The organism is Streptomyces griseorubiginosus, from assembly GCF_001514195.1.
In the GTDB taxonomy this organism is placed as follows: domain Bacteria; phylum Actinomycetota; class Actinomycetes; order Streptomycetales; family Streptomycetaceae; genus Streptomyces; species Streptomyces griseorubiginosus.
On sequence record NZ_KQ948743.1, the window covers coordinates 205,585 to 262,272 of the forward strand.

The 56,688-nt window shown below is 70.7% G+C and carries 51 protein-coding genes (1 of these 51 only partly in view); 18 read left to right on the forward strand and 33 right to left on the reverse strand.

Features of this window, described 5'->3' with window-relative positions; translation table 11 throughout:
- From AQJ54_RS34425 to AQJ54_RS34460, 8 genes are all read right to left on the reverse strand, one after another.
- A partial coding sequence (locus AQJ54_RS34425) for a Gfo/Idh/MocA family protein (RefSeq protein ID WP_062244117.1) occupies positions 1-1,050 on the reverse strand: 1,050 nt, incomplete at its 3' end.
- 97 nt (positions 1,051-1,147) lie between these two features.
- Entirely contained in the window at positions 1,148-2,200 is a 1,053-nt protein-coding gene (locus AQJ54_RS34430; RefSeq protein ID WP_062031060.1) for a substrate-binding domain-containing protein, read from the reverse strand.
- Between the two features lie 104 nt (positions 2,201-2,304).
- On the reverse strand, positions 2,305-3,330 hold the full coding sequence (locus AQJ54_RS34435; RefSeq protein WP_062244118.1) for an ABC transporter permease: 1,026 nt from the start codon (positions 3,328-3,330) through the stop codon (positions 2,305-2,307).
- On the reverse strand, positions 3,327-4,850 hold the full coding sequence (locus AQJ54_RS34440) for a sugar ABC transporter ATP-binding protein (RefSeq protein ID WP_062244119.1): 1,524 nt from the start codon (positions 4,848-4,850) through the stop codon (positions 3,327-3,329). Before AQJ54_RS34440 ends, AQJ54_RS34435 begins: the two co-directional genes overlap by 4 nt.
- A 331-nt stretch (positions 4,851-5,181) precedes the next feature.
- Positions 5,182-6,363, reverse strand: a complete 1,182-nt coding sequence (locus tag AQJ54_RS34445; RefSeq protein ID WP_062244121.1) for an ROK family transcriptional regulator — start codon at positions 6,361-6,363, stop codon at positions 5,182-5,184.
- A gap of 171 nt (positions 6,364-6,534) precedes the next feature.
- A complete protein-coding gene (locus AQJ54_RS34450; protein WP_062244124.1) occupies positions 6,535-7,119 on the reverse strand; it encodes a dihydrofolate reductase family protein in 585 nt (194 codons plus the stop codon).
- A 380-nt stretch (positions 7,120-7,499) separates the two neighbouring features.
- Positions 7,500-8,153 carry a hypothetical protein gene (locus AQJ54_RS34455; RefSeq protein ID WP_062244125.1) on the reverse strand — a complete coding sequence of 218 codons (654 nt, stop codon included), beginning with the start codon at positions 8,151-8,153 and terminating at the stop codon, positions 7,500-7,502.
- Positions 8,154-8,226: 73 nt separating this feature from the next.
- Positions 8,227-9,087, reverse strand: a complete 861-nt coding sequence (locus tag AQJ54_RS34460) for a hypothetical protein (RefSeq protein ID WP_062244128.1) — start codon at positions 9,085-9,087, stop codon at positions 8,227-8,229.
- Between the two features lie 196 nt (positions 9,088-9,283).
- Between AQJ54_RS34460 and AQJ54_RS34465 the strand changes: the two genes are divergently transcribed.
- Both AQJ54_RS34465 and AQJ54_RS46975 read left to right on the forward strand, forming a co-directional pair.
- Complete coding sequence (locus AQJ54_RS34465; protein WP_062031040.1) at positions 9,284-9,889, forward strand: dihydrofolate reductase family protein; 606 nt, start codon at positions 9,284-9,286, stop codon at positions 9,887-9,889.
- A gap of 201 nt (positions 9,890-10,090) precedes the next feature.
- Positions 10,091-10,606, forward strand: a complete 516-nt coding sequence (locus AQJ54_RS46975) for a hypothetical protein (RefSeq protein WP_246091256.1) — start codon at positions 10,091-10,093, stop codon at positions 10,604-10,606.
- Between the two features lie 650 nt (positions 10,607-11,256).
- On the opposite strand, the gene AQJ54_RS34475 is transcribed toward AQJ54_RS46975, so the two are convergent.
- The 15 genes from AQJ54_RS34475 to AQJ54_RS34545 form a co-directional block, all read right to left on the reverse strand.
- Positions 11,257-12,477: an MFS transporter gene (locus AQJ54_RS34475; RefSeq protein WP_062031038.1), complete on the reverse strand. Its 1,221-nt coding sequence runs from the start codon at positions 12,475-12,477 to the stop codon at positions 11,257-11,259.
- Between the two features lie 52 nt (positions 12,478-12,529).
- Positions 12,530-13,747, reverse strand: coding sequence for a PucR family transcriptional regulator (locus AQJ54_RS34480; RefSeq protein ID WP_062031036.1), 1,218 nt, complete (start codon positions 13,745-13,747; stop codon positions 12,530-12,532).
- 77 nt (positions 13,748-13,824) lie between these two features.
- Positions 13,825-14,829, reverse strand: coding sequence for an amidohydrolase family protein (locus tag AQJ54_RS34485; RefSeq protein WP_062031034.1), 1,005 nt, complete (start codon positions 14,827-14,829; stop codon positions 13,825-13,827).
- Between the two features lie 4 nt (positions 14,830-14,833).
- The gene (locus AQJ54_RS34490; RefSeq protein WP_062031032.1) at positions 14,834-15,355 is read right to left on the reverse strand and encodes a 3-hydroxyanthranilate 3,4-dioxygenase; all 522 of its coding nucleotides are present in this window, start codon (positions 15,353-15,355) and stop codon (positions 14,834-14,836) included.
- 26 nt (positions 15,356-15,381) lie between these two features.
- Positions 15,382-15,807, reverse strand: coding sequence for a RidA family protein (locus AQJ54_RS34495; protein WP_062031030.1), 426 nt, complete (start codon positions 15,805-15,807; stop codon positions 15,382-15,384).
- Complete coding sequence (locus tag AQJ54_RS34500) at positions 15,807-16,568, reverse strand: 2-keto-4-pentenoate hydratase (protein ID WP_062244130.1); 762 nt, start codon at positions 16,566-16,568, stop codon at positions 15,807-15,809. Before AQJ54_RS34500 ends, AQJ54_RS34495 begins: the two co-directional genes overlap by 1 nt.
- Positions 16,565-17,602 carry a 4-hydroxy-2-oxovalerate aldolase gene (gene dmpG, locus AQJ54_RS34505; RefSeq protein WP_062244132.1) on the reverse strand — a complete coding sequence of 346 codons (1,038 nt, stop codon included), beginning with the start codon at positions 17,600-17,602 and terminating at the stop codon, positions 16,565-16,567. Before dmpG ends, AQJ54_RS34500 begins: the two co-directional genes overlap by 4 nt.
- Positions 17,587-18,549 carry an acetaldehyde dehydrogenase (acetylating) gene (locus tag AQJ54_RS34510; protein WP_062244138.1) on the reverse strand — a complete coding sequence of 321 codons (963 nt, stop codon included), beginning with the start codon at positions 18,547-18,549 and terminating at the stop codon, positions 17,587-17,589. The genes dmpG and AQJ54_RS34510 overlap by 16 nt, the downstream gene beginning before the upstream one ends.
- Positions 18,546-19,394: a 2-keto-4-pentenoate hydratase gene (locus AQJ54_RS34515; RefSeq protein ID WP_062244140.1), complete on the reverse strand. Its 849-nt coding sequence runs from the start codon at positions 19,392-19,394 to the stop codon at positions 18,546-18,548. Before AQJ54_RS34515 ends, AQJ54_RS34510 begins: the two co-directional genes overlap by 4 nt.
- Complete coding sequence (locus tag AQJ54_RS34520; RefSeq protein WP_062244142.1) at positions 19,391-20,866, reverse strand: 2-hydroxymuconic semialdehyde dehydrogenase; 1,476 nt, start codon at positions 20,864-20,866, stop codon at positions 19,391-19,393. Before AQJ54_RS34520 ends, AQJ54_RS34515 begins: the two co-directional genes overlap by 4 nt.
- Positions 20,856-22,352 carry an amino acid permease gene (locus tag AQJ54_RS34525; protein WP_062244144.1) on the reverse strand — a complete coding sequence of 499 codons (1,497 nt, stop codon included), beginning with the start codon at positions 22,350-22,352 and terminating at the stop codon, positions 20,856-20,858. The genes AQJ54_RS34520 and AQJ54_RS34525 overlap by 11 nt, the downstream gene beginning before the upstream one ends.
- Positions 22,349-23,638, reverse strand: coding sequence for a kynureninase (gene kynU, locus AQJ54_RS34530; protein WP_062244146.1), 1,290 nt, complete (start codon positions 23,636-23,638; stop codon positions 22,349-22,351). Before kynU ends, AQJ54_RS34525 begins: the two co-directional genes overlap by 4 nt.
- Positions 23,639-23,762: 124 nt before the next feature.
- Positions 23,763-24,653, reverse strand: coding sequence for an alpha/beta hydrolase (locus tag AQJ54_RS34535; protein ID WP_062244149.1), 891 nt, complete (start codon positions 24,651-24,653; stop codon positions 23,763-23,765).
- Entirely contained in the window at positions 24,650-25,819 is a 1,170-nt protein-coding gene (locus tag AQJ54_RS34540; protein ID WP_159055591.1) for an indoleamine 2,3-dioxygenase, read from the reverse strand. The genes AQJ54_RS34535 and AQJ54_RS34540 overlap by 4 nt, the downstream gene beginning before the upstream one ends.
- Before the next feature lie 100 nt (positions 25,820-25,919).
- Positions 25,920-27,035, reverse strand: coding sequence for an ArsR/SmtB family transcription factor (locus AQJ54_RS34545; RefSeq protein ID WP_062244151.1), 1,116 nt, complete (start codon positions 27,033-27,035; stop codon positions 25,920-25,922).
- A gap of 512 nt (positions 27,036-27,547) precedes the next feature.
- Between AQJ54_RS34545 and AQJ54_RS34550 the strand changes: the two genes are divergently transcribed.
- From AQJ54_RS34550 to AQJ54_RS34560, 3 genes are read left to right on the forward strand one after another with little or no spacing between them, the layout of a single operon-like run.
- A complete protein-coding gene (locus AQJ54_RS34550; RefSeq protein WP_107121192.1) occupies positions 27,548-29,203 on the forward strand; it encodes a PP2C family protein-serine/threonine phosphatase in 1,656 nt (551 codons plus the stop codon).
- Positions 29,200-30,288: a cobalamin B12-binding domain-containing protein gene (locus tag AQJ54_RS34555; RefSeq protein ID WP_062244153.1), complete on the forward strand. Its 1,089-nt coding sequence runs from the start codon at positions 29,200-29,202 to the stop codon at positions 30,286-30,288. The genes AQJ54_RS34550 and AQJ54_RS34555 overlap by 4 nt, the downstream gene beginning before the upstream one ends.
- Positions 30,285-30,728, forward strand: coding sequence for an STAS domain-containing protein (locus AQJ54_RS34560; protein ID WP_062031007.1), 444 nt, complete (start codon positions 30,285-30,287; stop codon positions 30,726-30,728). Before AQJ54_RS34555 ends, AQJ54_RS34560 begins: the two co-directional genes overlap by 4 nt.
- Before the next feature lie 63 nt (positions 30,729-30,791).
- On the opposite strand, the gene AQJ54_RS34565 is transcribed toward AQJ54_RS34560, so the two are convergent.
- Entirely contained in the window at positions 30,792-31,280 is a 489-nt protein-coding gene (locus AQJ54_RS34565; protein WP_020138415.1) for a universal stress protein, read from the reverse strand.
- 154 nt (positions 31,281-31,434) lie between these two features.
- Between AQJ54_RS34565 and AQJ54_RS34570 the strand changes: the two genes are divergently transcribed.
- On the forward strand, positions 31,435-32,166 hold the full coding sequence (locus AQJ54_RS34570; protein WP_062244156.1) for a dienelactone hydrolase family protein: 732 nt from the start codon (positions 31,435-31,437) through the stop codon (positions 32,164-32,166).
- A 200-nt stretch (positions 32,167-32,366) separates the two neighbouring features.
- Here the strand turns inward: AQJ54_RS34570 and AQJ54_RS34575 are convergent, their stop codons facing one another.
- Entirely contained in the window at positions 32,367-33,947 is a 1,581-nt protein-coding gene (locus AQJ54_RS34575) for an alpha/beta hydrolase (protein ID WP_062244159.1), read from the reverse strand.
- Positions 33,944-35,137, reverse strand: a complete 1,194-nt coding sequence (locus tag AQJ54_RS34580) for a serine hydrolase domain-containing protein (RefSeq protein ID WP_428843814.1) — start codon at positions 35,135-35,137, stop codon at positions 33,944-33,946. The genes AQJ54_RS34575 and AQJ54_RS34580 overlap by 4 nt, the downstream gene beginning before the upstream one ends.
- A gap of 331 nt (positions 35,138-35,468) precedes the next feature.
- Here AQJ54_RS34580 and AQJ54_RS34585 point away from each other — a divergent pair, with 331 nt between their 5' ends.
- The 11 genes from AQJ54_RS34585 to AQJ54_RS34635 all read left to right on the forward strand — a co-directional run bounded on the left by AQJ54_RS34585 (position 35,469) and on the right by AQJ54_RS34635 (position 47,717).
- Positions 35,469-36,479, forward strand: coding sequence for a DUF4232 domain-containing protein (locus tag AQJ54_RS34585; protein ID WP_062244161.1), 1,011 nt, complete (start codon positions 35,469-35,471; stop codon positions 36,477-36,479).
- 215 nt (positions 36,480-36,694) lie between these two features.
- Complete coding sequence (locus AQJ54_RS34590) at positions 36,695-37,888, forward strand: PP2C family protein-serine/threonine phosphatase (RefSeq protein ID WP_062244163.1); 1,194 nt, start codon at positions 36,695-36,697, stop codon at positions 37,886-37,888.
- A gap of 57 nt (positions 37,889-37,945) precedes the next feature.
- Positions 37,946-39,043 (forward strand): barstar family protein, encoded by a 1,098-nt coding sequence (locus AQJ54_RS34595; RefSeq protein WP_062244166.1) that lies wholly within the window; start codon positions 37,946-37,948, stop codon positions 39,041-39,043.
- A gap of 238 nt (positions 39,044-39,281) precedes the next feature.
- Positions 39,282-40,139, forward strand: a complete 858-nt coding sequence (locus AQJ54_RS34600; RefSeq protein ID WP_062244173.1) for a hypothetical protein — start codon at positions 39,282-39,284, stop codon at positions 40,137-40,139.
- A 607-nt stretch (positions 40,140-40,746) separates the two neighbouring features.
- A complete protein-coding gene (locus AQJ54_RS34605) occupies positions 40,747-41,895 on the forward strand; it encodes an ABC transporter substrate-binding protein (RefSeq protein WP_062244424.1) in 1,149 nt (382 codons plus the stop codon).
- Between the two features lie 112 nt (positions 41,896-42,007).
- Entirely contained in the window at positions 42,008-43,213 is a 1,206-nt protein-coding gene (locus AQJ54_RS34610; protein WP_062244176.1) for a sensor histidine kinase, read from the forward strand.
- Positions 43,210-43,872, forward strand: coding sequence for a response regulator transcription factor (locus AQJ54_RS34615; protein WP_062244179.1), 663 nt, complete (start codon positions 43,210-43,212; stop codon positions 43,870-43,872). The genes AQJ54_RS34610 and AQJ54_RS34615 overlap by 4 nt, the downstream gene beginning before the upstream one ends.
- Before the next feature lie 158 nt (positions 43,873-44,030).
- Complete coding sequence (locus AQJ54_RS34620) at positions 44,031-44,600, forward strand: class I SAM-dependent methyltransferase (protein WP_062244182.1); 570 nt, start codon at positions 44,031-44,033, stop codon at positions 44,598-44,600.
- A gap of 444 nt (positions 44,601-45,044) precedes the next feature.
- On the forward strand, positions 45,045-45,488 hold the full coding sequence (locus AQJ54_RS34625; RefSeq protein ID WP_062244185.1) for a DUF485 domain-containing protein: 444 nt from the start codon (positions 45,045-45,047) through the stop codon (positions 45,486-45,488).
- Entirely contained in the window at positions 45,485-47,116 is a 1,632-nt protein-coding gene (locus AQJ54_RS34630; RefSeq protein WP_062244188.1) for a sodium/solute symporter, read from the forward strand. The genes AQJ54_RS34625 and AQJ54_RS34630 overlap by 4 nt, the downstream gene beginning before the upstream one ends.
- A gap of 100 nt (positions 47,117-47,216) precedes the next feature.
- A complete protein-coding gene (locus tag AQJ54_RS34635) occupies positions 47,217-47,717 on the forward strand; it encodes a pyridoxamine 5'-phosphate oxidase family protein (protein WP_062244427.1) in 501 nt (166 codons plus the stop codon).
- A 36-nt stretch (positions 47,718-47,753) separates the two neighbouring features.
- On the opposite strand, the gene AQJ54_RS34640 is transcribed toward AQJ54_RS34635, so the two are convergent.
- Complete coding sequence (locus AQJ54_RS34640; protein WP_062244191.1) at positions 47,754-48,614, reverse strand: helix-turn-helix domain-containing protein; 861 nt, start codon at positions 48,612-48,614, stop codon at positions 47,754-47,756.
- The gene (locus AQJ54_RS34645; RefSeq protein WP_062244194.1) at positions 48,611-49,441 is read right to left on the reverse strand and encodes a helix-turn-helix domain-containing protein; all 831 of its coding nucleotides are present in this window, start codon (positions 49,439-49,441) and stop codon (positions 48,611-48,613) included. The genes AQJ54_RS34640 and AQJ54_RS34645 overlap by 4 nt, the downstream gene beginning before the upstream one ends.
- Before the next feature lie 264 nt (positions 49,442-49,705).
- Here AQJ54_RS34645 and AQJ54_RS34650 point away from each other — a divergent pair, with 264 nt between their 5' ends.
- Positions 49,706-51,349 (forward strand): peptidoglycan-binding protein, encoded by a 1,644-nt coding sequence (locus AQJ54_RS34650; RefSeq protein ID WP_062244197.1) that lies wholly within the window; start codon positions 49,706-49,708, stop codon positions 51,347-51,349.
- 39 nt (positions 51,350-51,388) lie between these two features.
- On the opposite strand, the gene AQJ54_RS34655 is transcribed toward AQJ54_RS34650, so the two are convergent.
- The 5 genes in view from AQJ54_RS34655 to AQJ54_RS34675 are tightly spaced (at most 49 nt apart) and all read right to left on the reverse strand, a layout consistent with a single transcriptional unit that may run on beyond the window.
- Complete coding sequence (locus tag AQJ54_RS34655) at positions 51,389-52,789, reverse strand: MATE family efflux transporter (protein ID WP_062244200.1); 1,401 nt, start codon at positions 52,787-52,789, stop codon at positions 51,389-51,391.
- Between the two features lie 39 nt (positions 52,790-52,828).
- Positions 52,829-53,893: a cysteine synthase family protein gene (locus AQJ54_RS34660; protein ID WP_062244204.1), complete on the reverse strand. Its 1,065-nt coding sequence runs from the start codon at positions 53,891-53,893 to the stop codon at positions 52,829-52,831.
- Between the two features lie 31 nt (positions 53,894-53,924).
- Positions 53,925-55,253, reverse strand: coding sequence for a type III PLP-dependent enzyme domain-containing protein (locus tag AQJ54_RS34665; RefSeq protein ID WP_062244206.1), 1,329 nt, complete (start codon positions 55,251-55,253; stop codon positions 53,925-53,927).
- Positions 55,244-56,248 (reverse strand): ornithine cyclodeaminase family protein, encoded by a 1,005-nt coding sequence (locus tag AQJ54_RS34670; RefSeq protein WP_211278615.1) that lies wholly within the window; start codon positions 56,246-56,248, stop codon positions 55,244-55,246. Before AQJ54_RS34670 ends, AQJ54_RS34665 begins: the two co-directional genes overlap by 10 nt.
- Before the next feature lie 49 nt (positions 56,249-56,297).
- Positions 56,298-56,688 carry the end of a TauD/TfdA family dioxygenase gene (locus tag AQJ54_RS34675; RefSeq protein WP_062244209.1) on the reverse strand. Its footprint extends 599 nt past the window's final position, so 391 of the gene's 990 nt are visible here — the last part of the coding sequence; its start codon lies off the right edge, out of view; the stop codon is at positions 56,298-56,300.

Here is a 56,688-nt window from a genome sequence, read left to right on the forward strand (position 1 = left end):
AACAAAGGTGTGCTCATAGCCGAGACCATGACCCGGCGGCCACCACGCGTCCAGGTAAGGGTGATCCGGTTCGGTGACGAGGATGCGGCGGAACCCGGCCGTCTCGGCAGGTTCCCGATGGTCGTGGAAGGACAGCTCGTTGAGGCGCTCCAGGTCGAAGGCGAGGGAGCCGGACTCGCCGTTGATCTCCAGACGCAGGGCGTTCTTGCGGCCGGTCGCCATCCGGGTGGCCTCGAACGTGGCGAGCGCTCCCGAGGCGAGGCGGCCGGTGAAGACGGCCGCGTCGTCGACGGTCACCGGGCCGCGCGCGGCACCACCGGACGCGGTGAGACCGGAGGAAGCGCCGTCGAGACGGGGGCGTTCCCTGACGAAGGTCTCCATCTGGGCGGAGACGCCGACCAGGACCTCACCCGCCAGGAACTGGGCGAGGTCGACGATGTGAGCGCCGAGGTCGCCGAGCGCACCCGATCCCGCGTGCTCCCGCTGGAGCCGCCACGTCAGTGGGAAGTCGGGGTCCACGAGCCAGTCCTGGAGGTAGCTGACCCGTACGTGGCGCAGCGTGCCGAGCCTGCCGTCCGCGATGAGCCGTCGGGCGAAGGTCAGGGCGGGCACGCGCCGGTAGTTGAAGCCCACCATGGCCAACTGGCCTCGCGAGCGCGCTGCTTCGGCTGCCGCGACCATGGCCTCGGCCTCGACGACCGAGTTGGCCAGCGGCTTCTCGCACAGCACGTGCTTGCCCGCCTCCAGCGCCGCGATCGCGATCTCCGCGTGGCTGTCGCCCGGTGTGCAGATGTCGACGAGGTGCACGTCGTCGCGGGTGATGAGGGCGCGCCAGTCGGTCTCCGTCGCGGCCCAGCCGTGCTTGTCGGCCGCCGCCCGCACCCGTTGCGCGTCGCGGCCGGCGATCGCGGCCAGGACGGGCCGCAGGGGCAGGTCGAACGCGTGTCCCGCGGTGCGCCAGCCCTGTGAGTGCGCGGCGCCCATGAACGCGTAGCCGACCATGCCGACGCCGAGCGTCGGCAGCGCGGTCCGACTGTCCCTCTGTTCCATACGGATTCCTCCTGGTCGGAGTGTCAGTGAGTCGTCGTGCTCTGCTGCCGCCCCGCCCCGCCTTCGCCGGACGCCGGGGCGGTGCGGCCCGGGCCGGTCAGATGAAGCCGGTCGGCAGGTACTGGTCGACGTTGTCCTTGGTGACGACGGCCGAGTAGAGGGTCAGGGAGGACGGGATCTCGAACTCGGCGAGGCCGCCGATGCCCTTGGCCTGGCCGAGCGCCCGGGCGAGGTCGATCGCGGAGGCGGCCATGGTCGGCGGGTACAGGACGGTCGCCTTCAGCACGCTGGTGCCGCTCTTGATGGCGTCCATGGCGGACTTGGCGCCCGCGCCGCCGACCATGAGGAAGTCGTCGCGCCCGGCCTGGTCGATGGCGCGCAGCGCACCAACGCCCTGGTCGTCGTCGTGGTTCCACAGCGCGTCGAAGGACGACTGGGCCTGGAGCAGCTGGGCCATCTTCGCCTGCCCGGACTCCACGGTGAAGTCGGCAGCCTGGCGGGCCACCTTGCGGATGTTGGGGTAGTTCTTCAGGGCGTCGTCGAAGCCCTTGGTGCGCTGCTGGGTCAGTTCGAGGTTGTCGAGTCCGGCGAGTTCGACGACCTTGGCGTTCTTCTTGCCCTTGAGCTGCTCGCCGATGTAGTGGCCGGCGTTGAGGCCCATGCCGTAGTTGTCGCCGCCGATCCAGCAGCGGTACGCCTGCGGGGAGGCGAACACACGGTCCAGGTTGACGACGGGGATACCCGCGCGCATGGCCTGGAGGCCGACCTGGGTGAGGGCCTTGCCGTCGGCCGGCAGGATCACCAGCACGTCGACCTTCTTGTTGATCAGCGTCTGGACCTGGCCGATCTGCTGGGCGGTGTCGTTGGAGCCCTCGGTGATCTCCAGGGTGACGTCCGAATATTTCTTCGCCCGCGACTTGGCGTTGGAGTTGATGGCGTTGAGCCAGCCGTGGTCGGCCTGCGGTCCGGCGAAGCCGATGGTGACCTGCTTGCCGGGCTTGTCGTCCGCGACCGGGGCGGCGTTGTCCGCGGCCTGCGCCTGCTCCTTGGGCTCGTTGCTGGTGCAGGCCGTGAGCAGGGCGCCGGCGGAGACGGCGGCGGTGCCGAACAGGAGTGCTCTGCGGCTGGTGGAGGCGGGGGTTTCAGGCATGGCGGATCGACCCTTCGAGTGGGCGGTGAGGTGGCGGGGATGCGGGCAGGCGGGGTGCCGGACGGCGGGGTCAGGGGCCGCCGTCCGGCACGTACCGCACGGCGTCAGGTGCCGCCGTGCGGCGAGCGGCGCTGGACCAGCACGGCGGCGACGATGATGGCGCCCTTCGCGATCTGCTGGACAGCGGTCTCCAGGTTGTTCAGGGCGAAGATGTTGGTGATCGTGGTGAAGACCAGGACGCCCAGGACGGAGCCGATGATGGTGCCCCGGCCGCCGCTGAGCAGGGTTCCGCCGATGATCGCGGCGGCGATGGCGTCGAGTTCGTAGAGGTTGCCGTTGGTGTTCTGGCCCGACCCGGCGAGCACGATCAGCATGAACGCGGCTATCCCGCAGCACAGTCCGGACAGCAGGTAGAGATAGAGGCGCTGGCGGCGGACGTCGATGCCGGCGAGGCGGGCCGCTTCCGCGTTGCCGCCGACCGCGACGGTGCGGCGGCCGAAGGTGGTGCGGTTGAGCACCAGCCAGCCCACGAGGGTGACGGCGGCGAAGATCAGGACCAGCGGCGGGACACCGAGGATGTAGGAGTCCCTGGCCCCCAGGTCGAGCACCGACTCGACGCTCACGATCTGGGTGCTGCCGTCCGTGATCTGGAGTGCCAGGCCTCGGGCGGAGGCGAGCATGGCCAGCGTCGCGATGAACGGCACCATCCTGCCGTAGGCGATCAGCAGCCCGTTCACGAGACCGCAGCCGACACCGACGATCAGCGCGGTGAACAGGATGCCCGCGAAGCCGAACTCCTGGGTGGCCACGGTCGTCGCCCACACCGAGGCGAGCGCCACGATCGCGCCGACCGACAGGTCGATGCCGCCGCTGGTGATCACGAACGTCATGCCGACGGTGACGACACCGATCACGGACGCCTGGGTGAGCACGAGTTGCAGGTTGCTCGTCGCGAGGAACTCGTCCGGAGCGGTGATGCCACCGACCGCGACGAGGACGGCGAGGACGCCGAGCAGGGACAGTGTGCGTACGTCCCCTCCCCACCGTGGGCCCGAACCCGGCTTCTCCCCCACGGACTTGGCGGCGGACGTCGGCGCGTCCTTCTGCGCCGCGGTGGTCGGCTGCGTCATGACGTCGGGCTCCCTTCCATCACAAGATCGAGTACGCGGTGCTCGTCGAGCTCCCGGGCGTCCGCCGTGTGCACGACGCTGCCTTCGCGGAGCACCAGCACCCGGTCGGCGAGTCCCAGGACCTCGGGGACCTCGCTGGACACGAGAAGTACGGCCAGGCCCTCGTCGGCCAGCCGGCGGATCACTGCGTAGAGCTCCGCGCGGGCGCCGATGTCGACGCCCCTGGTCGGCTCGTCCAGCAGCAGCACCTTGCAGCCGCGCAGCAGCCAGCGGGCGAGTACGGCCTTTTGCTGGTTGCCGCCGGACAGGGTCCTGATCGCGGCGTCCGGGTTGTCCGGTCGCAGGGACAGTTCCCGCACTGCTTCGTGCGTCGCGGCCCGCTCGGTACGGCGGTCCAGCCAGCCCGCGCGAGCGAACCGGGACAGCGTGGAGATCGAGACGTTGCTGCTGACCGACTCCAGCATCAGCAGTGCCTGCGCCTTGCGTTCCTCGGGTGCGAGACCGATGCCGGCACCGACCGCGGCGCGGACGCTTCCGGGGCGCAGAGGTGTGCCGTCGACGAGGACGCGGCCTCGGTCGGGCTTGCGGGCGCCGTAGATCGTCTCCAGGATCTCGCTGCGCCCGGACCCGACGAGCCCGGCCAAGCCGACGATCTCACCGGGCCGCAACTCCAGATCGACCGGCGCGAACTCCCCTCGCCTGCTGAGCCCTTCGACCTTCAGCACGGGCGCCCGCTCCGCCGCGAACCCGGCCGCGGGCCGCTCGGGGAAGACGTACTCCACGTTCCGGCCGGTCATCAGGGCGACGACCTCGTGGGTCGGTGTGGACTCGGCGGGCAGACCGCCCGCGACCGACCGGCCCTCCTTGAGGACCGTGACCCGGTCGCCGATGCGGCGGATCTCCTCGAGGCGGTGGGATATGTAGACGACGGCGACACCGTCGGAGGTCAGATCGCCCACGATCCTGAAGAGGTTGTCGACCTCTTCGGGGTCGAGCGCCGCCGAGGGCTCGTCCATCACGATCAGCCGCACCTCGTGGGAGAGCGCGCGGGCCATCGAGACGATCTGCTGCTGGGCGGCGGACAGTTCACCGACGAGGCGCGTCGGATCGATCTCCGCGTGCCCGAGACGTTTCAGCAGCTCGGCGGTGGCCGTCCGGGCGGCGGAGGCACGCACCACGAACCCGGCCGCGGTGGGTTCGTGCCCGAGGAAGACGTTCTCCGCGACGGACAGCCCCTCGATCAGGTCGAGTTCCTGGTAGATGGTGGCGATGCCGAGCCGCATGGCGGCGACCGGCGATCCCAGGGTCACGGGCGCACCGCGCCAGGTGATCTCACCGCTGTCCGGCTGGTGAGCGCCGGCGAGCACTTTGATCAGAGTCGACTTGCCGGCCCCGTTCTGACCGAGCAGACAGTGCACCTCACCGGCCTGGACCTCGAGATCCACACCGTCCAGGGCGCGAACACCGGGGAAGGACTTGGTGATACCGGACATGGTGAGCAGGGGTGGTCGTGGTGCCATGAGGAATCCCCTCGGCGGATGCGGGCCGTGAGTGTGAGTGGGCAGGGCGGGGCCGGGTGGTTACGGCGGTGATGTGGCCGTTGCTGTGACGCTGCTGGTGAGTCGGGGGCTGCGCTGAGGGCGCCGGGGCGTTGCGGGGTCGCCGCGGCGCGCCGGGGTGCGGGATCGCCCAGGAGGGCGGGCTGGAGTGCGGGCTCCCAGGAGTGCGGGATCGCCCAGGAGTTCGGGACCCACGAGTGCGGGATCGTCTGGAAGTGCGGGAAGAGTGGGGGATCGCCTGGAAGTGCGGGGCGCCTGGAAGGGATCTGTCGGCGACGGGCTGGGTGGTGGGTCAGGCCGGCGAGAAGACGTGGTCGCTGATGAGGCGGGCCGCGCCGATGGCTCCGGCGGCAGGCCCCAACTCCCCCAGCACGATGGGCAGATTGCCGGTCGCCAGCGGCAGCGACTGACGGTAGACCTGGGTCCGGACGCTGGCCAGCAAGGTGTGGCCGAGTCCGGTCACACCACCGCCGATCACCACCAGCCCCGGGTTGAAGAAACTGACGAGCCCCGCGATGACCTGCCCCAGTCGCTTCCCGCCCTCGCGGATCAGCTCCAGGGCGACGGGGTCCCCGGCCGCCGCGGCAGCGGACACGTCCTCGGCCGTCAGCCGTTCGGCTGTCTCCAGCCGCGCGGCGAGCTGCGCCGAGCGGCCCTCACGCGCCGCCTGCTCCGCGTCGCCGGCCAGTGCGGCCCCGCTGAAGTGGGCTTCCAGGCAGCCCCGGTTGCCGCACACGCAGGCACGGCCGTCCGGGTCGACCTGGATGTGGCCGATGTCGCCCGCGCTGCCCGTCACCCCGCGGTGGACCTCACCGCCGGCGACGATGCCGCAGCCGATACCGGTACCGATCTTGACGCAGAGGAAGTCACCCACGGACCGAGCCACACCCGCGTGCATCTCCCCCATCGCCATCAGGTTCACGTCGTTGTCGACCATGACCGGACAGCCGAGTTCCTGACTGAGCGCCTCCCGCACGGGAAAGCCGTCCCAGCCCGGCATGATCGGCGGAGCCACCGGAACACCCTCCGGAAAGCGCACCGGCCCCGGAACACCGATACCGGCCCCGTCGAAACCCTCCGCCAGCCCGGACGCCCTCAACTTCGCCGCCATCGAAAGGACTTGCTCGAAGACCGCTACCGGGCCCTCACGCACGTCCATCGGTTGGTTCAGGTGCCCGAGGACCTCCAACTCCGCATTGGTCACGGCGACATCGATGGACGTGGCCCCGATGTCGACGCCGAGGAAGCGCAGCGTCGGCGCGAGCCGGATGTTGTGCGAGCGGCGCCCGCCGCGGGAGGGGGCCAGCCCGTCCGCGACGACCAGGCCCGTCTCCAGCAGCCGGTCGACCTCGACCGCCAGCTTCGAACGGGACAGGTCCACCAGATCACCCAGCTGGGCACGAGAGTTGGAGCCGTTGTCACGCAACAGACGCAGCAGCCGTCCCTGATGGGTGTTCTCAGGTCGAGCGGTCATCCGTCTCACGATCCCCTCCCCTCGCACACGACCGGGTCCCGGACGCCGCCGGTCTCCGCCGACTGCGTCGTCAGGCTTTCGAGGAGGAACGTAACAACGATTTTCCAGACTGGGAAGTACTTGTGCAGCACTCAGACGTTCTTTTCCCACACTCAGGACAAAGTCGAAGTCTCAGCGGCGTACGCGGTACCACAGGTGTGTCGCGCCCTTGCCCTGGATCACGGTCGGGTCGTCGAAGCGGTGCGGTGCGTCGGTCAGGTCGGCGAAGTAGGGGATCCCGTTGCCGAGCAGTACTGGCACGAGACTGATGCAGACCTCGTCCACCAGTCCCAGGTCGAGTGCCTGCCGTGCGATGTCGGCGCTGGCGATGCTGACGTGTCGGTCACCGGCGATCTCCCTGGCTCGGGTGACGCCTTCCGCGACGCCGTCGACGAAGGTCGTACGCGGCCACTTCGCTGCGGCGTCGGGCGCGCGGTGCGTCACGACGACGACCGGCGCGCCGATGGGGTGGTTGTCGTCCCAACCGTTGGTCAGGTCGAACAGCCGGCGGCCGCAGACGAGAGCACCGGCTCCGGCGAGGACCTCGCGCAGCATCTCCGCGCTGTTCGCGTCGACCTGGAAGGACCAGCGCTCGTCGGCACTGGGCACGGTGACATCGCCGGCACCGTACCAACCGAACAGCTCATCGGTTCCGTCACCGGGGTCGGCTATGTACCCGTCCAGCGACATCGTCATGTGGGTGTAGACCTTGCTCATGCGGACCTCCTGCGGGCTCCTTCTGGACAGACCTCCGGGGAGTCTCGAATTCATCGGTACCGTTACCGGCCGATTTGGCATGTAATTGGGCGAACCGTATGGAGACAGCAGGTCTCACAGGTGCGCGTATGCACCTAAGGGGGCCTGTCTGCGGCAGGGGTCCTTGCGGCGATGGCTCCGACCGCGGCGAGAAAGCCGTGCAGGCGTCCGCCGGAGGACACCGCGTCGACGTAGACGGTGGTGACGATCGCAGTTCCGAGGGCGTTGGCCAGTTGTTGGACCGGCGCATCGGCGCAGCCCTCGCCGTAATCGCGGCGCTCATCACCCGGTTCGTCCTGCGGCGAGAAACGTGGGCCGCACAGCGTTCCGGTCCGTTTGCGTCAGAGCATCTTGAGGCCCCGTTGCGCGATGCGCAGTACTTCATCCCGCGGTCGCTCGTCCGCTCGTTCAACGAGCACGAGGCCCCAATCCTGTCGCCGGACTGCGGCAAGGGTCACCGCCCGCTCGTGCCGCAAGTACGTCACCGCCGAAGCGGCGTCGGTCACTTGGGGAGTCACCTCGTAGTGCGCGAGTTTGCCGAGGTACCAGTCCAGCCACTGTTCTCCTTCGCGCGCCACGGCTCGGGACAGTGCGGACTCTGCGTTCCCGTCGAGGAAGACCATGACCGGCCGGAGGGGTGCGAGCACCTCGCTGAGATCGGTCATGAAGGTGTCGATCGTCTCCGCGTCCTGTCCCATGGCCAGCAGCGTGGGTACGAACGGCATCAGCGCATCCGCGATCACCACGTCGTCGCCACTCGCCACCACGGCGTCGACGAAACTCGCAGTTGCGCCGATCAGCATCTCCGGTCGCACTCTGCCTGTCGTCTCGAACTCCGCGGCCACCGCGGCGAACTGGGGCCGGGACAGGACCTCCTCCTCGCGGAAGTGATCCACGCGCAGTCCCCGGCCGGACAACCATGAAGACAACCCGGCACACAAAGTCGACTTTCCCACTCCGGGAGATGCTCCCCACACGGTGATCAGGACCGTCACGGTCGCCCAGTCTAAGGTCGTGCCGGCAGGTGGCCGTCGCTCGTGTGATCCCGGCCGAGGACCGGCCCCCGGTTCAGGCGTCCTCGAACAGCAAGTCCTCCGCCGGGTGGGTCATCCGTACCGTCGTGCCGTTGGTGGTCTCCACCACGTGGTGCAGTCCCACGCAGCGCTCCCCCGTGGAGAGGATGGAGTACCGGTCGCCCACGCCGGCCAGGTAGGCGGGGAAGCAGGTGAGCGGCATCGTGCCGAGGTTCAGGTAGTCCACCAGGCGGCGGAACAGCTTGGGCAGGAGCACGGCGTCGTCCGTCAGCGAGGACAGGCCGCTCACCTTCACCCCGCTGAGGGTGACGTCGCTCGGCCACAGCCCCCGGCCCACCTCCCGTGCCTGTTCGGCCGTGGTGGCCATCTCGGCGCGCAGGCTGGTGAAAAGGCTGCGGTAGAACGTGGGGTAGGTCAGGCCTACAGTGAGTAGGTGGTGGTTCAGCGTCGTCCGCAGCAGGGCGGCGTCCACGTCGATCTCCCGGCCGCTGTCCCCCGGCGGTGTGCCGCGGCCCGCCAGGGCGATGCAGCGGCCGTGGATGTCGGTGCCCCGGGTGAGGACGAAGCCGGGGACCGTGGCCGGGGTGGTGGCGAGCACGTTCTCGTCCTCACGCTGGACGTCGGTGAAGCCGATCCAGCTCAGCAGCTCGTCGCGCGCGGCGTGGGCGAACGGCAGGGGCTGGTGGACCCGGTAGGCGCCGTAGTGCGTCTCCAGTGCGTCGATCGCGTCCAGCCGCAGCTTGGCGCGACCGGAGGCGGTGCGCTCGACGGCCCGGCCGAGGCCACCGCCCACGAGGTCCCACTCGGTCGGGTCGGCGGCCGTGAAGGCCACCGTGTCCCCGTCCGGTTGGGTGCCCTTGACGTCGTAGAAGCCTTTGATCAGAAGCATGGGCATGGCGACTCCCGGAAGTGCGTCCTTGGAGTACCCCCCTCTCCTCAATTGTGCGGCCGGACAGGGCAATTCGCATGTCGTGCGCAGCAACGGACTCCCGCCGACCCGTCAGTTGAGCGAGTGGCGATCAGCCGGGCGCATCGCCGATGAGTTTCCGGTGGCCGTGCGGTCTGTAGTGCATCGACGAAAGGAGCGCACCATGCGCAAGATCATCGTTTGCACGTTCCTCAGCCTGGACGGCGTCATGCAGGCGCCCGGTGGCCCGGACGAGGACACCCAGAGCGGCTTCGAGCACGGCGGCTGGCAGAAGCCGGTGACCGACGACGAGGTCGGCGCGGCCATCGCGGGCTGGTACGAGCCCGCCGACGCGATGCTGCTCGGCCGCAAGACGTACGACATCTTCGCGTCGTACTGGCCGACCGCCGATCCCAGCAACCCGTTCACGGACCGGATGAACAGCATGCGCAAGTACGTCGCGTCCCGAACGCTGACGTCCGTCGAGTGGCAGAACTCCACACTGCTGGAGGGCGATGTCGCCGATGCCGTACGTGCGTTGAAGGCGACCGACGGGGGCGACATCAACGTCGTCGGCAGCGGGGACCTCGCCCAGACTCTCATGCGGCACGATCTCGTCGACGAGTACCGCCTGACCATCCACCCGGTGATCATCGGAAGCGGCAAGCGGCTGTTCGCCGACGGTGCGATCCCGACCGCGCTGGAGCCGGTCAGTGTCTCGACGACGAAGAGCGGCACCGTCGTCGGTGTCTACCGACCGAACGGCAGGCCCGGATACGACAGCTACTAGGACGCGCTGGGTGGCCCGGGCCCTTGTCTCACGGGTGGGGCGTCCGATGCCGCGGCTCCGCCCCACCTCCACCCGGCGGCCGCACCGCGGTCCACTACATGGCCACCGGCAGCGAGTGGCCTCAACCCGAACGCGAAGCCGTACGGCCGCAAGAGCCTCCTGGACCTCTCCGACCCCACCCAGCCCCGGGACCGGGCGTGCGTGGAGGCTTTCGAGCGGGAGCTCGACATGCCGTGGGCGCTCTACCACGTGCGGCGCCTGTTCCTGGTGACGGAGGACAGCAGGCGCCGGCCGGTGAAGCGCTCCACCGAGCGCGTCGACCTCGGCGGCCTGCATCACCTCGCCCAGCGGCTGATCTCCGTCCCCGGGCGGCACGGCCTCGACGTCGAGCACGACCCGGTATACGGGCGCGCCCGGGCCTGGATCCGGCCCCGTGCGAAGGGCTGGCCGATGGCGGAGGAACTCTTCGCCCCCGCCCGCGTGATCGACAAGAGGGACCAGAACTTCGAGCAGCACTGGACGCCCTCGTCTCGGGCTCCGCCGCCAACTCCCTCTCGCCTGCATCGCCCCTCACCGCCGCTCCCGGAAGGACATCCCATGCGCGCTGAGGCCCTCAGCCCCTGCTCCTCCCCCGCGTCTCCGCAGTTCTGTACCTGGCCACGCCGTCCGGAGCTGACGTACGGGCCGTCATGCAGGCCGGCCTGCTGGCCTGCATGACGGCCCCGGCCCACGGAAACGTGATCCCGCCCAGCACCCGGTACGCCTGCGCCGACGGCAAGTTCGGCAAGAGCTGGCCCGGCGAGCAGGCCTGGTTCGCGTGGCTGACGGCGACCGTCGACCGCTACGGCCCCGAGCTCTGTCTGTGGGCTGTAGCCCCCGACGTTCCGATGGACGCCGCGGCCACCCTCACTCAGTCGCTGCCCTGGCTGGAGCCCATCCGCGCCTTGGGGATCCGGGCCGCGTTCGCGGCTCAGGACGGCAGCGACCACGGCCTCATCCCCTGGGAGACGGTCGACGTGCTGTTCCTCGCCGGCAGCACCGAGTGGAAGACCTCACCCATACCTCGCCTCCGGGCCCGACACCAACCTCCCCCGTCTGTGCCATATCGGCGCCGCGCTCATGGGCGTCCTCGCCCCCGTCCCTCCGCCGTGCCCTCCCCGATGTCCGCAGCGGGTCCGAGGCCAGAGGAAGCTGTCCGCGGTGGTGCGAGCATGCAAGCCCCGAGCCTGGAAGGGTCGACTTTCATGAGGCCGAGGGCAACGCGGCACCGCATAAGCCCGGACATTTCAATGTCTCATGGCTTCTCAGGGGGCCCAAAGATCGTGCTGTTGGTCCATCGCCGAAGCCGAAAGACCTGTCGCCAGGGGTCACGGCTGCGACGGGACCGCGACGCGCTCGGTGGGGCGGCTGCGGGCTCTCGACATCGCTGTGAGCGCGACCGCGGCAGCGAGCGCGAGTGCTATGAGCACGGCGCTGGAGACCATGAAGGCGCGATCCACTCCGATGTGTCCGATGACGCTGGAGGCCAGGAACGGCGACACCGCCAGCGCGCCGGCGATACCGGCCTCCCACAGGCCCAGGGCCTTGGCGAGGTGCGCCTCGGGGATGCGCTGTTGGACGAAGGCGATCAGCGGGATGTCGGTCAGGGCGGACGCGAGTCCTGTGACGGCGAGGAGCACGGCGATGGCCGCAGGCGCGTGGACCAGGCCCAGCGGAAGGCGGAAGGCTCCGAGCAGGGCCCAGGCCAGGACCGCGGTCATGGCGAGTCTGGGCAACGGCAGGCGTACGAGCACCAGGGCGCCGGCGATCTCGGCCAGGCCGGCGATGCCCAGCATGAGCCCGTACTCACCGCCTTGGCCGACCAGAACCACCAGACCGACGGCCAGGAACCCACTGGCCACGGCGAGCGCGAGGACGAAGGTCGCGATGACGACCAGCACATCGGGCGCCGCCCTCAGGGCCGCGAGGCCGGCGGCGAGGTCCGCGCCCAGCCGGACGCGCGGCCCGGCCGGGGCGGGACGGCGGACGCGTAGGGCGTACAGGGCCGCCGCGGAGAGCAGGAAGGTGAGCCCGTCCACCGCCATGACCAGCGGGAAGGAGGCGAAGGCGAGCAGCGGGGCGAGCAGCAGCGGTCCGACGAAGAAGGCGGCTCGGAAGGCGACCTGGAGCACACCGTTGGCCTGCTGAAGATGCTCCGCCGGCACGAGCTGGGGCACGATCGCGTTCCGTGCCGGTGCGAAGGGCGCGCCGATGAGGGCCAGCAGGGCCGTTCCCAAGACCAGTACGGTCAGGTTCAGCGCACCTGCCAACAGCATCCCCACCCCGGCGGCCACCATGGCCGCGCGGGCGAGGTCGGTGCCGATCATCAGACGTCTGCGGTCGTAGCGGTCGGCGTACGAGGCGGCCACGAAGGTGGCCAGGAACGCCGGGGCGTACGCGGCCACGGTGACGAGCGCGACCGCCGACGGGTCGTGGGTGAGGGCCCATGCCTGCCAGGCGACGGCGGCGGTGTACAGGCCGTCGCCGAGTCGAGAGACGCCTTGGCCGACGAAGAGCAGCAGGAGGTTGCGGTCGCTGAGCAGTGCCATGCCGAAAGAGTCCTCGGCGGCCCCCACACCGCTCAACTTATTCGTCGGAACACTAATCAGTCCGGATCTCCAGATCGCGCATGCGCAGATGCAGTTCCGCCAGGAAGCGCGTCTGCGCGTCACGCGGGTCGAAGCCGCTCACCTCTCTGATGCGTTGGAGGCGGTAGCGGAAGGTGTTCGGGTGCAGATGCAGCTGCGCGGCGGCGGCGTTGGTGTCGCCGAAATGGTCCAGGTAGCAGCGGAGTGTGGCCAGGAGCTGGGTGTGCTGGTGCCGGTCGTGGCGTTCCAGTGCCAAGACGGCGCCGCCCAGGGTCTCGCCGTCCTGGCGGAGGGCGCCCCGCAGCCGCGAGAGGGCGTAGAGCAGCTGGACGTCCTCGAAGGCGGCGACACGGGGGGCGGACGGGTACTGCTGTTGCAGCCCGTTGATCCGGTCGACGTGGGATCTGGCGTACGGGATCCGGCCGGGTTCCGCAACGGCGGAGCTGACGGCCAGCACGATGCGCTCCCGCAGCGCCGCACGGTCCCACAGGTCCCGGGCCGTGTTCACCGAGCGGGCCCTGGCCTCGGTGTCGTCCGTGGATGCCGGCCAGGGCAGCACCGCGTAGGTGGCGCGGTCGTGCCGGGTGACGAGGGAGCGGGGGTGCACGGTCGTCAGGTACAGACGCAGCATGTCCGACGGGGCCTCGCCGAAGGCCGCGTCGTGCGCCGGCCGGCCCGGCGCGGCGGCCAGGACAGTGGCCTTGGTGGTGGACAGCCCCAGCCGCGCGGCGGCCTGGTCGGCGTCCGCCGTGCCGAACAGGAGGGCCTCCAGGTCGTCCTGCTCGGTGGTGCCCTGCCCGTCTTGGCTCATACGGACGGCGATCGTCCGTGCGGCGGCGCGGAATTGCGCCGTCTGCCGTGAGTCGAACGGGGTCTGGGTGGTGGCCCACAGGTACCCCAGGTGCGGACCGTCGTGCTGGACCCGGCAGGCCATCCGGGGCTTGGCCCGGTCGGAGGCCGGGTCCAGGAAGACGGGCTCCGGGGAGGCGGTCAGGCGGGCGATGTCCCCCCGGGAGCGCAGCACCTCGACGAGCCAGGGCTGGGCCTGCCGCTCCAGGATTCCGGAGACCCTTTCCTCGTCCGCGCTCTGCTGTCCTTTAGACCAGGCGAGCACCCGGAACTCGGTGTCCTCCAGGACGATCGGCACGTTGAGGAGTTCCCCGGCGGCGTCGATGACCGAGAACAGGTCTTCACGCCGGCCGGCGTGACCGTCGTGGCCCAGCTGGGACATCTCACCCACCTCCGCAGGTCCGGCTGTCATTTTAGGCGGCTTGGGCACGGTCCTGACCCGGCACCTGGCACCGTCTCTCAACCGGCGAGCCCGAGGAAGCGTTCGGCGTTGCCCCGGCGGATCGACGCCTTCTCCTCGGAAGAGAGGAAGTCGCTCTCGCGCACGACCCGGCCGGCGGGCCGCTCGCCCAGCGGGTAGGGGTAGTCGCTGCCGACCATGACCTGTCCGGCGCCGTAGGTGTCCACCAGCAGTCGCAGGGCGCGCGGGTCGAAGACGACGGAGTCGACGTGGAACCGGCCGATGTAGTGCGACGGCGGGTGTTCGGAGGTGCCCACCACGTCGGGGCGGCCCCGCCAGGCGTTGTCCATGCGCCCGAGCCAGAGGGCGAAGGACCCTCCGCCGTGCGCGAAGCAGATCTTCAGCCGGTCGTCGACACGGTCGAAGACCCCGCCGAGGATCATCGCCAGGAGCGACAGATGGGTCTCGGCGGGCATAGCGGTCAGCCACTGCGCCATCCAGCGGCGCAGTCGGGGTGAGTCGTCCATGTCCCAGGGATGGACGAAGACCGGGACCTGAAGCAGAGCGCAGTGCTGGAGGAAGGTGACCACGCCCGCGCTGTCCAGGTCGTGGTCGCCGACGTGGTTGCCGATCTCGACTCCCCGGTGCCCGTTGGCCAGGCAGCGTTCCAGTTCGCGGCAGGCCGCGTCGGGGTCTTGCAGCGGCACCTGGCAGAAGGGGACGAGGCGGTCGGGGGCCGGGGCGACGATGTCCAGGGCCAGGTCGTTGAAGATCCGTGCGATCCGTGCCGCCTCGGCACCGCTGCGGCCGTAGTGGAAGAAGGCGGGTGTGGGCGAGACGACCTGCATGCCGATGCCGTCGGCGTCCATGTCCTTCAGGCGTGCCGACGCGTCCCAGCACTCGGCGCCGATCCGCCGGAACTCCCGGGACCCGAGCATGATCATCGCGTCGGTCTCCGACTCGACGCGCAGCCAGGGCGCCTGGGGACCGGCGTCGGTGCGGAGGTCGGGCCAGCCGTGCGGGACGTAGTGGGTATGGATGTCGATAGTGTCGTGCTCGGGCACGGGGTCATCCCTTCCCGGGGTGCTCGGTCCCGCAGGAGCCGCAGATCCGGGCCTGCCGGTCGTCGTAGAAGGCGGCGAAGACGGGAGGCAGGTCGGCCACGATGTCGGTGACCTGGAGCTCCACCTCGTGGACGAGGGCGTGGCAGGCGGGGCAGTACCACTGGAACCTCTCCAGGGTGCCCGGCTCGCGTACGCGCTCGATGACCAGGCCGATGCTGTCGGCTTCCGGGCGCTGCGGGGAGTGCGGCACGTTCCCGGGCAGCAGCCAGGTCTCGCCCTCCCGGATGTGGACGGCACGCGGGCCGTCCTCGGTCATGACGTCGACGTACATGGCCCCGCGCACCTGGTGGAACCACTCCTCGTACGGGTCGACGTGGTAGTCGGTGCGCTGGTTGGGGCCGCCGACGACCTGAACGATGAAGTCCGTGCCCAGGGCCATGGTGCGGTTGTTCACGGGCGGCTTGAGCAGGTGGGCGTGGTCGTCGATCCACTTCTGGAAGTGGATGACCTCGGGGAGGACGGTCATGACGTGTCTCCTTGGAAAATGGCGGGTCAGTGTCCCGAGCGGCGGCTGAGGGTGGCGATGGCCTGGATCTCGATGAGCAGGTGCGGGTGCGGCAACTGGTGGACGGCGACCGTCGTGCGGGTGGGGCCGTTGGCGTCGAAGTACTCGGCGTAGACCTCGTTGTAGCCACCGAAGTCGTTCATGTTGACGAGGTAGGCGGTGATCTGGGCGATGTCCTCCAGGTCGGCGCCGACCGACCGCAGGATGGCGCGCAGGTTCTCGATGACGGCGCGGGTCTGGGCCCGGATGTCGAGGGTGGTCGTGCCCAGGGCGTCGGCCTCGGCACCCGCGAAGGTGTTGTCCGGCCTGCGGGAGCTGGTGCCGGAGACGAAGACGAGGTCGCCGACGACCTTCACGTGCGGGAACCGTCCCCGGGGGATGGCCTGCCCGTCGACTACGCGTGCGGTGCTCATCAGCGGCCCTTCAGGGTGACGGTGCCGAGCCCCGCGATCTCGCAGACGGTGACGCCGGGGGTGAGCGGCAGGGCGGCGGTGGCGGCGCCGGCCAGGACGATCTGTCCGGGGGCGAGGGGGATACGGCGCCTGCGGCAGATGTCGAGCAGGGCGTGCAGGGCGGCCAGGGGTGCTCCGAGGATCGCCGCGGTGGATCCGACGGCCGCCGCCCGCGGGGTGCGCAGCCGCACCGCCTTGTTCGCGACGTCGGTGAGTGGGTGCCAGGGGCCGACGGCGTACCCGGCGGCCGAGGTGTTGTCGGCGATGACGTCGGTGACGGTGAAGAGGAAGTCCTGGTAGCGGGAGTCGATGATCTCGATGGCCGGTGCGACCGCGTCCACGCACGAGGCGATGTCGGTCGCGGGATCGTCGAGATCGACCTGGCGGCTCAGCCGGAACGCCACTTCCGGTTCGACCCGCGGATGGATGAAGCCCGTCAGGTCCACGTCGGCGCCGTCGCCGATGCGCATGGCGTCGGTCAGGCGTCCCACGATGATTTCGGAGACCCCCATCTGCGCCATCTTGGCCTTGCTGGTGAAGCCCAGTTTCACGCCGGTGAGCCGCTCTCCCCCGGCCTGCCGCAGACCGACCAGTGCTTCCTGTACGGCGTAGGCGTCGTCGATGCCGAGGGAGTGGGTGCCGGCGAGGCTGGGGACGGGAGTGTTCCGGTGCGCGGCCGTGTGCAGCCGCGCGGCAAGTTCCAGGGGATCGGTCGTGCTCATGCTGTTTCTCCTGCCTCGGCGGGCACACGGGCCAGGTCCAGGGCGATGTCGGTGAGAAGGTCCTCCTGGCCGCCTACCAGCCCGCGGCGGCCGGCCTCCTGGAGCAGCAGGCGGGAGTCGAGCCCGTGCCGCGCGGCCACACGTGCCGCGTGCAGCAGGAAGCTGGAGTAGACGCCCGCGCGGCCGAGGGTCAGAGTGTCGCGGTCGACTTGGACGGGCCGCTCCCGCAGGGGCCGTACGAGGTCCTCGGCGGCGTCCTGGAGGGCGAACAGATCGCAGCCGTGGTGCCAGCCGAGCAGGTCCGCCACGGCGACGAACGGCTCCGCCGGACAGTTCCCGGCGCCCGCCCCTTGTCCGGCGAGCGCGACGTCCACGCGCAGCGCCCCGTGCTCGACGGCCGTGACGCTGTTGGCGACGGACAACGACAGGTTCTCGTGCGCGTGGATGCCGATCTGCGTGTCGTCGGCGAGCACCTGGCGCAGGGCGTCGACCCGTTCGGCCACATCGGTCATGGTCAGCCGGCCGGCGGAGTCGGTGACGTAGACGCAGTGGGCTCCGTAGGACTCCATCAGCCGGGCCTGTTCGGCGAGTCGGGCCGGGGCGGCCATGTGGCTCATCATCAGGAACCCGGCGACGTCCATGCCGTTCTCGCGGGCCCAGGCGATGTGCTGCGCGCTGATGTCGGCCTCGGTGCAGTGGGTGGCCACGCGTACGCTGCCCACGCCGAGAGCACGGGCCCGTCGGAGATCGGCGATGGTGCCGATGCCAGGCAGCAGCAGGGTGGTGAGGGTGGCGTTCTCGATCACCTCGGCCGCGGCCCGGATCCATTCCTCGTCGGTGTGGGCCCCGAAGCCGTAGGTGGCGCTGGAGCCGCCGAGGCCGTCGCCGTGGGCGACCTCGATGGCGTCCACCCCGGCCCGGTCGAGTGCGGCCACGATGTCGCGGACCTGGGTGGTGGTGTAGCGGTGCCCGACGGCGTGCATGCCGTCCCGCAGGGTCACGTCCTGGACGTAGAGGTTCACTTGCTCACCCATCCTCGGAGTTCGGCCATGCGCTCGGCTGTCCGCAGGGCGGCGGAGGTCATGATGTCGAGGTTGCCGGCGTATTCCGGCAGGTAGTGGCCGGCGCCGCGGACCTGGAGGAAGCAGGTGACCTGCGTGCCCGTCACATGCCGGCCGAGGTGCGGGATCCACACCTCCCGCAGGGCGTCGAACTGCACGTCCTGCACGAGTTCGTAGCCGGGCACGTACTCCTGGACGTCCCAGACCGCCTGCCCCACCGAGTCCTCGATGGCGCGCAGCGTGCCGGCCGTGGCGTCCTCGACGACGCAGTAGACGGTGTTACGCATGGACACCGGCGGGTCTGCCGGGTTGAGCACGATGACGGCCTTGGCGGTGGCCGCGCCCGCGACCTCGCGCAGGGCCCGCGCGGTGGTCTCGGTGAACTCGTCGATGTTGGCGCGGGTGCCGGGCCCGGCGGACCGGGTCGAGAGGGAGGCCACGATCTCGGCGTAGACCACCGGAGTCACCCGGGAGACGGCCGCGGCGACGGGTACGGTGGCCTGCCCGCCGCAGGTGACCATGTTGACGTCGTCGGCGGCGAGGTGCTTCTCCAGGTTCACCGAGGGGACGGTGAGCGGGCCGGACGCGGCCGGCGTGAGGTCGACGAGCAGTTTGCCGTGGGCGCGGCAGACTTCGGCGTGCTGGGCGTGGGCGCCGGCCGAGGTCGCGTCGAACACGATCCGGATGTCGGCGAACTCGTCCATCTCCAGGAGACCGTCGATTCCCGCAGGGGTGGTGGCCACGTGCAGGCGCCGGGCGCGCGCCAGGCCCTCGGAGGCCGGGTCGATGCCCACCAGGGCCGCCATGCGCAGGTCCTTCGACTGCCGGATGACCTTGACCATCAGGTCGGTTCCGATGTTCCCCGAGCCCAGGACGGCGACCTTGACGCCGTCGGCCCGGGCGGTGTTCCCGTTGCTCATGCGCTGTCCTCCGAACGGGGCTCGATGAGGGCCTCGACCGTGCCGAGTCCGTCCAGTTCCAGGCGGTAGCGTCCGCCGTCGGTGATCTCCGCCATCGGTCCCAGGGCACCGGACATCACCACGTCGCCGGCGCACAGGGGCCGGCCCCGGCGGGCCAGTTCGCGCGCCAGCCAGGTGACGGCGACGACCGGGGAGCCGAGGCAGGCGTGACCGGCACCGAAGGAGACGGGCTCGTCGTCGCGGTACAGCGTCATCCCGACCCGGGCCAGGTCGAGCCCGGTCAGGGTGTGCGGGACGGTGCCGAGGACGACGGCGCCGCTGGAGGCGTTGTCGGCGACGGTGTCGGTGATGGTCAGGTCCCATCCGGCGATGCGGGAGTCCACGATCTCGACGGCCGGCAGGACGAAGGCCGTGGCGCGCAGGACGTCCGCGACGGTGGCGCCGGGCAGTTCGAGGTCACGGTCGAGGACGAAGGCGATCTCCCCCTCGGCGCGGGGCTGTATGAAGCGGTCCAGGGCGACGGGCTCGCAGTGGGCGAGGACCATGTCGTCGAAGAGCATCCCGAAGTCGGGTTCGAAGACGCCGAACTGCTCCTGCACGGCGGGCGCGGTCAGGCCGATCTTGGCACCGACCCTTCGTGCCCCCGCGGCCAGCCGCGCGGAGGCGAGGCGGCTCTGCACCTCGTAAGCGGTGTCGATGCCGGTGTCGCCGAGCAGGTCACGGACGGGGGCACAGGGCGTTCGGGTGGCGGCTGCCCGGGTCAGGCGGGAGACGGCGGCCTCGATGGCGTCGCTTCCCGTCGGCGGGACGGGTGTGTTCGGGTGGGTGTCGATGTCGGTCGTCATAGCTGCACGCACACGTTCGTGGGCTCGGTGTAGAAGTGGAGGGAGGAGGCGCCGCCTTCCCTGCCGATGCCGGAGAGCCCGGCACCGCCGAAGGGCGAGCGCAGGTCGCGCAGGAACCAGGTGTTGACCCAGGCCATGCCCACGTCCATGCGTTGGGCGACACGGTGGCCACGGCGCAGGTCATTGGTCCACACGGCGGCAGCGAGACCGTAGTCGGTGTCGTTGGCCATGGCGATGGCCTCCTGCTCGGTGTCGAAGGGGATGAGCGCTGCGACGGGACCGAAGATCTCCTCGCGTACGGGGCGGTCGGCGTTGGTCAGCCCGGTCCACAGGGTGGGTTCGATCCAGGCGCCGCTGTCGAGGGCCGGGCCGAGGGCCGGGGTGCCGCCTCCGGTGACGACCTTGGCGCCGGCCTGTTCGGCGAGGTCGAAGTAGCGCAGCACCTTGCGCCGGTGTTCCTGGGAGATCAGCGGGCCGGTGGTGGTGTGCGCGCTGAACGGGTCGTCGAGCCGCAGCCGGCCGGCCCGTTCGGCCAGGCCGTCGACGATGTCCGTGAACACGGCCCGGTGGACGTAGACCCGCTCGGTGCACAGGCACACCTGGCCCGTGTTGGTGAACACCGACCGGGACAGCCCGTCGAGCGCCTCGTCGACATCGACGTCGTCGAAGACGATCGCGGCGTTCTTGCCACCGAGTTCGAAGGACACCGGGCGCACCCCGTGCGCCGCCGCCCGCATGACCTCGGTCCCGGTGGCGGACGATCCGGTGAACGTGATCCCGTCCACGCCCGGGTGGGTCACGAGGAACTCGCCCGCGGAACCGGCGCCGAAGCCGTGCACGACGTTGTAGGCCCCGGCGGGCAGACCGGCATCGGCCAGCACCTCGGCCAGCAAGGCCGCGGTGGACGGCGTTTCCTCGCTGGGCTTGACGACCACCGCGTTGCCGCAGGCGAGCGCGGGGGCGACCTTCCAGGTGAGCAGCAGCAGCGGCAGGTTCCAGGGCACGATCACGGCCACCACGCCCAGCGGTTTGCGCACCGCGTAGTTGAGGGCCTGGCGCTCGTCCGGCAGGTCGGTGAGGTAGGAGTCCTGGTCGGCAGCGGCCACGATGTCGGCGAACGTACGGAAGTTGGCGATCGCGCGGGCGACGTCGAGTTCGCGGGCCTGGGTCACGGGCTTGCCCGTGTCGCGGACCTCCGCGGACACGAACTCCTCGAAGCGCTGCTCGATCAGGTCGGCCGTCCGGCGCAGCAGCGCGGTGCGTTCTCGTACGGGAGTGTGGGCCCAGCCGTCCGCCAGGGCGCCCCGCGCCGAGCGGACCGCGCGGTCGACCAGGGCGCGGTCCGCCTCGTGCACCTGGGCGAGGGGTGTGCCGGTGGCCGGGTCGGTCTTCGTGAAACAGCGTTCCTCGTCGGGTTCGGCGAAGGTGCCGCCGACGAAGTTACGGATGACGGGCAGGGGTTCAGCGGACATGGGGTGCCTCCTGAGGGTCGGGGTCGCCCGCTTCCTCGTTCGGCGCGACGGGTACGTCCCTGCGCATCACGTGGCGGACCTTGAGGGCGTAGACCAGGAGCAGGGCGAGGGTGAAGCCGGAGCCGACCCAGGCGGCCTGCGCCATCACGGGCACCACCGCGGCGGTCGAGGCCACCGCCAGCACACCCGCGATGCCGGCCCAGGCCGTCCAGGCACCGCCCGGAACCCGCAAATCCTGCGGTGCGGCCGGTTGAGCGGAGCGGCGGAAGGCGAGGTAGGCCGCGAGGATCAGCAGCCACACCAGGAGGACGGAGAAGATGGCGACGGAGACCAGCAGGTTGAAGACACTGTTGACCTTGAAAGCGGCCAGCAGGGCTGCCGCGACGATGCCGACGGCGGAGACCAGCAGGGCCCGGACCGGGACCCCGCGGCGGCTGAGGCGGGCCAGGGCGGCGGGGGCGCATCCGTCGTGGCCCAGGGAGTCCAGGAAACGGCTGGCAGCGTAGAGCTGCGCATTGGCCGAGGAGATCGCCGCGATCAGCACGATCACGTTGGTCAGCGAGGCGGCGGCCGGAATGCCGACCTGGGTGAAGACGTGGACGAACGGGCTGCCGTCGACGCCCCCGTCACCGCCTGCGACGTCCCGCCACGGCACGAGGGTGACGATGAGCCCTATGGACAGGATGTAGAACAGGCCCAGGCGCCAGATGAGCGCGCGCATCGCGGTGCGGATGGACCGTGCGGGGTCGGCTGTCTCCGCCGCCGAGATGGAGACGGTCTCGAATCCCACGAAGGCGAACATCACCACGGACAGGGCGGTCCAGACGGCCGTCGGCCCGTTGGGGAAGAAGCCGCCACCGGAGGTGAGGTTTCCCAGGCCCGCCGCCGGCGTGTGCGGCAGTCCGGCGAACACCAGCAGCAGCCCTGCCGCGATGAACACCACCACCGCGGTCACCTTCACGCTCGACAGCCAGAACTCCGCGAGGCCGAAGGACCCGACGCTGAAGAGGTTGACGGCCAGTACCAAGGCGGCGACGGCGGCGATGAGCAGGAGCATCGGGGCCTGCGGCCACCAGTAGCGGATGTAGATCGCCGCGGCCACCACCTCGCCACCGATGGCGACCGTCGTTCCGGCCCAGAACAGCCACCGGACGAGGAAGCCCGCCCACGGGCCGAGATAGAGGTGGGCGATGGTCCCGAAGGTGCCGCGCACGGGATGGGCGATGGTCATCGCCCCCAGCACCCGGGCGATGATGGCGACGAGTACCGCGCCCGCGATGTAGGAGAGGATCACGGCAGGGCCTGCTATGCCGATGGCCGAACCGGACCCCAGGAAGAGGCCGGTGCCCAGCGCGCAGCCGAGGCCGATCATGGTGGTCTGGCGGTGGGTGAGCGAGCGTACGAGCTCCCCCGGGGGCCGTTGGTCGCCGCCTGTGAAGGGCGCCTGCCCAGACGGGAGGGGGGCCGCGTTGCCGGTCTGGGTCATCTTTCCTCCGGAACGGAGTGGGCGAGCGCGTCGGCGGCCCGCCAGCAGTCGTGGAAGGTGGAGTAGAGGGGCACCGGCGCCAGCCGGATGATGTCCGGCTCGCGGGCGTCGGCGACGACTCCGTGCTCGTGGCGGAGCCTGCGGGCCAGGACGGCCGCACTCGTACGGCCGACGCGCAGCGACAGCTGGGCGCCTCGGCGTTGCGGGTCCCTGGGAGTGATCAACGTCAATGGACGGGTGAGGGTGACCGCGTCGAGAAGTCCCTCCAGGTACCCGGTCAGCTTCTCGCTGCGCCCCCGCAGCGACGCCATGCCGACGGTGTCGAACAGTTCCAGCGAGGTGCGCACCGGGCCCATGGCGAGAATCGGCGGATTGGAGATCGCCCACGCGTCGGCGGTGGCCGGCGGACGGGAGACCGGTTCCATCCGGAACCGGGTGGCGGCGTCGGTGCTCCACCACCCTTCCAGGCGCTGCAGACCGCGGTCGGTGACGTGCCGCTGGTGGATGAACACCCCCGACAGCGCGCCGGGGCCGGAGTTGAGGTACTTGTAGGAGCACCAGGCGGCGAAGTCGACGTCCCAGTCGTGCAGATGGAGCGGGACGTTGCCCGCCGCATGCGCCAGGTCCCAGCCGACCGTCGCGCCCGCGGCGCGGCCGGCTGCGGTGATGGCGGGGATGTCCATCAGCTCGCCGGTCAGGTAGTTGACGCCGCCCAGCAGCATCAGGGCCACGGTGTGTCCCTGCCGGTCGAGGAAGTCGACGACGTCCTCGGTGCGCAGGCAGTCCTCCCCGGGACGCGGACGCAGCCTGATGACCGCCTGGTCCGGATCGAGGCCCCGGAAGTGCACGTGGCTGCGCACCGCGTAACTGTCCGAGGGGAAGGCGCTGTCCTCGATCACGATCTGTGTCCGCTCGCCCTGGGGGCGATAGAACGAGACCATCAGCAGATGCAGGTTCACCGTCAGGGAGTTCATGACGACGGTCTCTTCGGGCAGTGCCCCGACCAGGCGCGCGGCCGGCTCGGTCAGCAGGCGGTGATAGCCGAACCACGGGCGTGCGGCGTCGTGGTGGCCTTCGACGCCGAAGCGGCTCCAGTCGGAGAGGTCCTGCGTCAGTTCCGCGAGGGTGGCCTTGGGCTGAAGGCCGAGGGAGTTGCCGGCGAGGTACGCGGTCTCGGTGTGTCTGCCGCCGTCGGCAGGCGGTATGTGGAACAGCTCGCGGTGCCCCGGGAGGGCTTCGTCGAGCTGATGGGCCTCGGCTTCGGAGGCGGTGGGTCGCGCGAGCAAGGCAATGCCCTTCTGGGAAATGGAGCTGGATGACCGATGGGTCGACGCAGGCGCCGAAGCTGAGCGCGTGGGCCGAAGGCGGTCATGAGCGGGCTGGTCGCTCTGGTGGGTGGGAAGGAAGCGGTCAGCGCCGAGCCGCGGCCAGACGCATCAGACGGAGGGTCTCGGCATGAACTCGGGTGGAGGGCACGGCGAGTTCCACGGGTGAGTCGAAGTGGTTGCGCCCGGACTGCTCGAACGCGGTGACCGGGCAGCCCTGCCGGCGCAGATGCTCCGCGAACGCGCGCGACTGCCGCTTGAACTCGTCCGTCTCACGTTCCCCCCAGGCGATCACCACGGGGCAGCGCACCGATGGCGTCAGCAACAGCGGACTGCAGTTCTGGACCTCGCTGCCGTCAATGCCCACGACGTCGTTGACGTAGGTCTGCCGTACAGGGGTCAGGTCATAGATCCCGCCGAAGAGCACCGCGCCCGCGATGGGGTCCGCGGGCAGACCCCACTGCCGCCACGGCGTGGCGAGCAGCATGGCGGCCAGGTGAGCGCCGGCCGAGGATCCGGAGACCACGATCCGCTCGGGGTCGATGCGGTGGTCGGCCGCCCGGCGCCACAGCCAGACGAAGGCCCTGCGCACCTGGTCGACGATGTCCGAGAGCCGGGCTCGCGGGGCGAGGGCGTAGTCCGGAGTGGCGTAGACGGCACCCGCCTGCACCATGGCGGGAGCCGGGAACGCGGTGTCCTCCTTGGACAGCTGCTGCCAGTATCCGCCGTGGACGAAGAACAGAGCGGGTCGGCTTTGCGGGCCCGGTCCCGAAGGACCGTAGACGTCCAGCCGGTCGTCGTGTCCCGGTCCGAAGCGCAGGTCGCGACGGGCCACCGCGGCCAGCTCCTGTCGGGCGAGGCGGCTGCGGTCCGCGTAGTCGTCCAGGAACGGCCGGATGTCGTCCACCATGCTGCTGGGTGAGTACTGGGCGTCCAGCCGGCCCTGGTCGAAGTCCCCGTACGCAGGTGCTGTCATGGCAGCAGCCGATCTGAGGTCTCCTCCCGCGACTTCTTCAGAAAGGCGACGAAGTCGCTGCCGCCGGTTCCCTTGGCGGTCTCCTGGTCGCTCTGGAACCGCTTGATGTAGCGCCCGGTGATGCCGATGTGCTGGGCCCGGAGCCGGACCAGGGCGTCCACCGCCGCGTTGTACGCGTCGCCGAGCCGGGGGTGGGTGCCGCGGTCTCGCTCGACGCATTCACGGACCGAGGGACCGGCCTCGAGATCCTCCAGGAAGCGACGGTGCGGCGCGGGCATGTGTGCGCGCATGCCGGTCAGGAATCCCGCCGTCATCCCGTGCGGGTGCGGGATGTCGAGTCCGGCGTCGAAGGCCTGGATGAGGGAGCTCTGTGCGGCGCTCCCGCCGGCCAGCACCAGCGGTTCCCGGTCCACGCCCTCGAAGCGCAGCCCCGGCGCGGACCATCCCGTGAGGAACGGCCTGATGCGATGGTAGAAGACGTAGTGATCGCACCAGCGTTCGACGTCGAGGAACGCGTCGGTCACCTTGTCGACGACATCGCGGATTCTGAGCAGCGCCTTGGTGAGACCGGCCTGGTCCTCGGCCGCCGCCGCGTGCTGGGCCTGCACGAGCAGGGGCAGCCCGGGAGCGCCGGCGAGTTCGACGCCCACCGTCGCCAGATAGAACCACTTCTCGTCGACGCCGCCGAGAAACGTCACCTGGGTGTCGATGTTCGACATGCTCAGCGGTTCGCCGGCGTCGATGCGCCGCCAGTTGTGGAGCACGATGGAGGCGTGGGAGATGATCGGCGCCCGGTCCAGGGCTTCGGCGAGCGTGTGGAGCGGCCTTGCCAACGGTGCCGGAAGCGTGTCCGCGGGTGTGTCGGTGGCCCACACGTACGCGTTCGCGAGAGAGCACAACAGCAGCATGGCCCGTTCCTGCTCCCCGCTGGAGTGCAGCCGGTCCGGTGCGAGCACGGGCAGCGATTCGACCGCCGGGCGCATCCGCCCTGTCATGATCAGGGCCGCGATGTTCCGCGCGAGCCGCTCCCACGGTTCGTAGTACGCCTGCAGCGCGTCCACCGGGTCCTCGGCGGGCACGAACCCGTGCACGGCATCGATGGCGTACTCGCCCAGCGCGGCCACTCGGGGCCGGGGAGCCCGTATGCGCGTCGTCTCAGGGATCACTGTGCTTCCTCCTCGTGCGTCTCCACGAGGTTGCCCTTCCCCCGAGGTGGGGCATATGGATGTCGGCACGAACCCGGAGCCCTCTGATTGGGCTCGGGCACTAAGACGTCGCTGTGTCGTCGCCCCTCAGGAAGCTTTCCAGGCTGGGCGTCAGGCCCGTCACCTGTCCGGGCGCAAGTCGGTAGAGGACGTAGTAGCCCTCGCTGCGGCGCTCCAGCAGACCCGCGTCCGTCAGCACGCGCAGGTGCTTGGACAGGGCCGCCTCGCTGACACCGACGAGCGGGGCCAACTCCTGGGTGCTGCGCGGGCGTTCGGCGATCAGTCGGAGGGCGCGCAGCCGGGTGTCGTCGGCCAGCGCCCGCAAGGTGCCGACGAGTTGGGTGGGGGGAATCCTCGGGCGGGCTTCCCGGGCGATGGAGGAGACCGGGAAGACGAGGCCCAGGGGCCAGGGACCGTCGCAGTTGACGCGTACGTGCGGCCACACATAGGCGCTGGGGGCCAGGACGAGGGTGTCGTCCGGGCCGATGGTGACCTCGTGGTCGTGCGGCCGCTCCAGCCAGAAGCGTTCGGCCTGCCGGTCGCTGCGCACTTCCGGCCACAGGCCACGGAGCATCCCGTACAGACCGCGCTGCTCGATCTGGTGTCCGGCCTCGCTGACGCCGGCGGCGAGTTCGGGCTCGACCCGTGCCCATTCCTCCTCGAACGCCTCGCGCCAGTAGCGCTCCAGCATGCTCAGGAACCGCTCCAGCAGGGCGCGGGGGTCGTCGAGGAGCATGGCGGCCATCGCTTCGTCGCTTTCCCGTGCGAGGCGCTCCCGGAGCAGACGGCGTACTTCCGGTGTGTGCAGCACCTGCGGATCCCTGCCCGCGCCGCTGCCCGGCCAGGGCGTGAGGAGAGGGACGGCGAACTCCAGGCGGACCAGCTCCGGATCCGCCGTGCGGAGGCCGGCCAGTTCGCCCTCGAAGTCCGTCAGCCGGCCGGTCGGCTGCGGAAAGAGGAACTCGGGGAAGTATGAGCGCACCGCATAGGAGAAGGCCTCGATCTCGCGCTTCAGCGGCGGGGACAGCTTGCGCATCGCCCGCACCCAGCCGTGCTGGACGGGGTGGTGCTTGGGCTCCACCAGCACATGGAGACTCAGTACGGCTTCCATGGTCGGCGAGTAGGCGAACGCCACCCGCTCCGCACCGCCGGCAGGGACTCGGAACACGATCGTCATGACCCGTCATCCTGGCCGCACGGCGTCCACAAAGGGAGCCGCGCCGCGCCGCCAGGCGTTTGCCGGCACGCGGACGCCGTGTGGGGGAACGCATCGTGATTCGGAAGGCGTCTGGACAAGCACCTCTCGGCAACGCGGTCCTGGGGCGGAACTCGCCGCTCGACCCCGGGCGCCGCCCGGCGGTCGTCCGCGTCGATCACGTCCACCGGGTGGGGACTTGCCAGGCCTCCCACACCAAGGTGTGATCAGCGTGAGGCAAAACCCCCCTGTTCACGCTCACGGGTGAATTCCTGGACCACCGCGGCTGCGGCGCTCCACCGGCAGGGCCCGCGCACCGGCCCGAAGTCCCTTGCAGGGCGCCTCCGGGGTGATTTATGCACACTGCACCTTCATGTGCGCGTAGATACGGAGAGCGACTTGCCAGACGGACATCCGCGAGAGATGGTTGCCCGAAGACAATGATTTCTCTGGGGTGGGCGAGGTGAGGGATTCGCGCAGCGGGTCCTCGACATTTGGTTTCTACTCGGGCGCAGGCGGGCGTAGGCGCGGAGCCGGACTTCCCGTGGGGCAGGGCCCCCTACCCGGTACTGGTCGCTGACGCGGCCGGTGTCCTCACGCAGCGCAACGAAGCCGCTCAGGTCCTGCTGCCCGCGGCCTGCCCCGGAGCGGAGCTCGCGGATGTCGTCCCGGGCTGGCTCGCCTCGGCCCACCGGTCGATGTGCCTGGCCGGCCTGGAGGGCGGGCGGGAGCCGGAGGTGCCGCTGTCCGGCGGGATCGAAGGGCGTCGTTTCGAGGCGCACTTCAGCCTGCGGGGCGACGGCACGGTGGCGTGGTGGCTGGTCGACGACACCGACCACCAGCTGGCCCGTGAAGCCCTGCGCATGGAGCGGGAGCAGACGGCGTTCCTCGCGGCGGCGTCCAGCACCCTGCTGTCCTCGCTCAATCTGGGGCGCTGCATGGACGTGACCGCGCAGATGGCCGCCGATCACCTCGCCGACGCGGTCCTGGCGATCGCTCCCGCCCGTGGCCGCCGCTTGCCCGTGGTGTCCTGCCTGCGTGGCGGCACGCCCACCACCTCCCAGGAAGTGGTCGACCCTGACGAGGTCCCCGGTCTGGGAGAGGCCCTGCGCGGGTTCCCGCCGGTTCCCTCCCGGTGGATCGACGCTTCTGCTGCGCCGCGCTGGATGATTCCCGAGGACTTCGGCCCCATCGGGGCCATAGTGATCACTCCCCTGCCCGGGCACGGCGTCCCGGCCGGTGCGCTGGTCCTGCTGCGCAAGGAGGGCAGCGCCGCCTTCACCGAAGAGGAAGAGGTGTTCGCCCGCCTTTTCGCCGCACGGGCCGGAGCGGCGATGTCGGCCGCCCGCCTGTACGCGGAGCAGACGGCCATCACCGAGGTCCTCATGCGGGACCTGCTGCCCCCCGTGCTGCACCAGATCTCCGGTGTGGACTTCGCCGGCAGCTACCGCCCGTCGGCGGATCACGAGCGGATCGGCGGGGATTTCTACGACGTGCACCCCGGCGTCGCGGAAGGGGAGCCGTCCCTGGTGGCGCTGGGTGACGTGTGCGGCAAGGGTCTGGAGGCCGCCGTCCTGACCGGCAAGATCCGCAACACCCTGCACGCGTTGCTGCCCCTGGCCGACGATCACCAGCGGATGCTCACCCTGCTGAACACCGCACTGCTCAGCTCGCACCACACCCGGTTCGCGACGCTGGTCCTGGCGTCCGCAGCCCGCAAGGGCAACGAGGTGCGGGTGCGGCTGACCAGTGCCGGCCACCCGCATCCGCTGATCATCCGCGCGAACGGAACGGTCGAGGAAGCCGACACCCGCGGCACCCTGGTCGGGGCCCTGCCGGACATCAGTGCCCGCACCACGACCGTCACGCTCGCTCCCGGGGAGTCCTGCATCCTGTACACCGACGGAATCACCGATGCCAGGGGCGGCCCGCTGGGTGACGTCCTCTTCGGTGAGGAACGCCTCAAGCGTGCCCTGGCCGAGTGCGCCGGCATGCCGGCGGAGGGAATCGTGGAGCACGTCCAGATGCTCGCCTCCCAGTGGCTGGGCAACCGGGACCACGACGACATGGCCGTCGTCGCGATCTCCGCGCCGCGCAGCCACCATCTGAGCGCGGTGGACGGCCACACCCGGGGCAGGTACACCGCATGAGCACCACCGCCTCGCCCCGCAACTCCGCCCCCGTCCGCGAACTGGCCGACCGGCTGTGGAACGCCGTGGCGGCCGGAGACGAGCACACCGCCACCGACGTCGTCCTGCGAGCTCTGGCCGAGGGCCTGGACCCCGAGTCCGTCCTCCTGGACGTGATCGCGACGGTCCAGGGCAGAGTCGGTGAGGAATGGGCCGCGAACCGCATCAGTGTCGCGCAGGAACACGCCGCGACGGCCATCAACGAACGCGCCGTGACGGCACTCGCCCTGCGCTCCGCCAATGCCCGCCGGACGCCCTGCCGAGGCCGGATCACGGTGGCGTGCGTGGACGGTGAATGGCACGCCCTGCCCGCCCGGCTGCTGGCCGAGGTGCTGAAGCTGCGCGGATGGCAGGTCGACTACCTCGGAGCGCAGGTACCCGCGGCCCATCTCATCTCCCACCTGCACACCACGAAGGCCGACGCGGTCGCCCTGTCCAGTTCGATCGCCACCAGGCTTCCCACCGCGCACGCGGCCATCACCGCGTGTCAGGCCATCGGAGTCCCGGTCCTGGTGGGCGGCGCCGCGTTCGGATCCGACGGCCGCTACGCCCTGTTGCTCGGCGCCCAGGCGTGGGCCCCGGACGCGCGTGCCGCCGCCGACCGGCTCGCCGAGGCGCCGCTGCCGCGCCCGCGGCCCGATCACCAGCAGCTGGAAGACCTGCCCCATCTGGTCGACCAGGAGTACACGTTGGTCGCCCGCAGCAGCGCCTCCCTGGTGCGGTCCGTCTTCCTGGCCCTCCAGGACGCGTTGCCTGCGATGCGGGCCTACGACGACATGCAGCGCGAGCGCACGGCGGAAGACCTCGCCCAGATCGTGGAGTTCCTCGCCGCCGCCCTCTACCTCGGCGACGACGTCCTCTTCACCGAATTCGTCACCTGGACCGACCGGATTCTCCGCGCGAGGAAAGTGGACGCGCAGTCGCTGCCGCCGGCCCTGGACCTCCTGGCCCGCGAGCTCAAGGACTTCCCCCGGGCGTCGCGCATACTCAGGCGCGGCATCGAAGCCCTCACCACCGACCACCCCACAGCCGGGACACCCGCATGACCATCCTGCCTCCCGCATTCCACCTGACCACCGTCGAGACCAGGCACGCGGTCCGCATCGAGATCACCGGGGATCTCGACTACGACACCGCCGACCTCCTCCTGGAGGAGGCGACGGCCCGGCTTTCGGCCCGACCAGGTCTCGAGGACCTTCACCTGCACTGTGCGGGGATCGGCATGGTCGACTCCATGGGGCTGTCGATTCTGTTGATGATCGGCCGCCGAGCCAACGCGGCACGGGTACGGCTGCATCTGGACGACCGGCCCGCGCAGCTCGACCGGCTGCTCAGCATCACCGGCACGCTCGAGTACTTCACGGCCCAGCCCGCGACCGGTGCCGCGGCCACGCATCTGGACACGGCGGAATCCCCCGCGGCTGCGACGGCAACGGAGAGAAGAACACGCGCGAGCGGCCCCACCGGACCGGACGCCACGACCTGAACCCTGCCCGGCCGGGTAGGCGACCTGACCGCCGGCGTCGACTGCGACCGGGCGCCCCGGCTGTCAGGGATGCGGTGGCGGTGGCGGCATCGTGCGGAGCCCAGGCGGTGACTCCGGCCAGACCAGGAGCACCGGGCAAGGAGCATGGTCGACGACGAAGCGGCTGGCCGGTCCCAGGCTGCGCGGGCCGACACGGGAACGGTCGCCGTCGCGGGCCAGGATCAGCAGATCGGCGCCCTCGGCCGCGGCGACGACCTCCCGCTCCAGGCGTCCGGTGCGCTCCACCCGCGTGCTCGGGCGTCCGAGCCGATCGGCAGCGGCCTGGAGGAGTTCCTGCGCGGAGGCGGCGGCGAGTTCCTCGAGGCGCGTGCCGGGGTCCCGCTCGGGGTGGCCGCGACCGAGCAGTCCAGCGAAGGCACCGTGCGCGACTCCCGGCACGTCCGCCGGGTTGACGTGCAGCAGCACGACATCGGCGTCCGCCGGGGCCAGGACGCGGGCGGCGTCCACGCAGGCGGGCCAATTGCCCTCGACGATCCAGACGACCACTGCCATGAGGTCAGCCTCCTCCGATCACGGCCGGCGAGTCCCATAGTGACGGTACGGCGGCCGCCGGGCCCACCGGGAGGGACGATACGCCGCCTCGGCGGAGTGACCCGGGGGAAGGACAGGCGACAGGGCGGCGCGCCCAGGTGCGACCATCAGCGCTGTGCGATTCCACTCCAGAACGTCATCGGCCGGCGTGGTCGAACAGCCCTTCACGCTCGGCGAGGTGCCCGGAGTGCTGTGGACGCCGGAGGGCGCCCGCGGCACTCGCCCGCTGATCCTGATGGGACACGGCGGCGGGCAGCACAAGAAGGCGCCCGGCATCCTGGCTCGCGCACGTCGCTTCGCGGCCGAGGGCGGGTTCGCGGTCGCCGCGATCGACGTACCCAATCACGGCGAGCGGCCGACGGCTCCGGAGTTCGACCGGCTCGCGGCCGACTACCGGGCGCGCGTGAGGGCGGGGGAGGACACGGCTTCGCTGGACACCGCCCTGTACACGCTGGTGGTCGAGCAGACCGTCGCGGACTGGCAGGCGGTCCTCACCGCCGTTCAGCACCTCGACCACGTCGGCGGTGGACAGGTCGGCTACTGGGGGATGTCGCTGGGCTGTGCGCTCGGCATGCCGTTCGTCGCCGCGGAGCCTCGAGTCCGCGCCACGGTGCTGGGCCTGCAAGGGTCCCCCGTCCTGACGGAGGCCGCCGCGCGGATCCTCGTGCCGGTGCAGTTCCTGCTCCAGTGGGACGACGAGCTGATGCCCCGCGCGCAGGGCCTGGCCTTGTACGACGCCATCGGCTCGACGGAGAAGACACTGCACGCCAACCCGGGCCGGCACGGAGATCTGCCGCGGTTCGAGCTGGACGACACACTTCGGTTCTTCGCCCGGCACCTGGGCTGATGCACCCGCGGCCAACAGCCCATACACCGGTGGCACGAAAAGATGCCCGACTCAGGCGCATGATCTGAATGACGTCGGGCAGTCGGGGCGTAGGGCCTTGCAGCGCTGTTCCCCCGTGGCGTTGCAAGGCCCTTTCCCTGTCCCGCGCGACCTCCCGGTTCCTCATCGACCCCGCTGTCCCAGCAGCTGCTGCGGTGACCTTACGGACGGCTGCCCGAGGGACGGGCGACGCAGGTCAGGTCCTTGACCGGCAGCCGACCGGTGGCGAGGTAGGCGTTGACCGTGGTGTCGACGCAGGATGAGCCGTAGACGCCGTACACCGCGTGCTGGTCGGCGCCGCGCAGGGTGACCAGGCGGGAGGAGGGCCACTTGCGGTGCACCGCGGTCGCGCCGTCGTACGTGGTGCGCGGGTCTCCCGTGGCGTTGACGAGCAGGGCGGGGAGGTCGTGCCTGATGGAGGTCGGGCGTTCGCGGGGCGGGTCCCAGAAGGCGCACGGGTTGAGGTTGTTGGTGACGGGGCCGAGCAACGGATCACGCTCACGCGCCCGTTGGACGTCACGCCAGTACACCTCCGGGTCCCTCGGGGCGGCCGCGTCACCGCACAGGATGGCGGTCTGGACGCTGCCGTAGTGGGAGTCGCTGCCGGTCAGCATGAACGCGAGAGCCTCGGAGAGCCACGGCGAGGGGGTGACCTGCCGACCCTGTGCCGCGCGCAGCAGGTCCTGGACCCCCAGTGCGAAGTCGCCGTAGGCGCTGTCGTTGTCCTGCGAGAGGCCGTTGAACACGACCAGGGGAACGAGGTGTTCGTCCACCCGGTACTTCCCCAGCCGCAGGGGGGTCCGGGCGGCGGCGGCCTGGACGCGGTCCACGGTCGCCAGCACCGCCCCACGGGTGCGGCCCAGGCCATACGTCTCGTCGCGGGCGGCGGCCCAGGAGGCCCAGTCCTTCAGGGCGTGACGGTTGGCCTTCTCAGTGCCTCGCAGCAGGCGCGGTCCGTAGCGGGCCGGGTCGATGACACCGTCCAGGACGACCCGCTCGGTCCGGCCGGGGAACATCGTGGTGTACACCTCGCCGAGGTAACTGCCGTACGAATAGCCCAAGTACGAGATCCGTCGCTCACCGAGAGCGGCACGGATCACGTCGAGGTCGCGTGCCGTGTTGCGGGTGGTGACGTACGGCAGGACGTCCGCCGCGTGGCGTCGGCAGCGCTCGGCGAGGTCCTTGGCGAAGGCTGTGTTCCGGTCGAAGCCGGCGCGGTCGACCCCCGCGCTTCGGAACGCGGAGCCGGTCGGCCAGTGGCAGTCCAGTGGGGTGCTCCGGCCGACGAAGCGGGGGTCCACACCGACCACGTCGTAGCGTGCGGCGACGTCCTTCATCGCGGCGCGGACCCACGGCGGGTCGCCGAGCGTCTGCCCGCCGGGGCCGCCGCCGTTGAGCAGGAGCGGACCGACGCGGTGGCGGGTGTCGGTGGCGCGGATCCGGGAGATCGCGACGGTGATCGTACGGCCGCCGGGGTCGCCGTAGTCCAACGGCACCCGCACGTCGGCGCATTGGGCGCCCGCCTCCTCAAGCTCTTTGCCGGTCGCGTCGTCGGGGCCGCGCACGCAGCTCTTCCAGTCGAGGCTCTGATGGTGGAAGCGGGCAAGGGGGTCGGAGGCCGCCTGGGCCGGGAGAGTCGTGGCGGGTAACGCGGTCAGGGCGAGAGTGAGGGTGACCAGGCCCAGGGCGACTTTCCTCGCCGTTGCCGAAGTGCCGTACGGCGAGGGGGTGGAGCGGATCACTGACGTTTCCCTTCGATCGGGGGTGTCGCCCGGGAGGGCGGGTCTTCGCAGAACGCGGTCTGTACGACGTCGAGGAAGTCTTCTTCGGCCTGGAGCGTGGCCGGTACCTCGTTGAGCGCGACGGCGACGGTCCGTCCGCCCGGACCCACCGCGGTCAGGGCCCGATGCCCTCCAGGAACGGTCCCGGCGTGTCCCCACCACCGGCCGCCGCAGCGCAGCGGCGAGGAGATCAGGCCGAGCCCGTACCGGGCGCCGGGCCAGAGGCGGTCGGGGTCGGCGGCCACCGTGCGCCGCATCTCGGCGAGTTGGGCCGCGGGCAGCAGCCGGCCGCCGAACAGCGCGCTGATGAACCGGCTCAGGTCGTCGGGCGAGGAGACCAGCGCGCCGCCGACCCCGCCGAAGGTCGTGTTCCAGGCGGTGCCGTCCACGAGACGGCCGTCCTCCGCCGTGAAGTAACTGCGCGAGTGCGGTCCTCGGATGCGGATCTCGTCCCCGGGCCAGTACGTGTCGCGCAGTCCGAGGGGCCGGATGACGCGACGGGTGATCTCCGCCTCCGGCGCGTGTCCGGTGACTTCACGGATGATCATTCCCGCGAGGAGGTAGTTGGTGGTGGCGTAGTGCCAGGCACCGCTCGGGCGGGGCAGGTCGAGGGCGCGGGCGACGAGTTCGCGTGGCTCGAAGTGGCGGTACCGCAGGCGTTCGAACTGCTCCCATTCCGGGGCGTCGAGGTAGTCGGGCAGCCCGCTGGTGTGCCGCAGCAGCTGCCGTACGGTGATGTGGCGGCCGTCGTATCCGTTGCGCCGGATGACACCTGGCAGGTAGCGGTCGACGGGGGCGTCGAGCGCGAGCCGGTGTTCGGCGGCGAGTTGCAGGACGACCGTCGCGGTGAACGTCTTGGTGACACTGCCGGCCCGCAGTCGGTCGGTTGCGTTCATGGGGCGACCGGAACCCAGGTCCGCCGTTCCGGCGCTTTCGGTCCAACTCCCGCAGCGTGCGGGCGTGTTGGTGTTTCTGACGAGAACTACGGCCCCGGTGATCCGGTCCCGGCCGGTCAGGGTGCGCAGCGCCTGACGCAGTTCGGCGTGAGGTTCGCAGACGGGCTGGGGCCGGGCGGCGGGCTGGGGCGCGGCGGCGGGTTGTGGGGCGGCGGCGGGCAGTGGTGTGGCCGCCTGTGGTGCGGCGGAGGGCAGTGGTGCGGTCGTCTGTGGTGCGGTGTCCGGTAACGCTGCGGCCGGAGCGGCGGGCATGACGACAGCGGCCAACAGGGCTGCTACGCCTGCGCGTCCACTCGTCGTCGAGGGAAGAGGGAAGAGCGCCATGCGCCACAACGCTAGGCAGGCGCCGCGACGAGGTCACTCGGGCTGGCGGGCCCTTCGCGGGTGGGGGCAGCCGTAGCGAGAACCTCCGGCACACCCCAGCACCGGCCGGCAGGTCGACGCTCGTGTGGTCTGTGACACCGCTGTGACCGGAGGTGTGGGTTCCACCACAGCTCACCCGAGGAACGCCTGGTGAGGTGGACGGATGCCGACCCTCCCCCGCACCTCAGCATCCGTCCTCGCCGCGACTCTGCTGCTCGCCGCCTGTGGCACCGAGGGTGGCGCCCCGCCGGGCGGTGAAAACGGCGAAGCCCCTGTCCAGGCCGAGGTGTTGTGCCCCACGGACCACTCGGCGTACGGCGACACCCAGCCCTCCGAACCGTCTCCCCGCCCCTCCGGCCGGCCGTCCGCATTGCCCCTGCCCTCCGCCGAGGGCGCGACCGAGAACGGCGTCAGAATCACCGCGTTGCACTCCTGGGGCCCGGAGAGCGGCTGCGCGGGGGTCGACTACAGCGCGGACTTCGAACTCACCAACCAGCTGACAGAAGCAGCCACTTACACCCTCACCTTCGGGTTCCTGTCGGCGAGCGGCGGTGCGGTCGACCACGGTGAGCGGACCGTCGAGGCGGTCGGGCCGGGGCGGACGGTGAAGGGAACCGTCACCATGAACGAGACACTCGGCAACCCGCCCGCGGTGACGGGCGTGGAGGTGACCAAGGTACGCAGCGTTCCGGCAGCCGAGGCGTCCTCCGCCTCGGGAACGTGTCCGAAGTCGGGCGTGCACGTCTACGCCGACGAGGGGGACGCGGCCATGGGCTTGCGGGTCGTCGGCCTGCATCTGGTCAACTGCGGCACGCTTCCGTACCGGCTCGACGGCTATCCCGAGCTCGAACTCCAGGACGAGGCCCACAAGCCCGTGGACGGCGTACGGATCCTGGAGGGGACCGACCGGATCAGTACCGGGCTCGGAGGGGACGGCAGCCCCGAGGCCGTGGTGCTGGGACCGGGTGAGGCAGCGGTGATGAGCCTGGCCTGGCGCAACACCACCCAGGCCGGGGAACCGGTGAACGCGCCGTACGTCCGGGTGTGGGCCAGGCCCGCTGCCACTCCGGTGATGGTCGTACCGGAGCTCGATCTCGGCACGACCGGCCGGCTCGGCGTCGGCCCGTGGCGCAAGGACGAGACGAACCGGGGTGCCGGCGGTACGCGTCCGTGACCGCACTCCTGGTCGACACGACGCGTCGATGGGGTCGCGGCCGTCCGCTCGCGCGAGCGCTGCGACACAAAGCCCCAGGTCATCGCCGCCACTCTCCCGCCGGAACGAGCACCGCACACGTCCCGAGCGGCAGCTGTGCCGGGAGGTTTCCGTCACAGAAATGATGTGTGCCGCGCCTGAATGGGAAAACGAGACCGTAACCCAAGGAGGATGGCATGGCGGGCGATCGGATCGGACTGGCTGAGGTGCTGGCGGCGGCTGAGGACGCCGCGCCGGTCAGCTCTCTCGATGTCGTGGCACGCAATCTGCGCGATCGATTCGGTGCCCGGTACGTGTCCTTCCTGTTCGTCGACATGGTGGGCCAACGCCTGCTGCGGGTCAGCGAAGAGGCCGGCGCGCCACAGGAGCGGTACGCCGAGCAGGTCTCGCTCATCGGTGACGGTGCGTACGGGGAGGTCCTGCGCACCCAGAAGGTCGTGTGCGTTCCCAAGGCCGGGGAGGGTGTGAGCGTCTTCGCGCCCGTCTCGAACCGGGGCGACACCATCGGCATCCTGGAGCTCGTCCTCACCCGCACCGACGAAGACGTCCTGGAACAGGTGGAGGAGGCCGCGCACGCGCTGGCGTACATCATCGTGACCGACCGCCGTTTCACCGACCTCTACCACTGGGGCAACCGCACCACCCCGGTCAGCCTCGCCGCCGAGATCCAGCGCCAGCTCCTGCCGTCGGCCGCCTCCTGCGAGGCTCCCGAGTTCGCCCTCGCCGGCGCTCTCGTCCCGGCCGCGGACATCGCCGGTGACACCTACGACTACTCGCTCGACCGGGACACCCTGCACCTGTCCGTCACCGACGCCATGGGCCACGACGTAGACGCGGCCCTCATGGCCACCCTCCTGGTCAACGCCTCCCGCGGTGCACGGCGGGCCGGGGCGGGCCTCGCCGAGCAGGCGCGCTCGACCCACCAGGCCCTCCTCGACCACGGAAGACGCACCTTCGCCACCGGCCAGCTGCTGCGCATCGCTCTGGACGGCAGCACGGCCCAGCTCGTCAACGCCGGGCATCCCTGGCCGCTCCGGCTGCGCGGGAGCGAGGTCAGCGAGGTTTCCCTGGCCGTCAACCTGCCCTTCGGGGTCGTCGGACAAGGCGCGTACCGGGTGCAGGACATCGATCTGCGTCCCGGTGACCGCCTCGTCCTCTTCACCGACGGCATGGTGGAGCGGCAGGCGGAGAAGGTGGACCTGCCGGACCTCCTGCACGACACCGCGGCCGAGCACCCGCGGGAGGTCGTGCGCACTCTCGTCGACGCGGTCACCGACGCCTGCGACGGCCACGTACTGGACGACGCGACCGTCCTGTGCCTGGACTGGCACGGCCCCCGGCCCACCGACCCCGCGGCGGCGGGCGCCTGAGCCGGCGAAAAGGCTCCCTAGGTCGACCTGATTTAGTCGTCGGAAGGTGGTCGGGGCATGATCTCCGCTGTGCATGAGGACGAGAAGGCTCGCGGGAGCGCGCCGTACGCCCTGATCGAGGCGGAGCACGGCCACAGCTGGGGCGTCTGCGCCGAAGTGGACGGGCTGTACGGAGAATGCCAGCGCGGGACGTACGAGTTGTTCGGCTGGGTTCCGGAGGGATCCGACGTCGCGAACTGGATTGGCAGCAGGGTGTGGCTGGTGCCGGAGGATGAGGCATGCGATGCCTGGCTGCTGGAGGACGTGGAGAGTTTGGAGCAGGCCTCCGGGACGGACAGTCGGGTGCTCACCGGCCTGGACGACTACGAAGGCCCGCCCGAGGGTTACAGGGGGCGTGTTCGCGTGCACGACGGGCATCGATGGCTCGGCTCCTGCCGGGAGTTCACCCGCGTCCTGTCGTCTGAGCAGGCACCTGCACCACTTGTCCTGCGAGGGTTCGCCCCGAGTGATCGGCTCAGGGCGGCACTGGGCAAGGGCACGGGCCGGGCCCTGGACCTGGAGGAGGCCGCGTTGGAGGTATGGGACGGCCAAGGAGAGATGCTCACTGAGCGGCTGCTGTGGACCACGATCAGCGCCTGGCGCCCCTCCTCTTACGGGGCGGACCTGATAGACCTTGAGCTCGACGGAAGCGGCTTCACACCGGTCCCCGAATACGCCAGGTCGACCTGGGAGCGGTGGCTCACTGGACCGCCGGCCGCCATGAACACCTGGGCCGGCCTCGACACTCGCCGCCGCGGGGCCTGGCATGACCTTGTACGCGAGCGGGGCTGCCGACGATCCCACAGTAACCGGCCGACCGGTCACGCCTACGAACTCGACGGCCGTTACGTCACCGACGAACCAGCCCTCTACCTGTCGCTCGGCGAGGCGGTCAACGGACCCGGCGGCTACTTCGGCGGCTGCCTCGCCGCCCTCGACGATTGCCTGCGCGGCACCTTCGGCTACACCGCTCCCGCCACCTTGCTCTGGCGAGACGCCGCGACCGCGCGCGAGCACCTGTCCCACGCCCTGACACCGGACGGCCGGCCCTACGACTTGTTCACAACAGTCCTTGAAACTCTGGCCGAGGGCGGCATGGCCGTCACCTTGGCATGATCCGCTGTCCGATCTCTCTGACGCTCTTGCACAAGGGCTCCAGCTGTCGAACCGTGCCAACTGGAGTGCTCAGCACCATCTGAAATGGCTTGTCCCAAGGTCGGTCGTCGACCAGGATCAGCTCATGACAACCAGAAAGGGCCATGCCTTCTAGGCAGCCCGCTCCGCTCTCCACCGCTGTCGCCGCAGCGCAGTACCCGCCGGTTGTGACCGACCGCCCCACCCAGGAGAGCCCACCGTGCAGAGGACCGTCCTCGTTCCCTACGCCCATCTGCCCCATGCCCTCCATGTTCTTACCAGTACCGTCGACGTCTTCGGTACCGCCCACTGGCTGCTTGCCGACCCTGTTCCGCAGCCTGGCGACGCTGTCCGGCCCTTTGACGCGCTGGTTGTCTCCGTCGATCCGGACGGCAACGCCGAACTCACCGAGCTGAGCGCCGTGCGCGCCCGCAGGCCGCGCCTGGACCGCCTGCCCGACGGTGGGTTCGTAGTCGCCGCGTCTCGCGCCCGCCGATACGAGGACGCCAACCAGGTCCAGGTCTTCGACACGTTCGGCCGTGAGACCTTGTCCTTCTCCGTCGGGGACGCCATCGAGCACCTGCTCGTGGACGAGGCCAGCCGTATCTGGGTCGGGCACTTCGACGAGAACCCCGTGGGAATCCGCTGCTGGAGCGCCACCGGCCAACTTACTTGGACATCACACGACGCCGACATTCCCGGCCTCTTCGACTGCTACGCCCTGAACGTGTCGGGCACCATCGCCTGGGCCTGCCCGTACACGGACTTCCCGCTCGTCGAGATACGCCCCGACCGCACCCACCGGCCCGTGAGAGTGTGGGCGAACCGCGTACGAGGCGCCAAAGCGGTGGCAGTCCACGGTGAGCAGGTCGCCTTCTATGGAGGGTACGGCGAAGAGCAGGACCGGCTCGCCCACGGAGAGATCGTGGAAACATCCGTCGAGCCGTCGGACGCAGGCCTGCTCACCCTGCCCGATGGCTCTGCCCCCGGCCGTCGGCGGGTTGTCGGCCGAGGAAGCAGGATCTACGTCCAGGCCGAGCCGTTCACTACCTGGGGCGTGTTCGACCTCAGCAGCTGATCCCCCTTCGGACCTCGCAGTGAGCAACGTGCCGCCGTCCCTCGTCCACCGGATCATCAAGTACGACCCTGCAGACCGTGATGAACACGGCCACTACACCGGTGCCGAGGAGGCGGTCAGTGACCGTGGGCTCGTAGAAGCCGCTGACCTCGCGGTGATCGCCGCCTTCGCGGAGGCCTCAGGCATCGATCGGCTGGAGATCCGCGAGCCCGCAGTCACCGGGTTCGTCCACTCGACGTGCAGCCGTCGGATGGGACACATGGTCTCTGGTCTCGGCGGACTCATCCCGTCCGATCTCGCTGGCCACCACGACTGGGCCGAGGGTTTCCTTCCGGTCGCTCTGGAGCCGGTCGAGTCGTGCTCCGCAACGAAGGTCAACAAGCCTTCGAACTGCCGCACCCGTCGGAACACGCTTCAGCGGCGTCATGACGGCGCCCCGACCGGCGGCATCACGACCCTCCAACTCCCCCTCACAGGGCCGGCGTTCAACCGAACGGCTGAATCCCCGCACAGCTTATGGGCGACGCGGAACGGCCCTGTAGGTCGGCACTCTGGTTTCGCCGCCGCATACGGAAGGTGGCGGCGGAACCAGGAGGAACCCCCCACCATGCGCAGCAACTTCAGCAGGCGTCGGCTGCTCACGACCGGTGCCGGCGTCGCGCTCGGCGGTGCCGCCGCCGTAGCCACGCAGAGCACGGCGAGCGCCGCCCCGGCCGGCGGCACGTCCCTCACCGGTGTCCGCGAGGAGACGCGCTCCCTCGACGAGCTCTACGAGGCGGCGATCGCCGAGGGCGGCAGGCTCGTCCTGTACCAGGGCGGGGACGTCGACAGCCAGGCCGCCGGGGTGCGGACCGCGTGGGCCGCGCGCTTCCCCAAGGTCGAGCTGACGGCCGTCGTGGACTACAGCAAGTACCACGACGTCCGTGTCGACAACCAGCTCGCCACCGGCACCCTGGTCCCGGACGTCGTCCAGCTCCAGACGCTCCAGGACTTCACCCGCTGGAAGCGCGAGGGCAAGCTGCTGCGCTACAAGCCGGCCGGCTTCTCCAAGGTCCACAAGGGCTTCAAGGACCCGGACGGCGCATGGACGGCGCTGATGGTCATCGCCTTCAGCTTCATGTACGACATCCAGGGCGCCGGAGCCGACGCGCCGAAGACCGCACTGGACTTGATCGACCCGCGCTGGAAGGGCGCCATCGCCTCCTCCTACCCCAACGACGACGACGCGGTGCTCTACCTGTACCACCTCTACCAGCAGCGCTACGGCTGGGACTGGGTGGCGAAGTTCGCCGCGCAGCAGCCACAGTTCGCCCGTGGGACGAACACGCCGGGCGCCGCGGTGAACGGCGGGACGAAGACCATCGGGGTCGGCGGCTCGGGCAGCCTGCTGTCGTCGTCCAGCACGGTGAAGTGGGTCGTGCCCGGGGGCGACCACCCCTTCATGGCGTGGGGCCAGCGCGCCGCGATCCTGAAGAAGGCGGCCCACCCCGCGGCCGCCAAGCTGTACCTGAACTGGCAGTTGTCCGAGGAGCGCCAGAAGGCCGCCTTCAACGGCTGGTCGGTGCGCACCGACGTCACCCCGAACCCGAGCCTGAAGCCCGTGTGGGAGTTCCCGAACGCCCACGTGGACGGCTTCCCCGCGTTCATGGAGGACCGGGCGACGGTCGAGCGCCTGAAGCAGACCTTCTCCCTGTACTTCGGCGAAGTGCAGGGCCCCCCGTCGCCGGGCTGGCTCGGCCTGCACCCCGGAGCCTGACATCAGCGCGGGCACGGCAGCACCTGGGCGCTTACCGCAGCCTCACAGGTCGGGCCCTAGGATGCGGTCCCTGTGGTCGCGTCCGGACGGCCCGCACCAGGGAGCAGCAGCCGTGCCCGTCCCCCGTCTCGCCGTCCACCGGTCCGCCGGGTTCGCGCGGTGCCTGCCGCACCTGGTGTTCCTGGTCGCGGCCGGCGGGACGCTCGTACGGCTCGTCGAGCTGAACCATGAGCTGTGCTGGCGGGTCGCGCCGCCCACCGCCGCTATGGCCGTGCTCTACGCGGCCGGACTGGCCCGGTGGGACCGGCTGGGCCGGGCCCGGACGCTGCTGTTGGGCGTCCTTCTGCTGCTGTGGACCTCGGTGGTGCTCTCCCTGACCGGCGCACTGGCCTCCGGATACGCGTGGCTGGCGGTGCCCTTCGCGGTGCTGACGATGCGGATGCCCACACGCGCGGAGCGGGCCGTGACGCTCGGCGTCATCACGGCACTGCTGCCGGCCCTCCTGGTGCGGGCCTACGGCGGGTTCGACCTCGAAGTCCTGGCACCGCCGGTGGCCGCCGTGTGGGCCACCGTGCTGCTGTACCGCGACCAGCAGCGCCTCACCCGCGAGTTGTCCGACACGCGCGGCGAACTGGCCCGGCAGCAGCGTGAGGCCGGGCGGCTGGCGGAGCGGGCGCGGATCGCCCGGGACCTGCACGACACGCTCGCGCAGGAGATCGCCGGCAGCCGCATGCTGCTCCAGGCGGCCGACCGCGACTGGGAGCGCCGTCCGGAGGCGGCCCGCCGACAGGTGCAGGTGGTCACCGAAGCCCTCGGCGAGCACCTCGCGCAGACCCGCGGCATCATCCAGGACCTGACCCCGCCGGTGCTCGCGAGGGACGGTCTGGAGTCGGCGCTGCGCGACCTGTGCGCTCGTACAGACGCCACCGCCGGGACGCCCCGCGTCACCTTCCGTACCGAGCACGCCGCCTGCCCGCTGCCCACCGAGCGGGCCGTCGCCCTGCTGCGGGTCACCCAGGGACTCCTCGCGAACGCCTGCGAGCACGCGCGCGCCGACGAAGTGCAGGTCGTCCTGGTGTACGGCCGGCAGGGCGCGGCGGCCGTCGAGGTGCACGACGACGGGACGGGCTTCGACCCCGCCGCCGTACAGGCAGACGAGAAGGACCGGGGCTTCGGGCTCGACGCGGCCCGGGAGCGCCTGGTCGCGCTGGGAGGTTCACTCACCGTCGACAGCGCACCGGGACGTGGCACCCGCGTGTGTGCGGCGCTGCGGGAGGCGGCGGGTGCGCAGGCCAGGGTCCCGGTGGGCGCCCTGTGAGCGAGACCGCCGAGGCGCCGCTGCGGATCCTGATCGTCGACGACCACATCGTCGTACGCGCCGGTCTGCGCGCCCTGTTGGAGGGCGAGCCCGGCTTCGAGGTGGTCGGTGAGAGCGGGGACGGCGTCGAGGCGGTGCGGCTGGTCGCGCGGCTCGCTCCGGACGTGGTGCTGATGGACCTGCGGCTGACGGAGCCGGGGGCGGCGGGTGGTGCCATCGACGGGATCGAGACGACCCGGCGGATTCTCGCGGCGGATGCGCGGGCGCGGGTCGTTGTGCTCACGAGCTACGGCAGCCAGGCCGATGTGCTGCGGGCCGTGGAGGCGGGGGCGCGCGGGTACGTCCTCAAGGCGGGCCCGCCCGAGGAACTGTTCCGCGCGGTGCGTGCCGCGGCGGCCGGGGGGCTCGCGCTGGCCCCGGAGGCCGCCGCGAGTGTCGTGGGGCGGGGCGCCGAGGTGCCGGTGCTCAGCGAGCGGGAGATCGAGGTCGTCCGCCTGCTCGCGGAGGGACACAGCAACCGGGCCATCGCCGGCGCGCTCTTCCTGGCCGAGGCCACGGTGAAGACGCATCTCGTCCGGATCTACCGCAAGCTCGGGACGGAGAACCGCGCGAGCACCGTCAGCGAGGCGGTCCGGCTCGGGTTGATCGAGCTGGTCTGACACGCTCCGGGACTGGGAAGCCTGGGCATGGCCGGCGACCGCATCGTCCGTCGTGCAGGCGGGCAGCTGTCACCTGTCGATCCAACAGCCTGGACCGGCACGGCAGTTGTGATGCCCCAGGAGGACCGAGCCGCCTGTCGGAGCGAAGGGAAAGACGCATGATCGCCTCCCCGACCGCCTATTGGGAACCGTTGTGGGCGGGCGGCCGGCGCTATCGGCGCATCACCGACATCGAAGAGCGGCTCCTCGCCGAGCACCTCGGACCGGGCCACGGGCGACCGGCCCTGGACGTGGGGTGCGGCGACGGTTCCCTGTCCCGCCATCTGCACGATCGCCTCGGGTACCGGACCGTCGGGATCGACTGCGCACCCAGCGCCGTCGCCCTCGCCGCCGCGCCGGGTACGAGCGATCAACTGCGCTTCCAGGTCATGGACTTCGCCACCGACGACGTGAGCGAGCTGCCCGATCCGGCGTACAGGGTCATCACGTGTCGGTTGGTCTTCCGGTTCATCGCCGACAAAGGCTCTTTCACGGACCGGGTCCGTCAACTCCTCGTGCCCGGCGGGACTTTCTGGGTGGTGACCGAGCTCGCCGACCGGCGGACGGACGACGATCCCCGCAAGAGCCTCGGCATCACCGCGTCCGACGTCGAGCTCCTCACCTCCGGCTGGTCCAACGTGAAGGCCGTCGACCTCGACCGGCTGGCCTGCTTCGTCCTGCATCCGTAGCCCTGGGGCAAGTGCGGCGCTCCGCTTCCCCGCAGGCGTGCACCGGGCACGTGCGGACAGCTCGATAGGCGGACGGCATATGCCAGCAGTACCACCCCCACATCGCACGGCACATCACTGCCGCATCCGACGTACGACCCCTCATCCCGGCGCCCGGCCCGCTTCCCGCAGCGCAGTCATGGCCGACCGGGACTGGTGTACGACGTACGAACGACCGATCCCGCGGCAACGGCACCACAGGCGACACCTGGTGCTCTACCGTCACACCCTCACCACGGGCACCCGGGACGGGCGGCTCCCCCACCGGGCCGCCCTCGGAAAGTTCAACGGAACACCCATCCGGCCCCCGGCCACCCGCATAACGTGCCATGACCCGAACCGCTCCGCCTCCCCCGCCTTCTTGGGGTCCGTGACTTCCGGGCCCACCGCGCTAGGAGTTTTGGGATGTCCTACGACCGCTCGGAATTAGCCCTGCCGCACCGGCACGACGGGCGGGTCCCCTCCCCCACCGCGCTCCGGCCACCGTCCTCTCCGGCGGTCGCGGCGCGCCCGGGCAGCGGGGCCCGTCCGCGTTCGTGGTCCAGCTACCACCGTGCGTTGCGGGTCCTGCGTCGCGCCTGCCGCTGGCAGCGGCGCGTGGCGACCCTCGTCGCCCTCGGTTACTTCGCCGTCTTCCTCACGCTGACCGTCAAGGCCCCCGCCCTCATGTCCCGCCCGGCCCCCGGAGGGCTCCCCACCGGTCTGCTGCTCGCCGTGGCGCAGATCCCCGTCACCTGGCTGGCCGTCCTGCTCTTCGAGTACTCGGCACGGCGGTTCGTCGACCCGCTGGCCCGCAGGGTCAGCCGGTACGGCCGTCCGGCCGACGGGGACGGACGGCCCCGGACATGACCGACCTCGGCGGCTCCGCGCAGTCCTGGTCCCTGATCGCCTTTTGCAGCATCGTCACCCTCACCCTCCTGCTGTGCGTACTGACCGGCCCCGACCGCGACGACCTGGAGGAGTTCTACACCGGCTACAAGACGCTCTCCCCACTGCGCAACGGCCTGGCGGTCGCCGGCGACTACATCTCGGCCGCGACCGTGCTCACCATTGGCGGGGTCATCGCGCTGTGCGGTTTCGACGGGGTGGTGCTGGCCCTGAGCACCCTGCTGTCGCTGCTCCTGCTGATGTTCCTGCTGGCCGAACCCCTGCACAACACCGGCCGGTTCACCATGGGGGACGCGCTCAGCCGCCGTGTGCCGGGGCGGGCCGCGCGCATCACGGCGTGCGTGGTGACCCTGCTGTCGCTGATCCCGATGATGATCGTGCAACTGGCGGGCGTGGGTGAGCTGTTGGCGTTCATCCTGGGTTTCTCCGACCGGGGCATGCAGACCGGCTGCATCGTCGGCGCGGGCATCCTGATGATCAGTTACGCAGCCCTGGGCGGGATGCGGGGGACCGCGCTGATCCAGATCATCAAGACGGTGATCCTCCTCGGCTCGGGCCTCGTGGTGGCCGTGCTGGTCCTCGCCACCTTCGGCTGGCACCCGGGCACGATGGTCGACACCGCGGCGCAGCGCAGCGGTACCGGTCAGGCGTACCTCCGGTACGGCCTCCAGTTCTCGGACGGGCCGCACCCCGGACTGGACATGATCAGCACGCAGGTCGCGATCGTGCTCGGCGGGGCGTGTCTGCCGCACGTCACCATGCGGATGTTCACCGCGGGCAACGCCCGTCAGGTGCGGCGCACGATGTCCTGGGCGGTGTCCTCGGTCGCCCTGTTCATGCTGATCATCACCGTCGTCGGGCTCGGCGCCACTGCACTGGTCGGCCGCGAGCGGATCACGGCCGCCGATCCGCACGGCAGCACCGCCTATCTGCTGGGCGCGCGCGCCGTGTTCGGGGCCGACGTGTCCCGCGTCGAGAGCCTGGTGTTCAGCACCGTGACCACGGCGATCTTCCTGACCCTGCTGGCGTCGGTCGCCGGGATGACGCTCGCCTGCGCCAACTCCCTGGCCCACGACGTCATCGCGTCCCGGAACAGGGCCATGTCCCCGCTGCGGGAGATGACCCTCGCGCGGGTCTGCGCGCTGATCGTCGGCGTACCCGTGCTGCTGCTGGCCACGCTCGCCCAGCACCGCAGCCTCCAGCCGCTGGCCACGCTCTCGTTCTGCATGGGCGCCTCCGCCATCGCCCCCGCGCTCGTCTACTCGCTGTTCTGGCGGCGCTTCAGCAAGGCCGGACTCCTCGGCACACTGATCGGCGGCTCGCTCGCCGTCCTGGTGCTGATGTCGGGAACCCGGCTCGTCTCCGGGACCCCGACGTCGGCCTTCCCGGAGACCGATCTGAACTGGTTCCCCTTCACCACGACGGCCCTGGTCTCGGTGCCGGTGGGCTTCGCCTGCGGCTGGCTGTGCACGATGCTGAGCGGCCGCCGCAGCGCCCGCCGCGCCCGCGAGGGCTACGCCGCCATCGAGCAGCTGATCCTCGCCGGTCCCCCGAGGCGGCGGCCGAGCTGGAGCCCGGACGAACTGTGAGATGTGCCGTCCCCGGGAAATCACCGTCGTCCTGGTGTCGAGAACGCGGGTGCGGCTCCGTCCCCGGTACAGCAACGGCGACGAGCGAGAGGAAACGGCCATGGAAGCGAACGAGATCATCGAGGTCCTGAACCGGCCCATCAGCCAGGAGCTGCTGGCCCGCGACGTGACCCGCCTGGCCTACGTCGCCAAGGACGGCACGCCCCGCAACGTCCCGATCGCGTTCACCTGGAACGGCTCGGAGATCGTCATGTGCACCACGAAGAACGCTCCGAAGCTCGCGTCCCTGAGCGAGAACCCGGCGGTCGCCCTGACGATCGACACCGAGGTGCACCCGCCCAGGATCCTGCTCATCCGGGGCCGGGCCGAACTGGACTTCGTGGACGGCATCCCGGACGAATACCTCCAGCCGACCAGCAGCTACGAGATGACCGCCGAGCAACGGGTCGAGTGGGAGGCGGAGGTGCGTTCCCTCTACTACGACGGCATGGTCCGCATCGTCGTCACCCCCACCTGGGCAAAACTGATCGACTTCGAGACGACTCTGCCGAGCGCGGTGGAAGAACTGGTCCGCCGGCGTGAGGAACGACAGCGGGCCTGAAGCCGGGATCGCAGCCGATGGAGCCTATGCCGCGATCTAGTCCGCATAGCGGGCCGTGACGCACTCCTTTTCGTCGCCCGACGCCGAGTTGAAACAGGCCCGTACGGTGGTTCCGGGGCTGATCGGGCTCATGAGGGTGTGGACGTACGTGTCCGCCTGGCTCGGGGTGGTGACGCGCGCGGTGTGGTGGGAGCCGTGGCTGCCGTCCGTCGTGATCTCGACGCGGTCGCCCACGGCGGCGCCCCACATCCGGGCCCAACTCGTCCCGCACGGACGGCTGTAGCGGATCTGGATCCAGGCACCCGTGGCGGTCTCGTGCTCGGCGAGGGTCAGCGGATCGGCACCGCATCTCGTCGTGAGCGGGTCCTTGTCGTGACAGGTCGAACGGCTGCACAGCGTCCCGGTCGCCGTAGCGGGCGGCGGGGACGGTGGCGGCGCCGTTCTGCGGTGCAGTGAAGGAAGGTTGATCAGTACTAGCGCGCCGATGACCACGGCACAGGTCGACGCGAGGGCGGTGACGACATCCGCGCGGCGGAGCCTGCCGGCCATACCGGTGCGAGCAGGCGTGCGCGTGGCCTCGACGGTGATCGGGGTCGTCGGCGTCAAAGCAGCGCCGGACGAAGCCGCCTCTGTCGGCGTGCCGCCGTCCGTCCGCTGCGTGCGAGCGATGTCCAGCAGTGCCAACGCGTGGTCCGCGGGCTCGCCCGCGAGATGGCACAGCTCCTTGACCGCGCTGCGCGGCGGCAGGCCCTTGCCGTTGAGATAGCGCTCCCAGGACGACCTGCTGTAGGTGGTGGCCGCCGCGAGCCGGGTGAGGCTCAGCCCGGTGCGCTGCCGCAACTCCTGCAAGACGGAGGCGAGTCGGGCGCCCGGCGGCGAGGGGGCGCTGGGTGTCATCCCCGCAGCGCCTTCCAGGAGTGCGGCCCCAGCATGCCGTCGACGGTAAGGCCCTCACGTTGCTGGAACGCCTTGGCCGCCCGCAGGGTCAACGGGCCGAACATGCCGTCGATCCCGCCGGGTGAGATGCCCGCCCGGCGCAGCAGACACTGCGCCTCGGCGACGTCGGCGCCGGAGTCGCCGTAGCCGATCTCGGTGTTGCGGCCCTTGTTGATGCCGGCCGACCACCGTCCCTGAATCCGGGTGATGTGACAGGTGTAGGAGGGCGGCGGGGAGGTCGCTGCGCTGCGGGGTACGGCGCTGATGACCGCCGGGGTGGCGTCGTCGTCGAGGCGCAGCACGAGAAGCAGTGCCGACAGAAGGGCTACGGCCAGGGCGGCGACGCCTGCCGTGAGGGCGAGGTGCGGGAAGCGCGCGGCGGCTGCTCGCGGTTCCGGTGCGCTTCGCTCCTCCCGCGTCGGACCGACCTGTTCGACCCCTGCTTTTTCGACCCCTGCCTGTTCGACCCCCGTCTGTTCGACCCCTGCCTGTTCGCGCCGCTCCCCGGCCCGCGCCCGACGGCTCCCCCACGTCTCGACGGCGACCTCGCGCAACGCGAGCAGCGGTACGGGATCCGTGCCCGTGATCCGGGCCAGCGCCTCCACCGCCTCCCGCGGCGGCAGCGCGGCCCCACCGAGATATCGCTCCCACGACTTGGCGCTGTACCCCGTCTTGGTCGCAAGCTGCCGCATCGTCAGCTCGCTGTGGTCCCTGATCCGGCGCAGATCGGTCACCAACTGCCGTGCGCTGGGATCGAGTTCCGCGGGCAGCGGCTTGGAGCGCGGCATGTATCCCCCAAAGCGGTCGTCAGCGTGGTCAGACGCTCGAACAGCGGCCCCCACCGCTGCTGCGCATTCTGCATGAGCGCGTCACATCTGTCACAGGTGTCCCACATCGTCGTCCCGCTGGACGGTATCGCCGCAGGTCAGCCGGGCCTGCGTCCCAGAAGTGCGTCACCTGCGACCTGACCGTGGCGGCTACCCCCGCTCCCCCTCCACCTTTGCACCACAGCGCTCTCCAGCCTCCCCCAACCGAAGGAGAACCCCGCCACCATGGGAAGACTCGGCACCCTCGCTCGCGCGGAAGACGCGAACTCCCCGCATCAGGACCAGCGCCGCCCCAACACGCCCTGGCGGATCCGTATCGGGACGTTCGCCGCCACCGCGGCCATGGTCTCGGCCGGCATCGTGCTCGGGGCCGGTCCGGCGTCCGCGGCGCCGGCCCCGGTCAGGCTGACGTCCGCCTCCTGTCCCGCCGAGATCGTGCAGGGCCAGACGAGCGGCTGTGTCACGGAGTTGCAGAACCTGCTCAACACGCACGGCGCCGGTCTCCAGGTGGACGGGCAGTTCGGATCCGCCACGCTCTACGCGGTCCGTGAGTACCAGGCCGCCACCGCGATCGCCGTGGACGGGCGGGTGGGCCCCGCGACCAAGAGCAAGTTGTACGCGACCGGCGGCTCGGCTCCGGCCCCCATCAACCTCAACTCCTCCTCCTGCCCGGCGAATCTCGTGCAGGGTGCCAAGAGCGGGTGCGTCACCGAGCTCCAGCGGCTGCTCATCCACCACGGCTACTCGATCGACGTGGACGGGGACTTCGGCTCCGGCACCGCGAGTGCCGTGCGCAGCTTCCAGTCCGCCCACGGCCTCACGGTCGACGGCCAGGTCGGCACCAACACCAAGCGCGAGCTGTACGACACCGACGAGTCGCCGTCGACGGGCCTGGACCTGCGGTCGGCGTCCTGCCCGGCGAACATCGTGGAGGGGCAGAGCGGGGGTTGCGTCGCCACGTTGCAGTCCCTGCTGAACGGCAAGGGGCACAGCCTCGACGTCGACGGCAGCTTCGGCCCGCAGACCCTGGCGGCCGTCAAGGCGTTCCAGTCCGCGAGCGGTCTGTCCGCCGACGGTGAGGTCGGCCCGAACACCAAAGCCGCGCTGTACTCGAACATCGGCGGTGGCGGCGGCAGCGGCGCACCCGCGCCGGTCAACCTGAACTCCTCCTCCTGCCCGAACGAGATCGTGCAGGGCCAACGCAGCGGCTGCGTCACGGAGTTGCAGAGCCTGCTCAACCACCACGGCGCCGATCTCGCCGTCGACGGCGACTTCGGCCCGCTCACGGGCAGCGCCGTGCGGGACTTCCAGTCCGAGAAGGGGCTGTCGGTCGACGGCAAGGTGGGGCCGAACACCAAGGCCGCCCTGTACGGCGCGGTCACCCCGCCGTCGTCGCCCGCGCCCGGCGGCGGTTACGCCAAGATGCTCGACGTGGCGGCGGCCGAGGTCGGCACCGCCGAGGGCAGCGCCCGCGCCAACAGCTACGGCTCGGCGGTGGGTCTTTCGCTGTCCACCAGCGGCTACGCCTGGTGCGCGACCTTCGTGAGCTGGGTGGCCAAGCAGACCGGAGCCACCTCCTACCGCAACACGTATGTCTCGGGCTGGGTCAAGCAGGCGCGGGCCGGCAACTACCACCTCTCCGTGACGAGCAACCCGCAGCCGGGTGACATCGTGGCCTTCGACTGGAACGGCGGGAACGACTTCACCGGCGGGCACGAGCACATCGGCATCGTGCGGTCCGTGTCCGGCTCGTCCTTCACCACCGTCGAGGGCAACACGAGCAACCCCAACGGCGGCGGCGACGGCGTCTACGTCAAGTCCCGCTCCACCAACAGCAGTTACGACGTCCTCTTCATCAGGGTCCGCTGAGCCCCTGAGAACCCGGCCGGCCGTCCGACCTGAAAGCGTTCAGGCGACGGCCGGCTCTGTCGCGCGCAGCGACAGGGCCTGCTGGTAGCGGCGCAGCAGGAGCAGGGCGGTGGCGGCGAGGCCGGTGAGCAGGCCGAGCCAGACGCCGACGGTCTCCAGGCCGGCGAGGTGTCCGAACAGCCAGGCGGCGGGCAGGCCGATCAGCCAGTAGCCGACCAGGGTGATGCGGAAGCCGCTCTTGGTGTCGTCGAGGCCGCGCAGCAGACCGACGCCGATGTTCTGGGTGCAGTCGAAGAACTGGAGGACGGCCGCGACCAGCAGCAGGTTGGTGGCGATGCCGGTCGCGCTGTGCCCGTCGGCGGACGACGGGTCGAGGAACGGGCGCAGGACCAGGCCGGGGACGGTGAGGTAGAGGACGCCGACCACGGCCATCACGGCCGCCGCGCAGGCCAGTGCCGTGTTCTTGATGCGCTGGGCCGCCTCGACGCGGTCCAGGGCGAGTTCGCGGCTGACGTTGAGGGACGCGGCGTGCGAGAGGCCGACCGCGATCTGGAAGACGATGTAGATGAGCTGGTTGACGGCGGTGTGCGCGGCCAGTGCGGCGCTGCCGAAGGTACCGATGAGCAGGGCGACGACGGAGAAGAAGCCCGCCTCCGAGCCGTAGGTGGCGGCGATGGGCACGCCCAGGCCGGTGAGCCGGCGCAGGGTGGCCGGGCGGGCCTTCCAGATCCGGATGTCCAGCAGCGGGGCGAGCCGGGGATCGCGGCGCGCGGAGCCGTACAGGGCGAGGCAGGTCAGCAGGTACACCAGCGAGGTGGAGATGCCGATGCCGGGCAGACCCAGCTTCGGGAAGACCCAGGTGCCGTGGATCAGCAGCCAGTTGAGGCCCGCGTTGACGGCCACCGAGGCGATCGTGATGCGCAGTAGGGCCTGTGGGCGGCGCATGCCGACGGTGAACTGGCGGACGGCCTGGAACCACAGACAGGGCACCAGTCCCGGGGCGAGGGTGAGGAGTACCGGCCAGGCGGTGGCCACCACGTCCGGATCCTGGCCGAGGTGGGGCAGGGCCCGGCCGATCAGCAGCATGACGAGGGCGCCGACGATCCCGGCGAGGGTGGCCAGCGCCAGCGCGGCGCGGACCACGTCCCGGACCTCCCGGGTCGCCGCCTCGGAGAGCTCCTCGTCCTCGTCGGGGCGGGCGGAGGCGGCGGACACCTGGTTGCCGACCGCGGTGACGAGGCCGACACCCATGGTGCGCAGCTGGTTGAAGACGACCATGGCCAGGCCGCCACCGGCCAGTGCCTCGGCGCCCATCAGGCCCATCATCACCGTGTCGGTGGTGGTGAGGGCGACCTGGGCGAGCTGGGTCAGGGCGAGCGGTACGGCGAGGGTCGCCAGGGCGCGGCTGTCGCGGAGCAGGGTGGTGAGCGGTGTCGGCATCGGTGTCAGTTCTCGCGGAGGGATATCGGCATCGGCGGGTCAGTTCGCGCGATGTGGCGCGTCGGCGTCGGATCGGTGGTGCTCACGGAGTGTCGTCAGCAGTTCGTCGATCTCCCGCTCGACGGCCGGGGCGATGAGGTCGCGGTCGTGCATCCAGTCGTCGTCGAAGACGGTGTCCATGTACTTCTCCCCTCCGTCGTTGACCAGCGCGACCATAGTCGTGCCGGGCGCCAGCGAGGACATGCGGTTGAGTGCCTCGTGCACCACCCCGCCCGCCGAGCCGCCGATGAGGAGGCCCAGCCGGCGGGCCAGCACCCGCGCGGTGGCGAACGCCTCGACGTCGCCGACCTTGACGCCCTCGTCGAGCAGCCCGTAGTCGACCATCGCGCCGATGGTGGCGCCCTCGGGCGTGCCGGTGCCGGACTGGTAGTAGTCGTGGGCGGGCGGCCCGAAGGCGATCGACCCCTTGGGCTCGACCCCGACGATCCGCACCCCGGGCACGGACGTGCGCAGCTCCCCGCCGGTCCCGAAGAGCCCTCCCCCGGTGCCCACGGCGCCTATCAGGATGTCGATACGGCCGTCCAGCGCGGCGACGAGTTCATGGGCCAGGGGCCGGTAACCGTCGCCGTTGGCCATGTTGTTGTGCTGCTCGGTGAAGTAGGCGTTGTCGCTGTCGGCCGCCAGCTTCTCGGCGAACTCCTCCCGGGCGGCCGTGGCCAGTTCCTCGTCGCCGTCCTCGGCGACATAGACGAGTTCGGCACCGAGCGCCTTCATGCCGCGCAGCTTGTCGGCGGCGGCGTGGTGGTCGACGACGGCGGTGAAGGTGTAGCCGCGCTCGGCGGCGATGACGGCCAGGCCGAGGCCGGTGTTGCCGGAGGTGGATTCGACGATACGGCCGCCGGGGCGCAGCAGTCCGCGGTCCTCGGCGTCGAGGACCATCTGCCGGGCCATGCGGATCTTCGCGGTGCCGGTGGGGTTGAACTGTTCGAGTTTGAGCAGGAGTCGGCTGCCGGTGGCGGTGCGGCACAGTTCGAAGAGCGGGGTGTGGCCGATCAGGTCGGAGACCCGGCTGACCACGGCGGGACGCGCGAGCGCCTTGTCCATCGGATGGCTCCAGGGTTCGAGGGGGCGAGAGTCAGGCGAGTGGAGGGCGGTCGAACCGCCAGCGGGTGCTGCCGCCGTTGGTGTCGAGGACGATCTTCGGGGGGAGCGGAAGCTCGTGGAAGGGGGACTCGTTGGAGTCCATCTGGTATCCGGCGGTGTTGGGGTAGACGAGCAGGTCGCCGACGGAAGGGCGGGTGGGCAAGCGGACCTTGCGCCAGGTGACCATGTCGGACTCCAGGCAGGTGGCACCGCCGACGCAGGCCGCGTACGGCTCTCCCGGCCCGGACCGGGAGAGCAGCACCGGGTCCGGCAGGTACTCGCTGTCGAACCACTGCTCGGACAGGCTGAGGCTGCTGCCGTCGACGGTGACGATGCCGTAGCCGTCACGGTCCTTCACACCCTGGACGCGGAAGACCGTACAGCCGGCCCTGTCCAGCAGCGCCCGCCCGGGTTCGAGCAGCAGCCGCACCCCGGCCTCGCGCAGTCGCCCGGCGAGACCGTCCGCGGCGAGGACCGCGCGCAGTGCGTCCGGGCCGGCCACCGGAGAGTGGTACGGGTAGAAGGCGCCCGGGGCGAAGGACTTGCCCGCGTGATAGTGCTGGGGCCGCTGGTCGCGCAGATAGCGTGCCCAGTGCTGCGCGTCCGTGTAGTCGACCGCGAACCCGCCGCCGATGCTGATCCGGTCGGCGCGCAGGCCCGTGGCCCGCGCTTTGAGGCACAAGTCGGCCAGTTCGAGGGCGAGTTCGGCCCGCGGAAGGGGTTCGTAGCCTGACAGGTGGAAGGAGAAGCCCGCCATCTCCACTCCGGCTTCCCGGCATCGCGCGAGTGCGGTCTCCAATTCCGTGTCGTCCAGGCCGAATCGGCTGTGCGGTTGCGCGGGCGGAAGGCGTCGCAGCAGCACGCGCGCGGGCCGACCGACCGCGATGACGCGTTCCAGCTCGTCGAGGGCGTCCACCGCGATCAGACACCCCTGGAGCACGGCGACCCGCAGCAGGGCGTCGGCCTTCGCGGGACCGGTGACGACGATGTTCTCGCCGCGGACCCCGCACGCCAGCGCGTCCCGGAGTTCACCGGTGCTGGCGACGTCGACTCCCGTACCGGACAGGGCGCATTGCTCGATCCAGGCCGCCGCCTTGTTCGCCTTCTTCGCGTAGTACACCCGCCCCTCGACGCCGAACTCGGCGAGCACGGCCGTGAAGGCGGCGGCGTTGGCTTCGAAACGGTCCGGCAGGAGGAGGTGGAAGGGGCCGCCGAGGGCGTGCGACAGCTCGTGCGGCAGCGGTCCGGACAGGATCGCGTCGAGCTGCGGGTCCGGGTGGGCCGGCAGCGGCGGGGCCGCGGTCGTGCCGGTCACTGCCACAGGGACACCCGCGTTCCCAGCCCCTGCTCGATGGCGAGCTGCGCGAAGCGGTGGCCGAGGGCGATGTCGGTGACGACCAGGCCGCTGTTGTAGGCGAAGATCCGCTCCTCCGCCGAGCGCCGGCCCGCCACCCGTCCCGCCAGGACGTCGGGGAACTCGGCGTCCACAGCAGGGAAGTTGCCGTTGTCGTCGGCCATGTCGGTGCCGGTGACCTTCATCTGCGCCGCGCTGGTCGCGACGACCCGGTCCGCCCGCTGGAGCGTGGAGGGCGCGATGCCGTGACCTACGAGGATCGACAGGGCGCCCGGTTTGAGGTCGTCCGACTCCACGGCGGCCCGGGTGTGCTGACCGGCGGTGGCCACCACGACGTCGGCTTCCGCGGCGGCGGTTCGTACGTCGTCCACCACCTCCAACTCCCGTTCGGGGAAGTGGTGGTGGAGCTGCTCGCGGACCGCGGCGAGGCCGTCCGGGTGGATGCCGTGGACCATGAGGCGGTCCAGTCGGGGCAGGGTGGTGAGCAGGAAGGGCAGTGCGAGGCGGCCCTGGGTTCCGGTGCCGATGACGAGGGCGCTGCGGCTGTCGGGCGGCGCGCACTCGCGGGCGAGGAGGGCGGAGACGGCGGGGGTGCGCAGGGCGCCGATACGGCCGCAGTCCATCATCGCGACGGGCAGGCCGGTGACGTCGTCGTAGACGGTGAGCGTCGTGTAGTAGTGCTGCTGGTCGCGGGACTTGTCCAGGCCGTGCTTGTACGAGGTCTTGATCGCGACGACCTCGCGGACTCCGTCACGGCCGAGCATGGCGTACGAGACGGAGTGGCCGTCCTCGGGCTTGACGGTGAGCTTGCGGGGGTTGGCGGACCTGCCGTCGGCGAGGGTGCGGTACGCCTGCTCGACCACGTCGACGACGTCGGTCAGCGAGATGTCGATGCCGGCGAGGTCGCTGGTGCTCAGGATGCGCAGGGTCTTGTCGTCCGTGCGTGCGGAGGTGCCGGTCACGGCTGGTCCCTTCGAACGGGGGTGTCTGAGCAAGGGAGTTGGCGGGAGATCACAGGAGCGCCACGAGTGCGGACTGGCCGTAGCCGTGTTCGTCCGCCTCGGTGTACGGGCGGCTGCGGCGGCCGGGGACGCGTACCGAGGCCCGCTTGAGCCAGCGGTCGGTGCCGTCGTAGCGGGCCCTGAACGGCACCCGGCCGTGGACGACCATGTCGTTGTCGACGACCAGGACGTCACCCGGCTCCAGTGCGACGGCGACCGAGACGCGTTCGAGTTCGGCGGTGAGGCGGTCGTAGGCGGCGCGGTGGACCGCGGGTGCCTCGTCGAGCGGGGTGTAGGCGGGGTCGTAGCGCAGGGTCGGGCCCGTCTCGGTCTGCCACAGGGTGGGGACCTTCGGCGGTTCTCCCGCGAAGGCACGGGCCTCGGCGTAGGCGTCGTCGGGG

What these genes read in the sequence shown, in the direction of transcription:
- AQJ54_RS34430 (WP_062031060.1), bottom strand. Translation starts at nt 2,200, where the DNA reads ATGCCTGAAACCCCCGCCTCCACCAGCCGCAGAGCACTCCTGTTCGGC.
- AQJ54_RS34435 (WP_062244118.1), bottom strand. Translation starts at nt 3,330, where the DNA reads ATGACGCAGCCGACCACCGCGGCGCAGAAGGACGCGCCGACGTCCGCC.
- AQJ54_RS34440 (WP_062244119.1), bottom strand. Translation starts at nt 4,850, where the DNA reads ATGGCACCACGACCACCCCTGCTCACCATGTCCGGTATCACCAAGTCC.
- AQJ54_RS34445 (WP_062244121.1), bottom strand. Translation starts at nt 6,363, where the DNA reads ATGACCGCTCGACCTGAGAACACCCATCAGGGACGGCTGCTGCGTCTG.
- AQJ54_RS34450 (WP_062244124.1), bottom strand. Translation starts at nt 7,119, where the DNA reads ATGAGCAAGGTCTACACCCACATGACGATGTCGCTGGACGGGTACATA.
- AQJ54_RS34460 (WP_062244128.1), bottom strand. Translation starts at nt 9,087, where the DNA reads ATGCCCATGCTTCTGATCAAAGGCTTCTACGACGTCAAGGGCACCCAA.
- AQJ54_RS34465 (WP_062031040.1), top strand. Translation starts at nt 9,284, where the DNA reads ATGCGCAAGATCATCGTTTGCACGTTCCTCAGCCTGGACGGCGTCATG.
- AQJ54_RS34475 (WP_062031038.1), bottom strand. Translation starts at nt 12,477, where the DNA reads ATGGCACTGCTCAGCGACCGCAACCTCCTGCTGCTCTTCGTCGGCCAA.
- AQJ54_RS34480 (WP_062031036.1), bottom strand. Translation starts at nt 13,747, where the DNA reads ATGTCCCAGCTGGGCCACGACGGTCACGCCGGCCGGCGTGAAGACCTG.
- AQJ54_RS34490 (WP_062031032.1), bottom strand. Translation starts at nt 15,355, where the DNA reads ATGACCGTCCTCCCCGAGGTCATCCACTTCCAGAAGTGGATCGACGAC.
- AQJ54_RS34495 (WP_062031030.1), bottom strand. Translation starts at nt 15,807, where the DNA reads ATGAGCACCGCACGCGTAGTCGACGGGCAGGCCATCCCCCGGGGACGG.
- AQJ54_RS34500 (WP_062244130.1), bottom strand. Translation starts at nt 16,568, where the DNA reads ATGAGCACGACCGATCCCCTGGAACTTGCCGCGCGGCTGCACACGGCC.
- dmpG (WP_062244132.1), bottom strand. Translation starts at nt 17,602, where the DNA reads ATGGGTGAGCAAGTGAACCTCTACGTCCAGGACGTGACCCTGCGGGAC.
- AQJ54_RS34510 (WP_062244138.1), bottom strand. Translation starts at nt 18,549, where the DNA reads ATGAGCAACGGGAACACCGCCCGGGCCGACGGCGTCAAGGTCGCCGTC.
- AQJ54_RS34515 (WP_062244140.1), bottom strand. Translation starts at nt 19,394, where the DNA reads ATGACGACCGACATCGACACCCACCCGAACACACCCGTCCCGCCGACG.
- AQJ54_RS34520 (WP_062244142.1), bottom strand. Translation starts at nt 20,866, where the DNA reads ATGTCCGCTGAACCCCTGCCCGTCATCCGTAACTTCGTCGGCGGCACC.
- AQJ54_RS34525 (WP_062244144.1), bottom strand. Translation starts at nt 22,352, where the DNA reads ATGACCCAGACCGGCAACGCGGCCCCCCTCCCGTCTGGGCAGGCGCCC.
- AQJ54_RS34535 (WP_062244149.1), bottom strand. Translation starts at nt 24,653, where the DNA reads ATGACAGCACCTGCGTACGGGGACTTCGACCAGGGCCGGCTGGACGCC.
- AQJ54_RS34545 (WP_062244151.1), bottom strand. Translation starts at nt 27,035, where the DNA reads ATGACGATCGTGTTCCGAGTCCCTGCCGGCGGTGCGGAGCGGGTGGCG.
- AQJ54_RS34555 (WP_062244153.1), top strand. Translation starts at nt 29,200, where the DNA reads ATGAGCACCACCGCCTCGCCCCGCAACTCCGCCCCCGTCCGCGAACTG.
- AQJ54_RS34560 (WP_062031007.1), top strand. Translation starts at nt 30,285, where the DNA reads ATGACCATCCTGCCTCCCGCATTCCACCTGACCACCGTCGAGACCAGG.
- AQJ54_RS34565 (WP_020138415.1), bottom strand. Translation starts at nt 31,280, where the DNA reads ATGGCAGTGGTCGTCTGGATCGTCGAGGGCAATTGGCCCGCCTGCGTG.
- AQJ54_RS34585 (WP_062244161.1), top strand. Translation starts at nt 35,469, where the DNA reads ATGCCGACCCTCCCCCGCACCTCAGCATCCGTCCTCGCCGCGACTCTG.
- AQJ54_RS34590 (WP_062244163.1), top strand. Translation starts at nt 36,695, where the DNA reads ATGGCGGGCGATCGGATCGGACTGGCTGAGGTGCTGGCGGCGGCTGAG.
- AQJ54_RS34595 (WP_062244166.1), top strand. Translation starts at nt 37,946, where the DNA reads ATGATCTCCGCTGTGCATGAGGACGAGAAGGCTCGCGGGAGCGCGCCG.
- AQJ54_RS34605 (WP_062244424.1), top strand. Translation starts at nt 40,747, where the DNA reads ATGCGCAGCAACTTCAGCAGGCGTCGGCTGCTCACGACCGGTGCCGGC.
- AQJ54_RS34620 (WP_062244182.1), top strand. Translation starts at nt 44,031, where the DNA reads ATGATCGCCTCCCCGACCGCCTATTGGGAACCGTTGTGGGCGGGCGGC.
- AQJ54_RS34625 (WP_062244185.1), top strand. Translation starts at nt 45,045, where the DNA reads ATGTCCTACGACCGCTCGGAATTAGCCCTGCCGCACCGGCACGACGGG.
- AQJ54_RS34630 (WP_062244188.1), top strand. Translation starts at nt 45,485, where the DNA reads ATGACCGACCTCGGCGGCTCCGCGCAGTCCTGGTCCCTGATCGCCTTT.
- AQJ54_RS34635 (WP_062244427.1), top strand. Translation starts at nt 47,217, where the DNA reads ATGGAAGCGAACGAGATCATCGAGGTCCTGAACCGGCCCATCAGCCAG.
- AQJ54_RS34640 (WP_062244191.1), bottom strand. Translation starts at nt 48,614, where the DNA reads ATGACACCCAGCGCCCCCTCGCCGCCGGGCGCCCGACTCGCCTCCGTC.
- AQJ54_RS34645 (WP_062244194.1), bottom strand. Translation starts at nt 49,441, where the DNA reads ATGCCGCGCTCCAAGCCGCTGCCCGCGGAACTCGATCCCAGCGCACGG.
- AQJ54_RS34650 (WP_062244197.1), top strand. Translation starts at nt 49,706, where the DNA reads ATGGGAAGACTCGGCACCCTCGCTCGCGCGGAAGACGCGAACTCCCCG.
- AQJ54_RS34655 (WP_062244200.1), bottom strand. Translation starts at nt 52,789, where the DNA reads ATGCCGACACCGCTCACCACCCTGCTCCGCGACAGCCGCGCCCTGGCG.
- AQJ54_RS34660 (WP_062244204.1), bottom strand. Translation starts at nt 53,893, where the DNA reads ATGGACAAGGCGCTCGCGCGTCCCGCCGTGGTCAGCCGGGTCTCCGAC.